This is a genomic window from Bacteroides sp. 4_1_36, from assembly GCF_003466325.1.
Taxonomy (GTDB): domain Bacteria; phylum Bacteroidota; class Bacteroidia; order Bacteroidales; family Bacteroidaceae; genus Bacteroides; species Bacteroides uniformis.
This window is the reverse complement of sequence record NZ_QSOX01000003.1, coordinates 173,014-230,684: the sequence shown is the minus strand read 5'-3', so window position 1 is coordinate 230,684 and position 57,671 is coordinate 173,014. Positions and strand designations below refer to the sequence as shown.

The following is a 57,671-nucleotide window of genomic DNA, read 5'->3' as shown; positions in this document are numbered from 1 at the left end:
GACCCGAAGCATAAGAATGACAATCTGTTCGGTGTCAAGCAAGGGGTGACAACAGAAGAAGTCATTGATTATATTGAAAAGACATTAGCCGCAGGAAAGTTTATCAAGTTGATAAGCACTCCCGAAGGATTTACTAAAATCAAACGTGCTTTCGAGGAACTGGAACTTGACATATATGAGATAACCTTCTTGTTGTTCGATGAATGCGACAAGACGATAAAGGACGTCGATTATAGGGCAGATATAATTCTTCCTATGGATGATTTCTTCAAATTCAGAGAAAAGGCATTTGTTTCAGCTACTCCCATACTACCGAGTGACCCACGTTTTGAAAGTCAAGGTTTCAAAATAGTAGAAGTACAGCCTACCTTTGATTACAAACGTCCTATCAGCATTGTACAGACCAATAATGTTTTGGAAGCATTGAAAGAAATTCTACCACAGATAAAAGCACAACAAGAACAACCACGCAGTATTTGTTTCTTTGCCAACAGCGTTGATATGATACACCAGTTGATGAGTAAATTGGGAGTTGAAAATGAGTCCGCAGTATTCTGTGCAGAGAAAAGTGTTGAGAAGTTGAAGAAGAAAGGATTTAAACGAGCTTATGAATACTGGAACATTAAGCATAAAATGCCTTATATGTGGTTTACCAGCAGAAACTATACTGCTGTGGATATTGAATTGGAAGAACGGCCCGATATAGTATTTGTCACTGAACCGTATTTTGCAGAATACACTATCATTGACCCATGTACTGATGCGGTACAAGCAATAGGACGATTCAGAAATGGTACTTCTTTGGCTATTCATGTTGTCAATACCAATGAGAACTATCCGATACGCACCAAAGCAGGCATCAAAGAATATCTCAAAGGTTGCAGGGATGCTTACAAGACTATTAAAAATCTTTATGAATGTGCAACATCTTCAGAAAGCCGAAATGCTTATAAGGCTGCATTGGATATACTGCCATATAACCGGATGCTAAAAGACGGTAAGACCAACTATTTTGCGATTGACAATTTTGTTGATGAAGCATTGGTTAAGTCTGCCTACAACAATATTGATTCAGTAGTGAACCGATATAAAGAAAGCAACTTATTCTTACCGAAACTGACCCAACCTCTGTTTTACAAATTGGGCGATAAGGAAAGGTTGAGCCTAATGGATAAGAGCAGTTCTATCAAAGAAAGCCGAAAGCGTATCGTTGAATTACTGGAATCGTTGAAGGATGACAGAGATTCTCCATTGGCACAATCGTTTATCAGTGACATCAGACAAGTTGATGCTTTTATTATTGATGCTTACAATACGGTAGGCAAAGAAGTTATTGAAGTAAACAATTATTCATTCAAAAAAATCAAAGAAGCCATGATTATGAAAAACTATAGAGAAAAAACAAGCGGAGTAGAGTTTGTTCAACTCCTTAAAAACTCCTTTAAGATTGGCGAGAAATACACTCGTGAATATATCAAAAAAGAATTAAAGCGTTTATACGCATTGGTTAAGACCGCACCTAAAAATGCGATTACAGCCATGACTATAAAAGATTTCTTCAAAATTCAAGAGTGTAAAATCGGAAATCAAAAAGCTATCAGAATATTAGAACCATTGATATAGGATAGTACTTTTTTTGATGAAAGTTAGTTTTATAGGGTCTGTTTTAAAAAGGTACTCTATCATTAATATTTAACTTTATCAAATCATTTATAAACGAAGAGTTTCCGCTGATGAAAGTGGGGACTCTTTTTTTATTTGAACATATCTTCATGTCGTAATTCACTCCCCCATGCTGTGTCAGATGATAAAAACGGAGGTACACTACCTTTTTATGCCCCCTCATGGGCATGGAAGAAAAAAGCATTCTTTACTTCACGATGATACTATTACCTCACATCATCCATGAAAAAAGAATGTCTTTTGTCAGCAGCGTATATGTTCACAATTCTATTCCCGTAGCCGAGCTATAATTTACTAATGCTCCGAATTTCTTTTAAAAGAATATTTAGGGAAAGACATAGAACGAGCCTTAGATGCAAACGAAGAAATTCACTTGTGTTTAGGGCTTGTTCTTGTTAAATCCATTCAATCAATAATCATTTAATTCAAATTCATTATGGAAGCATTACAAATTATGCCTATCATGGCACAGAACCAATCGAGATTTAACTTAGGCGAGTATGCGGAAGAAGCTGCCATTATCCAAGACGAACTAACTGTACAGCCGAGCGTGAACTTTTTGGAAGCCAACACCGATGCAATCACTATGGACGAGCTTACCAATAAATGTGTCGTTCCAACTTGGGCTAACCAAGAATTGACTATCGCACATCAAGACTTTATTTCATGTGTGCATGATGCGGCTTGCTCATTCTATGCTGGTGAAAGAGTGAACACACCCGAAATCAGAGTTTCACACATTGTACGTGGTAGAACTCCCCAAAGTTTGGGAAAGAAAGCATCGGAACTGTTAGAATGTGAAAAGACACAATTCTACCAACGTCTTGCATTTGCCTTTACCATTCCAACCATTATCGAAACGATAAGAGGGCAAAGGCTTGAACTGTGCATCGGTGGGGTAAGGAACTATTCAGACCTTAATCTTTATCGTGCATCCAAAGGCTTGGAGAAGTTTTCGGTTTTTATCGGGTGGCGTGTTCGCATTTGTAGCAATCAAATCCTAACAGGAGAAGGTGTCAAGTTCAATATGGAAGTGACCAATATCAGCGAACTTTACAGAAACGTACTTGAATTGTTCCACAGCTTCAACCCTGCAAAAGAAATCCACTTGATGCAGTCACTTACCAACACTTCATTGTCCGAGACACAATTTGCGCAAATCGTAGGGCGGATGAGAATGTTTCAAGCATTGTCACCTGCAAGGCAGAAAGCTATTCCAAGACTTCTGATTACGGACAGTCAGATTAATTCTGTTTGTCGCGACTACTATCACAACGAAGTGTTCGGAGCAAAGGACAACGCCATATCAATGTTCGATTTCCACAATCTTTTGACGCAGGCTAACAAGGGAAGCTACATTGATACTTATCTGCAACGAGCAGTAAACGCTACGGAAGTCAGTGTAGGAATTAACAACGTCCTGCAAGGACTTGATAACAAATACGCTTGGTTCTTGGGCTGAGTGGATTGTTGATTGACAGAGGAAAGGACATCATTAAGTTGGTGTCCTTTCTTCATACTTAATAATTAACTAATTATATTTGTAAGTACGCAAATAAGTACATATATTTGCATTATAAAAAGGAGGATTTATGAGAACAGCCAATTACACAGATTTAAGAGCCAATCTAAAAGGTTATATTGACTCGGTTATTGACGATTGCGATACGGTACTTATCAATCGTGGTAATGGTACGGGAGTAGTAATGATTTCTTTGGAAGAATATAATTCTTTGAAAGAGACCGAATATATCATGTCTTCTGAACAGACCATGAATGATATTCGTAAAGGAGAAGAAGACTTAAAGGCAGGCAGGGGAATAGAAGTAAATTTAGATGAACTATGAAACTGATATTTACTCCTATTGCACAAGAACATTGGGAATATTGGAAAAAGAATGACCCCAACATAACCAAACGCATTAAGAAATTACTCGCCGATATATTGGAACATCCTTACACTGGTATAGGTAAACCTGAACCTCTCAAATATGAATTGGCAGGTAAATGGTCAAGACGAATTAATTCAGAGCATAGACTTATTTATTCTGTGCATAATGATATGATAGAGATTTACATATTCTCCATGAAATATCACTATTCCAAGAAGTAACTACATTATCACATCTTATTAATTAAAAGGACATCTATTAAGTTAGGTGTCCTTTTTCTGTTTTACACTTTACAAATTCTATGACATTATGGATAAATCTAAAATTGAAAATGCTATCAATCATATCACCTCTTTACAAGAGAAATTATGCTACTGTGAAAACAATCTGCAATATATCAAACGCTTGCAAGCACTTAAATATTGGCTGTACAAGTTTGATTCATTCTTGGATAGGAACAGCAGACAGCATGGTGAATATGCAGCAGTTTATGAGAGCTACTTCCATACTTGTTGCGGATTCTCATTCTATGATAGAGTATGCAATTCAATTCTTGTTTATGAATATGGCGATAGACCATTTTAATACTTGATATTATGGATATAGATTATACTGTTGGAGAAGTGGAACTAACTTACAAATCCACTTCAAAAAGCCGGAGCAAAATATATAGTTCGGAAGATGCTTATAAATACTTGCTTCCTACATATAAGGAGGGTACAATCTGTTACAAAGAATATTTTAAAGTTCTGTTCCTAAACCAAGCCAGCCAAATTTTAGGCTATACTCTCATATCAGAGGGGGGAATTACTGAAACTTGTGCTGATGTAAGAGTTATCCTGCAAGCTGCATTACTCACCAATTCAGTAGCTATCATTCTTGCGCATAATCATCCAAGCGGCAATCTGAAACCAAGCAGGCAGGATATGGAGATTACTAAGCAGGTCAGGGATGCAGCCAAACTTATGAGGATTACAGTAACAGACCACCTCATATTAACAGATGCAGGATATTATAGCTTCGCTGATGAAGGACAGTTATAGCGTATCATCTTGAAAAGGACATTCAATTTTTAAGTTGGGTGTCCTTACTTACATAAACTGAACGAACATTCAGCACTTGTAACCAACTATTAATAATTGTGAATTATGAAGACATACATAGCATATCTAAGGCAATCCACCATGAAGCAGCAAATATCGGGTCTTGGTGTGGAAGCACAACGAGAGATTATTCACAACCATGTGAAGAACAAGCCTATACTTGCTGAATACATTGAAACGGAGAGTGGGAAGAACTTTAACAGACCTCAACTTCTTGCAGCTTTGGCGATGTGCAGGAAAACGAACTCTATTCTGATTGTAGCTAAATTGGATAGGTTGTCAAGGAATGTAGCGTTTACTTCTAAGCTGTTGGAGAGTGATGTTGAGATTGTGTTCTGTGACTTTCCACAAGCCAACAGACTAATTCTGCATATCATCAGTAGCATAGCCGAATATGAGGCAGGACTAATCAGTCAGAGAACCAAACAGTCACTTCAAGCCAAAAAAGCAAGGGGTGTGCAGCTTGGTAAATCGGAGAATTTGATGAATAAATTTGAACAAGCCGTTCAACATAGTATCATTACCAACAAGGCTAAAGCGGATAACAATCCAAATAACATGAGAGCGATAGCACTGTTACGGTCACTGTCAATGCAAGGCAAATCATTATCCGAAATGACTTGTCTGTTGAATGAGCAAGGCTTTGTTACATCTAAGGGATGCAAGTTTCAGATTACACAAGTCAAGAGATTACTTGTCAGAGCAGGGTTGATGTCGTGAAGTCACTTTGAAAGGCAGGACAAATTTAGAGTAAGGTCAATCTTATATACCCCAATCTGAATTTGTCCTACCTAAAAAAACAGCCGGAGAAATAATGGCAGTCTTTATAAATAGACAAGCCAACCTATCTCTAATATATAAAGTAATAGATTGACTTGCCGTTATTAATAGCATAAATAAAACCAAGGCACTATTGTCATTATCAATAGCATTAAAAATAAAATATAAAATAATACTCGTAGTATATGGTTCGGGCATTTCTTCTTAATAAAAGCCGATACCATGTTTATGTGTAATAAAATATGAATAGCAAGCAGAATGACCAATACAATTCCTGCCCACAAATGAATATTGCCCCAATCATGCCTTCCAAAGCCCAATAATTGTGAACTCCATGGGGTAGCACCTTGAAATTTGACAGCATGACGAGAAGGAATGACTATTTCCAATATGAAGCCACTTATACTCACCAATGCCATTGCTGTCAGCATAACAAAGTCTATGACAATGTTAAGTAGCATTTTGTTCTTCCTAAACATCATTCTTTATGATTGTGTCCATGGCATTCATGGTGGTGTTCATGGGATGAGCAGCCCACTCCCGAATCTGTAAGCTTCCCGTTTAAGTAGTCAGTGGCAATATCCAAAATATTACCGGAACAACCTCTTATTACTTTAATATGATGGGCTGTAAGTACATTCAAAGCACCTTGCCCCATATTCCCTGCCAACATGACGCTGACTCCCATGTTTTCTAATTCTCCTGCGATATTGGATTTACATCCGCATCCTTGTGGAGAAGGAATAGTCTCGCTGCTTAGAATCTGATTGTCTTGCCCTACTGTCAAGATTGTGTAATACTCACAGTGACCGAAATGGTTGTCAACTGCATTTTCTCTGGTTGGAATTGCAATTTTCATCATAATCTCATTCTTATTAATGTTAATATTATTAATGCTTATGTCGTTAGAGTGGCACACTGGACATTCCATTTTACGGATTTTAAGTGCAGGTTTGATATTATTGAATACAAAACCGCATACTCCGCAATGGAACCATTCACTATCAGTGTACGCTACTCCACCTTCTATCATTATAGCAACACCACGAACCAATGCTTGGGCAATTTTCTGCCTTGCACTGGTATATATTCGGCTAAGAGTAGGACGTGATACCCCCATTGAAACAGAAGCCTCTTGTTGAGTTTTCATTTCATAATCACATAGCCGTATCGCTTCATACTCTTCGAAATGCAAGAATATAGCATCCTTGCGACAAATGTTTGAGGCTATCGGTTTAAAACCTGCAACAGAAGGCATATTATTGACTTTACGGATGTTTTTTGGACGTGGTGACATTGAATATTTATTGTTTTCGACTGCAAATATAATGAACAAATGTTCATAACAAAACAATAAGCCGTTTTTTAACACAACAGATAAAAACTTTGATTTATATTCCCTTGAATACTCTTGATTTAAATTATTTCATGTTTGAGGGCAGGATATTCACTATTAATCCTCACTCCATGCTTATTGATTTAAAACCTTTCGTTATCTTTGCACCAATTCCAATGAACTAATGCGTTAGGGAGTTGGAAGGACATATTTAACGAAAGGTGTTATTGAAATTATCTTCTTGTAACAAATCTCGCAAATTTGAAACGCTGTGAAGATGATAGCAGTAGCACCCGCACTTGGATATATACCTACCTCATTTTTGTGAGGTTTCTATATGCCCTTTGGTGTGGGTCGCTATTGTTTTATCCACAGCAAAGGCAATGCGAGAGCCAGTTACAAGGATAAAGCAAATAGTGTTCCCACATCTTTTTTATTTATGGCTTACCGCAGGGAACAAGTGAGCATATAAATTATCACTATGAAATGTCCTCAATGTGGAAGTGAATGGTATTCTTCCAAAGAAGTAGATAAATGCCCATTTTGTAGCTATGTCTTTCTTAAAAAGGAAAGTGTTGATTTTGATTTTCTTTATGAACAAATAAGAGTAGATACAGAGGGATTTAAAAAGAATCTATTCAAGAGTGGTGGTTTAACTGTAAAGTTGGTTACATACCACTCACAAACAGTATGTTGGGATGAATTAAGTAGTAATACACGAATTGATTGGAGTGAAGACTTCATAGAAAAATTTCAATTTAAATTGAATTGGAATAATTTATCGCGGAATCCCTCTCTACCATGGTCTATCGAATTTATAAAAAAATTCAAAGATAAATGGGATTGGAAAGCTCTATCGTTAAGTGAATCGTTGCCATGGTCTATCCAATTTATCCGTAGTTTTAGTGATAAATGGGATTGGGAAGCTTTATCATCAAACAAATCGTTATCCCTATCTTCTGGAACAATTATATCTTTTTATAACTACTGGGATTGGAAAGTCTTGTCAAAAAACCAATCGCTACAATTATCTATTGATATGATTACAACATTTAAAGATAAATGGAATTGGGAAGCTTTATCTTCAAATGAGTCGTTACCTTTATCTGTTGAATTAATCAATTCATTCATTGACAACTGGGATTGGCATTATTTAAGCATAAATATTGCGCACAATGCCACCAATCAGTTAATTGATTTTTTCAAAGATAGGATACATTGGCAATGGGGATTTTGTAGTGGAGATTATTACGGTAGTTCTTTGCATCAAACCATACCTTGGTCTATAAATTTCTTACATAAGTACTCCTCATATATAGATAGGTGTGACATGGGATGGGAACTTTTGAGTAGCAATCCCAATATTCCCATTTCCTATGCTTTATTTAAGGAATTTGTTCACAAATGGAACTTTGAAAGTTTAGCAAAAAATGAATCTCTACAATGGAATGAAGCCATGTTTACCATTTATAAAGATTATTGGATTGATAAATACAGTTATTATAATGCTGGGAAATTTTACGAATCATTTTGTCGTAATGCTCCTTTGAGCGATGATTATATATATCAAAATGAAAATCTTATCATATTCGAAGTTCTAAGCTTAAATAAGAAAATCAAATGGAATGAAAAACTTATTGATAGATATAAAGAACGTTTAGATTGGGATGCACTCAGCAGAAACCCTGCATTGCCATGGAATGAAGAATTATATTATAGGTTTAAAAACAAATGGAATACGGCAAGCTTATTGAATAGCACATTTACTCCTATTAATATAAAGAAGATTATTATCCCCGATTATATTGATAGAAGTTATAATACTTTAGCTAAACGTGATAAATACATCAGTTTATTACGTGAAGGAGAAATTGATTACTTCTTATTTTTTATCTAATGAAACGAATTTTACTTAATACACTATTTATAATATGTCCTTTAGCTTCTTATGCTGGAGATAAATTATCGCGTGAAGAACCATTTTCTTTTACTGATATAATATTCGCTTTGCTATGTGCTATAATAATACCACTACTCATGGCATTAAAAGACAAGAATAAAGAGTAATTTGTTTGATAGAACTTACAAATATGGGAAAGACTAAAATAACATTTACACTATTGGTAATAATGTGTACATTTTTATATTCATGTAAATATAAAGAATACAAAAATAAACAACTAAGTAGCTATATAGACAGTACTTTACAAGTCAAAGCTACTTCTATCTTAGAGAATAAGCTATCTGAACTTAATGCTTTATCCGGGCAAATTATCATTATGGAAGTTCAGACAGGGTATATAAAGACTATGGTTGGACTTGAAAGGAAAGACAGTACAGACTACCAACCTTGTGAGAACTTTTCCCAAGCACACGAATCAGCACTGATGCACCCTATATCCATATTGGCAGCATTGGAAACAGGAAAGGTGAAACTATCTGATATGGTAGATGTGGGCAATGGAAGCTATTCTATACAGGATAGAGAATTAAAAGACCATAATTGGCATAGAGGTGGATATGGTAAAATCTCTATCAAGCAAGGTTTAGCTTCAAGTTCAAACATTGCTGTTTATAAAACAATGGAGAAAGCATTTGGAGATGATGCACAAGCATACTTCAATCTGTTGAATAAGGTGAATTATGGTAAACCAGACAGTATCGCAGGAATAGCTAATCTGAAACCTGCATACTTTGTTACTCCTAAAGATAGTGGTTGGAGTGATACAGCCTTTGCATGGTTCTGCATTGGATATAATCAAACTATTACCCCTATACAAATGCTAACCTTTTATAATGCTATTGCTAATAGTGGAAAGATGGTACAACCTCAACTTTACAAAGACAGTACAACAGTAATCAATCCACAGATAGCAAGTCAAACCAACATTGACAGTCTGAAACAGGCATTGGAATATGCGGTAACTGATGGCTTAGGACAACCTGCCAAGTCTGATAAGGTACAAATTGCAGGTGAAACAGGAACAGTACAGCTTGAAGATGGAAGCTATATTGTAGAGTTCTGTGGTTACTTCCCTACAAATGTTCCCCAATATTCTATCATTGTTTCCATCCATAAAGAGAGACTACCTGCAAGTAGTGGATTGATGGCAGGTGATGTGTTTAGGCAAATTACAGAATATATTTCTACTTACAATAAATATTTTAATTCAAAATGAGAACATTTAGATTAATTGGAATGACCTTGTTAATGGTCATGTTGACTGTAAACTTTACAGCGTGTAGCGATGATGATGAAGAACAGCAAGACGATAAAACGTTAGCTTTATTAGTTGGTAGTTGGGAAAATGAACTTGACTCTTTTACTGATGTAAATGGAAATGTTGTTAGTTCAACGACTGAGGTTCTTACTTTCAAGGCAGATATGACATGGACTGGAATAGATTATTACACCGGAACAAATTACCCTAATGAAAAAACAGAAAAATGGGGTGAAGGGACATACAGCTATGACAGTAGCAAAAAAAGGTTAACCTTAAATAATAACATTTTTGAATCAGACATTGTGGAAATCTTAGAGATTACAGAAAGTAAATTATCATATCTCAGTGAGGACGGAATAATGAATTACACACGTAAAAAGTAAGAAAGTAAATAAAAATCAGACATTAGGCGGCATTGATTATCTTTGTCGCCTTTGTTTATGCGCTTTCATGAATTAGCAGTATATAACAGCTATAATGTGTTTCAATCAATAGTAGTACCTTTTTTAGTAAAAGTTAGTTTTATAGACCCCAATTCAAAAAAGTACTATGATTACTTTGAATAACTATATAGATAGTTGAAACTTCATTTTATAATTGCTATTTTTGCAATGCAGGTTTATTCTGCAAAAGAGATTATTAATTTATTTATTATGAACCATTCTTGGCACTTGACCTTAAAAGTCAACCAAGACGTCAACCAATAGTTTCTAAATAGAATCAGATTCTAAAGATAGCTATCATAAAAGGAAGTAGCTCAGTTGGTTGCTGACGAAAGCGCAGCTTTTGGCAGCCGCAGAAGAGCATTAGCCTTCCAAGCTGAGGGTCGCGGGTTTGAGCCCCGTCTTCCGCTCTTCTGAAAATCAGATAGTTATCGCAAGATTTCTATCTGATTTTTGTTTTTAGAGAATGCTGAATTTAGTGTGGTTTAACCGAGTGAGTTAAACCAGGAAGTCAACCGAATGACGCAAAGCACAAATTCATGGTTATTTAAATAAGATATTTCTGAGAATATCATCTAACCACGGCTCTTTCATCTTTTCCACAAAAACATCATTCTTTAGTTGAAAAGCCTTTTTGTAAACACTCTGCATTTTCAAATTATAGCGCACCGTATCATAGCGGACTACTGACTGGTAAAATCCGGTATCAACAGCGACAATTTCATTTTCTATTCTCAATGTATCCTCAGCTGTATCGGAAACTCTTCCAGTCTCCATCTGTGCGAATGAAATGCAGCTGCCTCCGATTAGAGCCAATAATGTTACCAATATTTTATTCATAGGCTACCGTTTTCTACAAAGATACAATATTCAAAGAACAAACATCTCTTTTACAAGAAAAATTCCATTATACCATAAACGCTTATAAGGCAACGCACACATTTGTATATCAAAGTTCAGTTTTAGTTAATAAAATTATGTAAGTTTGTAAACGAATAAAAAGCTCCCCTCCAATGAACAACATCATTCATAAAATCAGGCAGATTTATCCGGTTTCCGAAGAAGCTCTTCAGGCATTGCTGATGAATATGCAGGTAAGACACTACCCTAAAGGAACTTATATAGTACAAGCAGGAGTGACAGACCGTTTGGTTTATTTCATTGAGGAAGGGGTCACCCGTTCCGTATTTCATCACGACGGACAAGATACCACCACTTGGTTCAGCCAGGAAGGTGATGTAACCTTCGGAATGGATTCACTGTACTATCAGCAGCCGTCAGTAGAAAGCATTGAAACTCTTTCGGACTGCAAAATCTACGTCATCCACATAGACAAGTTAAATGCTCTCTACGAAACATATATTGATATAGCCAACTGGGGCAGAATACTGCATCAGAACGTAAACAAAGAGCTCAGTCATATGTTTGTGGAAAGGCTCCAACTGCCTCCCAAAGAGCGGTATGAACAATTTAACCGCCGTTACCCCAGACTGATAAATCGGGTGAAGCTAAAATATGTGGCAGCCTTCCTGGGTATTTCCATCTATACTCTCAGCCGGGTACGCGCAAAAAAATAGAAGATTGCCGTTCTTTTTTGCTTTTAAGCAAAAGAACTTCGCTTCGCATGGCGTATCTTTGAGATCCGAAAACATTAACCAAACAACAGAAAAAAAACAGATGTCGCACATTTCATCTTCTGCCTTTTCAGACACCAAAGCACATTATGACCTTCTCGACGGGCTCCGTGGCGTAGCAGCCTTGATGGTTATATGGTATCATATATTCGAAGGCTATGCTTTTGCCGGTGGTAGCATTATCGAAACCTTCAACCACGGCTATTTAGCTGTAGATTTCTTCTTTATACTATCGGGATTCGTTATCGGGTATGCTTATGACGACCGTTGGGGCAGGAACCTCACAATGAAAAACTTCTTTAAACGGCGCCTGATACGTCTCCATCCGATGGTCATTATGGGAGCTGTCCTGGGTGCCATTACTTTCTGTCTTCAAGGATGCGTACAATGGGACGGAACACATATTGCCCTCTCCATGATTATGCTGTCCCTTCTTTGCACTATATTTTTTATTCCCGCAATGCCAGGTGCAGGTTATGAAGTCCGTGGTAATGGCGAAATGTTTCCTTTGAATGGTCCATGCTGGTCCTTGTTTTTTGAATATTTAGGCAACATCCTTTATGCCTTGTTTATCCACCGCTTATCAAACAAAGCCCTTGCCGTACTGACAATATTGCTGGGAGTGGCATTGGCATCATTCGCCATTTTCGACATCTCCGGATACGGAAATATGGGGGTAGGCTGGACACTGGACGGAATAAACTTTGGCGGCGGATTGCTGAGGATGCTTTTTCCTTTCTCCATGGGCATGCTTTTGTCGCGCAACTTCAAGCCTATCAAGGTGAAAGGTGCTTTCTGGATATGTGCCATTGCATTGGTTACCTTGTTTTCAGTGCCCTACTTGGAAGGTGCAACACCGGTCTGTACAAATGGCATTTATGAAGCGTTCTGTGTAATCATCGCTTTTCCGGTTCTCGTCTGGTTAGGAGCTTCCGGTACCACAACGGATAAAAAATCGACCCAGATATGCAAGTTCCTGGGAGATATATCCTATCCAGTCTATGTGATACATTATCCATTTATGTACTTGTTCTATGCATGGCTCATCAAGAACCAGCTCTTCACGTTGGAGCAGACTTGGCAGGTTGCCTTGTGTGTTTACGCATGGAACATATTATTGGCTTATCTATGCTTAAAATTCTATGATGAACCGGTACGGAAATATCTGGCCAGACGCTTCTTGAGCAAAAAACAATAAACAGTCCGTCACGGAGATTATGCTGATTCGCACAGATACAAATTCCCGATATAAATTCAATCTGCGCAAATCAGTATGATCTTTGTGGCGAACTGTTATTCCAGATAAAGCGGTTCCACTACTTCCATCACATTCTCATGGAACCACTCATCCAATTTTGCCTCTACCTTATCCTTTATCTGTGGAGTGATGTATTTCTTCATTTTCTTATAAGCATAGATTGCAGCAAATCCCTTCCCTACCATAAAGACTTGTCCCAAGAGGTCTTCTATACCGGCAGGAAACACAATGGCCACCAAAGCAATCATGATATTTGTCCTTTCACTCTCTGGAGTAGAATCAGCAGTCAGGACATAATAAGCTGTCAGTACGGGACGACCAGCTGCCCGACTACCTTTCTTTATATACTCCTCTACTTTAAGACGAATCTCGTCCATAGAAAAATTCATTTTCATATTCATAATCTCCTCTTTTTATTTATTAGACGCAGAAAGATGAAGTTTGGTTGCAAAAATCTGCAAATAACATAAAAATAGTTCTGTGGAACAATCACAGCCCCACAGAACTCTCATAAAACCATCTAATCTATACATGTAAATCTTACAATACTACAAATTTCACAATTTGTATATAATCAAGAACCTTATCCAAACTATAATTGAATTTCCTTACCGGAAACGATACATTTCTGTACATCTATTACCCCATATTTCACATCTATAAACGGCTTTCCTTCCTTAAGTCCAACATTACCAAAACCCGTTTCCGTAGACAAGAATGAAGTGAAATCATCTCCAATCCGCGAATCTATATACAAAATTTTGTCTACTGCATCATAGCGTATTCCCGTAAGGCCTTCTAGCATAGCATAACTGGCCATTGCACGAGCATACCATGCTCCACACTCATATTCATTAAACGGATTACGAACACGACCATTATAACGATCACGGCAAGTTCTCACTATTTCAAGCCCTTTTTCCACTTCTCCTTCAAACATAAGATGAGCAGCCACTTGATATTCAATTCCAGTCCACACTTCGTTACTGTATACAAAAGGCAATTTTAGCTTACCACCTTTCGGCCAGGTACAAAGTAATAATCCCCCATCCTCTCCCAATGCAAAGGTGGAACGTTGAGGGTTGACATGGTTACTTAAGCTCTTTTTAAAGTTATACTTATGGACAGAAATCAAATGACTTTTTACTTTCAGACGATCGACCACCTCCGGCATTCCACATACCAATGTCATCCAAGAGCCCAATATTCCGTCAGACAAACAACCTTTACCATACTGATATTTCGGACCTTCTTCTTGTAGGATTTTTAAAGCTTCTGGCGTATAATGGGTCACAAACGATTGGGCATCAACTGGGTCTGGAGCGTCCAATCCAGTCCATTGAATGTTCTGAATAAAATACTCTCCATCAAAAAGTTTGCTCTCCAAATATGCTTTACTTTTATTCATCAATTCTTCATAACGGGAAATATCATCGCCTACCGTTTTACCCATCAAGCAAATAGCTTGTAATGCTCCTACATAAAAACTGGTAATCATCCCATTCGCGCCCCAAAACTCTATATCATACGTATTATGGTGAGGTTCTTCAACAGCTCCAACCTCTCTCGGATCCCAAGTACGGATACAATAATCCATACTTTTCTTCACAGCTGGATACATCATCTTCAGCCAATTTATATCACCCATAATTCTCCATTCACGATATACCTTCATTATACCTCCTAATTGCCCATCTGCCGCCGAATGAAAATCATGGACAGTAGGACTGATAGGCAGATTCGTACGGAACACTTGATGTCCCCTTTTATCCTGGCTCACAAAAAATTCTGTTTCACGTAATGTACGTTCTAATTTTGGGAAAAGATGAGATACAGCTTGCGCATAATTCCAAACATGCGTGCATGAACCATGACAAGAGCCCCAATTATCATGACTTCCCTCCCAATTCCACATACGCCCATCGTATTGGCGAAGTACTGTAGTAGATTTCAATATACTCAAATTAGCAGCAACAGCCTCCTTAACTTCAGGTGGAAGAGTAGAATCATAGAAAGCATCAGTGAACAACTGAGTATTCTTTTTCAATGCATCATAATTATCCAACCAGTAGTTTGCAACATCTTGTATACTGCCAAACCTACTGCTATACCAAGGGCGGTAATTCCCTTCAAAATTATTCTCATAAGTATAACAGTTACTCAATTCATCTGGACAAACTGGTGCATCAGGGATATCAGTATCTGTACGTGGGATTCCACCTATTCGTTCTTGTGAATAAGGGACATGCCAAGCCATGTACAACCTTATATTACGAGTCTCACCAGGTGCTAAAGTAAACGGCACATATAACGAAGCTCCCACTGCTCCTTCCAAGCCTGCTGGATTCTCTTCCATTCTGCCCTCTTCCAAGTTATCCCAACAAATGCTCAATGGGTCGAACCAACCTCCACGAAACCAGTTATGATTAACTACCGTCTGGGGATTGTCAGTATAAATCATAAAATCACCTTGACAGAAAGGTTCATTCTCTGTGCCTGTCTGTCTTAGAATGAATCCATTCTTTGCTGCATCTATATACGCTTTACCTCTACCCGGAGTTTGCATAAAATTCATACTATTATATGAAAAGACGGCTTGTACTTCCTCATTACTGGTATTATGAAACTCATATTCAAACCCAGCAACCGGTAGACTTGAATTATCTTCATCCGTTGGTATAAATGGATTCCAGGCAACCAGTTTCACATCTATAGGGACATTCTGATCTGCCAACTCTACCTCCGCAAAAGGGAAACGTGACTGGAAACTATACTCCTTAAACCGGGGCATTCCCCATGAGCCGCCGTCTCCACGGCTGGAATTAGGAGCACCAAATTTTTTCCATTCTGGAACCGGCCCTTCCAGAATGCGTGTACCATACTCATAACCTTTCACATGAATTGCAGCAAACATCGTTGGTTCATTGAAAACATTCGGTCTATGACGTATAGACATATTACTCAATGCTCCTGTTCCTTCAATACAGAACATGCCCGTGCCTATACCTCCTATAGGGAAAGCTATTTTACGCGTATATTCACCTATATACTTCTCATTATAGCCACGTTCAACCGCACTCTCATGATGCCAGCACCCTTGAAAAATCAGTGCACAAACTACCAGACATATTAATAAATATTTCGTCATAAATACTGTATTTATTATCATTTTTTTATTTTGTATCAGGAGCTACAACTGTATAAACAGCACTACTTCTACCGGAAGAAAGGCGGAGATAACATTTTATATTTACTCCACTGAAAGATAAAGGTAACTGCAATGTATCCGTATAGAGTTTTCCATATAAACGAGGATCGGTACCATCTGTGGTATAATATATATCAGCACCCTCTACTGACGGCTTCAAATCCACTATCGCGTTACCGCCTCTAACAATAGCTTTATCCCAACCAATCGGTTCGGGAATACGGAAAGTAACCCCTTGTCTATCCAGTTCAGCCAAACATCCCGCTAATCTTTCACGGAAATCTGCATAATTCTTCTTTTCCGCAGGTGACCAACCTATTTCTGAAAGGGCCATAGCCCGAGGATATGCCATATAGTTCACTTTATCAGGATGATGTATAAATTCTCCCCAAACATTAGCTTGTACCCCCATTATATAACCGCATTGCTCTTTTGTAAGCTTAGGCGTATAAGGTTCATAGCTGTAGATATGTTCCAACGTAACCAGTCCTCCTATATTTAAAGGCTCATTAGTATAATCCTCACTCTGATAATAATCAATATACATATAGTTATTGGGAGCCATCACCACTTTATGCCCCATTCCCGCTGCAGCAATTCCACCGTTTTCTCCTCTCCAGCTCATTACAGCAGCATTCGGTGCCAAACCACCTTCTAAGATTTCATCCCAACCAATGATTTTTCGCCCCTTCCCCGTTACAAATTCATCCAAATGATGGATGAAGTAACTTTGCAATTCATGTTCATCTTTCAATTTATTTTCCTTAATGCGTCGTTGACACTTCGGACATTCTTTCCAACGTCTTTTAGGTGCCTCATCACCGCCTATATGAATATACTCACCGGGAAACAAATCTATCACCTCAGATAAAACATCTTCTACAAACCGATAGGTTTTATCATTACCGAGACAAAGAACTTCCTCCTTAATACCCCAAGTTTCCGGTATCCGAAATGGTCCGCCCGTGCAAGACAGCTCCGGATATGTAGCTAAAACAGACATTGTATGTCCTGGTAAATCGATCTCCGGAACAATAGTGATGTACCTATCTGCCGCATATTGGATAATCTCCTTAATCTGCTCCTGAGTATAGAATCCTCCATGTGGAATACGATCTTGTTCTGTCGGATTATGCCCCCACTGAGTACTATTACGCCATGCCCCAATTTTGGTCAATTCTGGATACTTTTTTATTTCAATACGCCACCCGGCATCTTCTGTCAAATGCCAATGGAATCTATTTATTTTATAACGAGCCATTAAATCTATATACTCTTTTACATATTCCACTGAGTAAAAATAACGTGCAACATCCAACATCAAACCACGATAACCAAAACGGGGTTCATCATTTATCATAATATACGGAAGCTGTATGCATCCATTTCCCTTATCAACAAGTAACTGCTGCAATGTCTGAATTCCATAAAATATTCCAGCTTCACTTCCCTTGATTGTTACTCCCTTATCATCCACAACTAATGAATATGCCTCTAAAGGCATTTTCTTGTCTATCTGCAAATGAATGGCATTCTTTCCTTTCGATCCTTTCTTCAAAGTCACCCCAAACCGTCCATCTAAATAATTATTAAAGAGACTGACTGTTTTGGTAAGCGCATCATTACTGTAATTTATACGTGTATCGGCAGATACATCCCAAGAACCTTCTCCCATCACCATTTCTTTTGGCATAGGAATTACTGACTGTGCATTACAAGGTAACGTACCGAGAATAATACATATTACCAATATGTATTCCCATCTGATTTCGTGTTTAATCATGACTGTAATTCAATTTTATATCTATATCCTTTTGTTTATTCACCTTGATATTTACTGTCTCGAATCCTTTGGCAGAAACCGTTAGCACATCGTTTTCTACAGTCAGAATGGAATATCTTCCGCCTTCCTTACTTATAACCGTTCTACCAGAATAATTAGATTTGATTTCAATTCCACTTATAGGGGTTGCTTGTACATCTCTGACACAACCAGCAACCTTTATCTTTCTTCCTGGATTCTTCACAATTTCATCCATGCAGAAGTCGTTATGACCAAGACTATTACTAGTCACCGGCTGTCTGCCAACAAAGATTGTCCTTCGTAATCTGATATCATCTGAGGCTGTTCCTATCTGTATTTCATACTCCCCTTCTTCTACTACTTTTTTCATGCTCAAATCATATAAGGCCAATTCTTGTATTGGTAGCTTCAAAACAACTGTCTGCATTTCGCCTGGTTGTAAGAATGGTTTTGAGAATGCCTTCAGTTGCTTGACCGGAGTCACAACCGAACTGACCACATCTCGAACATAAAGCTGTACTACCTCCTTTCCCGCTACACTACCCGTATTCTTCAAAGATACACTGACAATCAAGGTATCAGATGGATGTAATAACTCTGCAGAATAATGAGCATTCAAATACTCAAATGTAGTATAACTCAATCCATGCCCAAAAGACCATAACGGAGCTGGTGAAGAAAAAACATAATCACGTCCAGGTTCATTTGGTCTACCAGGACGACGATAGAATCCTTTGTCCGTTGGCAAATGATTATAAAAAACCGGTAAATGTCCTACGCTCTGCGGAAACGAGAATGGAAGTTTGGCTGAAGGATTAATATTTCCCAATAACATATCAGCTATTGCATCTCCAGCTTTCTCACCACCGTACCATTGTACAACTATGGCTGGAATATGTTCTTTTATCCAAGAAATAGAAAAAGGCTTACCTGTAACCAATACAACTATAACAGGTTTTCCTATTGCATAGATTTCTTCCACCAATTCTTCTTGTACACCTGTCAGATCCAGAGAAGAGAGGTCAAACCCCTCCCCACATGTAGCATCTGAATAGTCACGTGCCAGTGAAGCACTAGAAGAACCAACAAATACAACAGCCATGTCACTCGCTTTTACAGCAGCTACAGCTTCATCAAATCCGGATTTATTATCTGTAATAAGATCACATCCTGCCGCATAATTTATTTTTATCTTATTTCCAACCCGTTTCTTTAGGCCTTCAAGTGGAGTAACCCCATCTTTATTACTCCGGCTCCATGTATAATCCCCGAACTGTACTTGATTAGCATTCGGCCCAATCACTGCTAATGATTTTATTTTATTCAAATTTAAGGGTAAAAGAGTATTTTCATTCTTCAATAAAACAATCGATTCATCAGCCACTCTGCGCGATAGCTCCACCGCTTCTTTAGTACGCATGGCTACTCCCGGCATGTCAGCGCCCTGATATGGATTCTCGAACAATCCTAATTCAAATTTAACACGTAAGATACGTCCAACAGCCAAATCCACATATTTTTCATCAAACCTGCCTTGCTCTATCAATTGCTCCAAAGCCCAATAGCAATTACTGGAAGCTTCCAAGTCCACCCCCGCAGTCAAGGCTTGGATAGCCGCTTCACTATCATCCTTAGCTGTATGCTGAAAATCCTTCAACATAGCCACTGCCCCCCAATCGGAATATACATATCCTTTGAATCCCCATTCATTGCGTAAAATATTCGTCAGTAAATAAGAAGAAGCAGAATTAGGGATGCCATTCCAAGAATTATAGGAGGTCATCACCGCCTTCACTTCCGTATTCCGAACAGCCATCTCATACGGCTTGATATGGATATTACGTATATCCCGTTCTCCACTCTCAACTGAAGCCAAGTTCAGCCCTCCCAAAGGAGCTCCTCCCGGTCCAAAAGGTTTCAACATTGGAGATATTCCTCCGTCAATATAACCTTTCACTTGTGCAATCCCCATCTGTCCCACTAGCCAAGGATCTTCACCAAACGATTCCTCAACACGCCCCCATCGCAAATCCCGAACAACATCCAATCCTGGTGAAAGAGTCTGAATTACCCCTTGGGACCTTAATTCTGTAGCAATTGCTTTAGTCATCTGATAAGCCAAATCTAAATTAAAAGTACTACCAACGGCTACAGATTGAGGAAAAATGGTAGAACCATCATGTACCGAGCCATGTAAAGACTCAGTTACTGTAAAAACTGGGATTCCCAAGCGTGTCTCTTCAACCATATATTTCTGAATTGCATGAAATGCTTTCCGCACATTTTCACCAGTAAGATTGAATCCCTCAATACAGCCGTAACTAATATCACCAGCTGCATCTCTTAATTTTTGGTAATCCACCTCTTGACCATTGTATAATTGATAACCATGCAAATGACTTAATTGTGCTATTTTTTCTCGTAATGTCATTCTGCCCAATAAATCTGTAACCCGTCGTTCAACAGACATACTAGAATCCTTGTACACCGGAATGCATTGAGCCATGGAATCTACGGCAATAAGAACCGACAATATAAAAGGTAATAACCATTTTTTCAAAATCCTATCTTCAAGTAACATATTTCAGTAATTCAAAAAGTAAATATAAATATCAATCTTATGGTATAGCTTGATGGTCTGTATCACGCATTCTATACCAATCAACCAACTTTTCTTTCTCTGGTAATTTGAACGCCAGAGGTACAGCTTTGTCTTGATACCAGAAAGCCGCCGAAGAGAATTTAAAGGGCCGGGTCTGCTCCGGTTTACGGGGATTTATAAAATCACAATAAATCTCTGGAAAAGACGAATAAAAAGGGACAAATGTCTTCGTAATGCCTGTCAATAAGGCGTTTGCGAAGACAAATGAGGACAGGCGAAAAATCGAGGTAACGTAAAGGAAAGCGGATTTATGAAGAAGAACGGTCTCCAAATCATTACCCGCCGAATGGTGATTTTTAACACACCGTGTTGTATTTGGCAGCTTGTGGCACAGGTTGGCATATCAAGGTCTAACTCGTTGAGTAATAACTTTGCAAACAAAAAACGAGTATGGCAAGAAGCACATTCAAGGTTCTGTTCTACGTGAACGGCAGCAAGGAGAAAAACGGTATTGTCCCCATCATGGGACGAGTGACAATCAACGGGACTGTGGCGCAGTTCAGTTGTAAGCAGAACATCCCGAAAACGCTTTGGGACGTGAAAGGAAACAAGGCGAAAGGCAAGAGCCGCGAGGCACGAGACATCAACCTTGCCCTTGACAACATCAAGGCGCAAATCATCAAACATTACCAGCGCATTTCAGACCGCGAGGCATTTGTTACGGCTGAGATGGTGCGCAACGCCTATCAGGGAATCGGCAGCGAGTATGAGACGCTGCTAAAAGCATTCGACCGTGAGAACGAAGTGTTCAAGAAACGGGTAGGCAAAGACAGGGTAATGGCTACCTATCGGGCACGTGTACGGGCAAGAAACCATGTAGCCGCCTTTATCAAGTCGTTTTACAGACGCAGCGATATGTCCATGTTGGAACTTACTCCCGATTTCATCAAGGAGTTCGCCGCATACCTCTCGACTGAAGCCGGATTGCGGAACGGTTCGATATGGGCAAACTGTATGTGGCTGAAAGGCGTGGTCATGAAAGCGCATTATAACGGGTTGATACCGCGCAATCCTTTCATCCAGTTTCATATCAGCCCCAATGTGAAAGAACGGGAATATCTGACGGAGGATGAACTGAAAGCGGTCATGACACATGAGTTTGCAGACAGCAAGCTCGCATACATCCGTGACATTTTCATCTTTGCCAGTTTCACCGCCTTGTCATTCGTGGACATTCAGGAACTGACGAATGACAACATCGTGGAGGTGAACGGCGAGAAGTGGATATTGTCCAAACGCCACAAGACAAAAGTCGCCTTCCAAGTGAAGCTGCTGGATATACCCTTGCAGATAGTCGAACGCTACCGACCGATGCAGAAAGACAATCGTATATTCCCCGGCTTGAACTATTGGTCTATCTGCAAACCGTTGAAACGGATGATAAGGGAATGTGGCATAACCAAGTCAATATCATTTCATTGCAGTCGTCATGGCTTCGCAACATTAGCTTTGAGCAAGGGGATGCCCATTGAAAGCGTAAGCCGTGTGTTGGGACATACGAATATAGTCACGACCCAACTCTACGCAAAGATAACCACGCAGAAGCTCGACAACGACCTGACCATGTTCGGCGACAAACTGAGTAAGACGTTTAACGGAATAACGATGTCATGAGTATGAGAAGAAACAGCATAACAGTGAATGAATCCGGCAATATCATCATGCCGGAGAATGTCTCAAACATTTGGATGAGCGAGCCGGAATTGGTGGAACTGTTCGGAGTAATTGCTCCGACACTTCGTTCTGCCATCAGAAACATCTATAACAGTGGAGCATTAAAAGAATACGAGGTACAGAAGTATGTTCGGCAGGAGAACGGGTATCATGCCGATGTGTTCAGCTTTCCGATGATAGTCGCACTTGCTTTCCGCATTGACAGCTTCGGTGCGGAACAGGTGCGCAATGCCATATTTAAAAGGCTGTACTTGCGAAAAGAGAAAACAAATATCTTCTTTTCGCTGGGTATAAATGGTTGGGATATGTCTAATTATCAGGCATAAGTTCTAATGATATGACGACATGAAGTAGTGAGACCTATGCGTATTCCCATTGCCAACAATGTATTTATACGAGTATGTGAATAGGTGTATTGCCATTCATACGTACGATTACGACAAACCCGAAGAAAAATCCATTAGAATGGCATTTCTTCGGGCTTTTGTTGTATGTCATAAAGCCAAATCCAAGAAAATCTTACGTGAGGTATGCGTGAGTTGTTAATCCGTTCTGCGCTAATTGCCGAGTTTTGCACTGATTAAACAAAAAAATGAAGTGCTAATGAAACAAGGCAACTTTGAAAATGAGGAGTTTATCCGTGTGGGTACTACCCTCTACAAGTTAGTGAACCAGCCCCGTCTGAACGGAGGCTATGTGAAGAAGCGCATCGTGTGGAACAACGAAACACTGCGGCAGGACTACGGCAAGGACTATCTCGCCACCGTGCCGAAGTACGACGGCTTCTGCACCGTCCCCGACCATGTGGACTACCGTCCCGTGGTGGACAAGTTCCTGAACCTCTACGAGCCGATAGGACACCGTCCGCAACAAGGCGAGTTTCCCTGTATCCGGTCATTGGTGCGCCATATCTTCGGTGAACAGTATGAATTGGGCATGGACTATCTTCAATTGCTCTACCTGCAACCCGTGCAGAAACTGCCTATCCTGCTGTTGGTATCAGAAGAACGCAACACGGGCAAGAGTACATTCCTGAACTTCCTGAAAGCTGTGTTTCAAAACAATGTCACTTTCAATACCAACGAGGACTTCCGCAGCCAGTTCAATTCCGACTGGGCAGGAAAACTGCTCATCGTGGTGGACGAGGTATTGCTCAACCGCAGGGAGGACAGCGAGCGGTTGAAGAACCTCAGCACCACACTTTCCTACAAGGTGGAAGCCAAAGGCAAAGACCGTGACGAGATAGCGTTCTTTGCCAAGTTCGTGCTATGCTCCAACAACGAGTATCTGCCTGTTATCATTGATGCAGGTGAAACACGCTATTGGGTGCGCAAGATAGACCGTCTGCAATCCGATGACACAGACTTCCTGCAAAAGCTGAAAGCTGAGATACCTGCCTTTCTGTATTACCTGCAATACAGACAACTTTCCACCGAAAAGGAAAGCCGTATGTGGTTTGCGCCCTCTTTGCTGCATACCGAAGCCTTGCAGAAGATTATCCGCAGCAACCGCAACCGATTGGAGATAGAGATGTGCGAACTTATCCTTGACATTATGGAAAGTGTCGGCACGGACACATTCTCGTTCTGCCACAACGACATTCTTCTTTTGCTGGTACATTCGCAGGTAAAGGTGGAGAAGCACCAAGTCAGAAAGGTATTGCAGGAATGTTGGAAACTTACTCCTGCCTCTAACGGGCTTACATATACCACTTACCAATTCAATTACAATCGGGAGTGCCGATATGAGCCGATAAAAAGAGTCGGTCGTTTCTACACCGTCACAAGGGAACAACTTGAATCCCTGTAATACTATTCTTTTTTTGTTGAATTGATGAATAATGATATAACCATACTGATAATAAACAGCATACACTCTCAACAAATTCTCAACAATCGAAAAGAAAAGTTGAGAGGGAAACAGCATCAGTTTGTTGGATTCTCTATTTGTGAGTGGTTTGTTGAGAAGATGTTGAGAATATAAAGCATTAACGTATAGGACAATACATATCTCATTCATCAAATCAACGTTTTTACAGTCATCATCAAATCCATAGAAATTATATCATGAACATCCAAGAAGCAAAACAAATCAAAATTGCGGACTATCTGCAAAGTTTGGGTTATTCGCCCGTAAAGCAACAGGGAAACTGCCTGTGGTATAAATCCCCGTTCCGTCAGGAAACGGAAGCCTCGTTCAAGGTGAACACCGACCGCAACCTGTGGTTCGATTATGGACTGGGAAGAGGTGGTAACATCATCGCACTTGCAGGGGTACTGTACGCATCCGACCATGTGCCTTATCTGCTTGGCAAGATAGCGGAACAGGCACCACACATCCGTCCCATATCTTTCTCTTTTCGCCAGCAGGCATCCGAACCGAGTTTCCAACATTTGGAGGTGGGCGAACTCACCCATCCGGCATTGCTCCGATACTTGCAGGAACGGGGCATAAACATCGCTTTGGCAAAGGCGCAATGTAAAGAGCTCCACTTCACCCATAACGGCAAGCCCTATTTCGCCATCGGTTTTCCGAATGTGGCGGGAGGATTTGAAGTGCGTAACCGTTTTTTCAAAGGCTGTGTCGCACCCAAAGACATCAGCCATATTCGGCAACAGGGAGAAGCGAGAGAGAAATGCCTTGTATTCGAGGGCATGATGGACTATCTTTCATTCCTCACGTTGCGGAAGAGGAACTGCTCGAACTTGCCCGACCTTGACAGGCAGGATTACGTCATCCTCAATTCGACCGCCAATGTTTCCAAAGCTATAGATGTGCTGCACGGGTATGGACGTATCCACTGCATGCTCGACAATGACGAGGCGGGAAGAAAGGCGTATCGGGAATTGGAAAGGAAGTTCGCCGGACGCATCCGCGACTTCTCCGACAACTACAAAGGGCATAAAGACCTGAACGATTACCTGCGTGGAATCCGGCAGAAATTAGCCGTTAGTCCACCGCCAAGAACTATCGTAAAACCCAAGAAGAAAGGGTTGGGATTATGACATCCCGAATGAGAAAAACGGGAGATGCCCGAAACTCATTCCTTAAGGATTGGGAGGTAGCAAGTTTGTGTTTCGGGTGTACCGAAACCGCTTGCCACCCACCATCCAAATTGCAGGAGGTGGCATCCCGTCGGTCTATACAGTTGAATCAGTAACCGAATTAAAAGGAATAAAATATGGAACAGACAAAGGAACACAAGGAACGCAACAAGGGAGGTCGCCCCAAGAAGGAAGCAACCGAGAAACTGAAATACCGTATCGCAGTGAAAATGACGGCAGCCGACTACTTCCGCCTGCTGACACGATCGCATGAGGCGGGCGTATCACCAAGCGAGTACATGAGGGAATGTTTCCGTAACGGTCATGTGAAAGAACGGCTGTCGGAGGAACATGCCGGATACATCCGCCAACTCTGCGGCATGGCTAACAATCTCAACCAGCTTGCGCGTAAGGCAAACGCCGGAGGCTTCCACGATGAACGGTGGGACTGCAAGGTGGCAGTGGCAAGGATTCATGAACTTATAACCAAGATAGGGATATGATGGCGAAAATCGTAAAAGGAAGCGACTTCAAGGGTGCGGTGGATTACATCATCGACAAGAAGAAGGATACGCAGATAGTAGCAAGCGAAGGCTTGTTTATGGAAAATCTGGAAACTATCGCCATGAGTTTCAATGCCCAGTCACGGATGAACGATAAGGTGACAAAACCTGTCGGACATATCGCGTTGAGTTTTTCCAAAGAGGATGAGTTACGGCTGACGAACCGTATCATGGCAGGCATCGCGCTTGAATATATGAAACGGATGGGAATCAAGAATACGCAGTTCTTCATCGCCCAGCATTTCGACAAGGAGCATCCGCACGTGCATATTGCTTTCAACCGCATAGACAACAACGGCAATACCATATCGGACAGGCACGAGCGTCTGCGCAGTACCCGCATCTGCAAGGAATTGACCTTGAAATACGGCTTGCATATGGCTGGCGGAAAGGACAATGTCAAACGCAACCGCCTGAAAGAGCCAGACAGGACGAAATATGCGCTTTACGACATCATCAAAATGGAAGTCGGCAGATGCGGCAACTGGAACGTGCTTATCGCCAACCTGAAACGGCAGGGAGTGGAAGTACATTTCAAGCATAAGGGGCAGACCAGCGAGGTGCAGGGTGTTGTATTCTCCATGAATGGCTACCATTTCAACGGCTCCAAAGTGGACAGGCGTTTCAGTTATTCCAAGATTGACGCGGCTTTGCAGCACAACAGATGCAGGGAACGTATGGGAATAACAGCCGGAATATATGAAACGGCTACACCAAGCGCACCGTCCGGCACGGCACAAAGCGAGTTGTTCAACGGCTCTTGGGGATTGCTAAAAAGCAGTGGCTCATCTTATAACGCTGCTGATGCGGAAGCCAATCAGGAAATGGTGGATATACTTCGCAGAAGGAAGAAAGTTAAGCGCAAGAGAGGTGTTGGGTTCTAATATTCTGTACTAATCCAATTCTCACGACACTTGCGCTCTATATTCATTCGGAGTGTAACCTACCTCTTTCTTGAACAGTCGGGTAAAATGTTGCGGGTACTGAAAACCGAGATTATAGGCGATTTCATTAACGGTGTCGTCTGTAGATGCAAGTTCCGTCTTGGCTATTTCAATAGACTTGTCATGAATGAAATGCAGGGCGGTTGAACCTGTTTCTTTTTTCAATAAATCACTGAAATAGTTGGGCGAGAGGCAGAGCTTGTCTGCACAATACTGTACAGTGGGCAAGCCTATCCGTTTAGCAGCCCCATCATGGAAGTATTCGTCAAGCAACCGCTCAAATCTTGCGAGGATGTCTCGGTTTTGGTTGTCGCGTGTGATGAACTGACGGTCATAGAAACGTGTGCAGTAATCAAGGAACGTCTTGATGCTGTCTGTGATGAGGTTCTTGCTGTGACGGTGTATCGGATGGTTCAATTCATATTGAATCTTGTGGAAGCAATCCATGATGATTTGCCGTTCTTCCACACTAAGGTGCAATGCCTCGTTTGTCTCGTAGGAAAAGAACGAATATTCACGCATTATCCGCCCGAGAGGTGTATTCCGCAGCAGGTCGGGATGGAACATAAGCAGGTAGCCATCTGGTTGGAACTGCATGCCGTCATCTTCCGCACCGAACACCTGTCCGGGCGCGATAAATATCAGTGTGCATAATTATTCCTAAGTCTGTGAAACCGGAACGCATGAAGCAGAATCTCGACATATTAGACTTCACCCTGTCGGCCGACGACATGGCACGGATAAAGACGCTGGATACCGACAAGCCTTTCTTACTCGGCTCGCACGAAGATCCAGAAATCGTAAAATGGTTCATGCAGTACAAAAACGCCTGAACATCAACAACCATATTTCGATAGCCGCTATCGACTATATTAAGAAGTTATTCGTATATGCCTTTATTGTAATCCGTCATGTACTGAGTAAATGTTTTGCCTGTTTGCTGTTTGAAGAAGCGCATGAGATGGCTCGGATCAGAGAAATTGAAATCATCCGCCATTTCACTGACAGTGCGGTTGGAGAATAGCAATTCGTTCTTCAGTTCCTCAAGCAGACGTTGTTTTATCAAATGGGTAGCTGATACTCCGAATTGGGCTTTTACTGAGTTATTGAGTGTGATGCGACTGACATGAAGCATGTCTGCATATTCCTGCACCCGCTGGTGGGTGCGGATATTCTGTTCCAACAAGTCCTTGAACCGAAAAGCGAAATTGTTTTTAGCAATTTCAGCGGGCAAGCAATAGGCGGCAGCGTATGTACGATTGATAATCAGCAAAAGATAATATAGTAAGGAAACAATGATATTGTACGTATCGGACACTGGATTCATCAGCTCATACTTAATCTTTCCGAGCAGCCGCATATATTCCTTCATTTCGTCATGTGTGGCATTGATGTAAGGCGGCGTATCTGTCTGGTAACAATACAAAAGGCGAAAAACGAAGAACTTGTCGGCGATAAAAGTACGCATGAAATCTTCGCGGAATATAAGGAACGTGTAATCCAACGCCGTCTCATCTACATGCCACTCTTGTTGCTGATGGGGTGAAAGCAGGAGAACCATGCCGTCGCGCAGTTCAATCTTGCGGAAGTTCAGTAGCAAATATCCGTTTGCCTTACGGAAAAAGTAGAAGCTGAAGAAGTCTGTCTTAAACCGCTTGTTTTCTGTCAGCACAAGTCCGATGTCCTTGTTTATGGCAGTATTGATGTAAAAATCCACGCCGCAGCGTGTCTTGTTGAACGGTACGCTGACCAGTCGATCAGGGTTGATTATCTCGTCCATATCCTTGTCGTTTTTGCAAAGATAATAATTTCATTTATCAAAATGGCATAATTACCGTTTTTTCAGGCATAGATGTTTCGCCGGATTCTTCCGAACTTTGCACCCGTAATCAATAACAAGACATATAGTCATGAAAAAGACATCTACAGTACAATTGGTGCGCAATGCCACCTTGAAAATCAGGTATGCGGGACACACCATGCTAATTGACCCCGTTTTAGCCGACAAAGGCACTTTGATATCGGCCCTCGGTGTGAATAAAACACCGAGGGTACACCTCACCATTCCTATTCAGGATATTATCGGAGGCGTGGACATGGTGCTCCTGACCCACAATCACATCGACCATTACGAGCCGAGTGTCCCCACACATTTGCCCAAAGAAATTCCTTTCTACGTTCAGCCCCAGGACGCGGACGCCATCAGAAACGACGGATTTACAAATGTGATACCCATCGAAGAAATAAAAACAATAGACGGCATATCCATTTACCGCACGACCGGACATCATGGTTTCGGGCAGATCGGGCAGATGATGGGACCTGTATCAGGTTATGTGCTAAAAGCCGAGGGCTTCCCGACCGTTTATATAATGGGTGACTGCCGATGGGAAGCATGTATCCGAGACACCGTGGAACGGTTCAATCCTGACTATATCGTGGTAAACTCCGGAGGTGCAATCTTTCCCGAATTTTCCAAAACGGACGGTCCTATCATCCCCGACGAGAACGAAGTGATGCAGATACTTGACGAATTGCCTTCGCATATCAAGCTGATAGCCGTACACATGGATGCCATCGACCATTGCCAGACCACCCGTGCAATTCTGCGCAATGAGGCAACGCATCACGAAGCCGACATGAGCCGGCTGATTATCCCGGAGGACGGAGAAACAGTTGTGTTATGAGTGTCTGCATTAAATCCCTGATAAAAAACATGAACATAGTGGTAGGGTGCACTATAGGATGCCCTTACTGCTATGCCCGTAACAACTGCCGCCGTTTCCACATTACCGACGACTTTTCCGTGCCTGAATACATGGAACGAAAACTGCGCATCATCGATACGTCCCGTCCTCATGTGTGGCTCATGACAGGAATGAGCGATTTCTCCGATTGGAAGCCTGAATGGAACGCAGAAATTTTCGAGCGGATCAGCAGCAATCCCCAGCACGCCTATATCTTTCTGACGAAGCGCCCTGACAAAATCAGTTTCTCCTCTGACGACGAGAACGTATGGATGGGCGTGACCGTTACGCGCAGTTCCGAGAAAAGGAGGATTGATGATTTGAAAAAGAATATCAAAGCACGACACTACCATGTCACGTTTGAACCTCTCTTCGATGATATCGGCGAGATTGATTTCGAGGGAATTGACTGGATTGTCATAGGCACAGAGACCGGAAACCGAAAAGGAAAGTCATATTCGCGCCCCGAATGGGTGCTTAGCATTGCAGAACAGGCAAAGGCTCATGGCATACCGGTGTTCATGAAAGAGGATTTGCTGCCGATTATGGGCGACGAAAGAATGATTCAGGAATTGCCGGAACAATTTACCAGACGAATACAATGAATATGGATACAATAAAGGAAATAGATGTAAAGAGTGTAATGACCAAATCCTCTCTGCCGGTGGGAGGATATTCGGTCAACCCTTATGTAGGGTGTCCCCACGCCTGCAGGTATTGCTACGCATCGTTCATGAAACGGTTCACCGGGCACACCGAGCCGTGGGGTACGTTTTTAGATGTAAAAAACTGGAAGCCGATAACGAATCCTCATAAATACGACGGTGAACGTGTTGTAATAGGGTCTGTGACGGACGGTTACAATCCGTATGAAGAAGAATTCCACCGTACCCGAAGGCTGCTCGAAGAGCTGCGAGGAAGCGATGCCGAGATTATGATATGCACAAAGTCCGATCTTGTCCTTCGCGATCTCGACCTGTTGAAGAGTTTTCCCAAAGTGACTGTGTCATGGTCTGTCAATACGCTCGACGAGCAGTTCTGCGCAGATATGGACAACGCCGTAAGCATTGAACGCCGTCTGAAAGCGATGCGTCAGACATACGAGGCAGGTATCCGCACCGTATGCTTCGTCTCGCCCATATTCCCCAGAATAACAGACGTAAAGGCAATAATAGAGGAGGTAAAAGATTATGCTGATTTAATCTGGCTTGAAAACCTGAATTTACGCGGGCAGTTCAAAGGCGGGATAATGACGTATATCCGTGAGAAGTATCCTGACCTCATACCGCTTTACGAGGAAATTTACAATAAAAAAAGGCTTGAATACTGGCAGGCATTGGAGCAGGACATTTCAAATTACGCCAAGGAGCAGGGCTTCCCGTATCGTATAAACGATCTGCCATACGGACGCTCGGAAAAAGGCAAACCTGTCATCGTAAACTACTTCTACCACGAAAAAATACGATTGACAAAATGAGGCTATGCCGGACTGATGCAGAAAAGTTGTAGCGCGGATAAAAGCACCATGTATGTGGATAATATCCGGCAATCTTCCGAGCGTATGCGGGAGATGCTCAACACGCTGCTGGATTTCTTCCGTCTGGACAACGGCAAGGAGCAACCCAACCTTTCCCCTTGCAGGATTTCCGCAATCACGCATATTCTTGAAACGGAGTTCATGCCCATTGCCATGAACAAGGGGCTGACTTTGATAGTGGAGAGCCACACCGATGCGGTGGTTTTGACCGACAAGGAACGTATCCTGCAAATCGGCAACAACTTGTTGTCAAACGCCATCAAGTTCACGGATAACGGTAGTGTATCATTGGCAGCGGATTATGATAACGGTTTGCTGAAACTTATCGTTGAAGATACCGGTACGGGCATGACCGAAGATGAGCAACAACGAGTATTCGGTGCATTTGAACGTCTTTCAAATGCCGCCGCAAAAGACGGCTTCGGATTAGGATTGTCCATCGTGCAGCGTATTGTGGCGATGCTCGGTGGAACTATACGCTTGGAAAGCGAGAAAGGCAAAGGGAGCCGCTTCACGGTGGAAATTCCCATGCAGACAGCCGAGGAACTGCCGGAACAGACAATTCAAGCGCAAATGCGCCATAATCATATCTGCCATGATGTGATTGCCATCGACAATGACGAGGTACTTCTCCTTATGTTGAAAGAAATGTATGCCCATGAAGGGATGCACTGCGATACCTGTACCAATGTTTCGGTACTGATGGAGCTGATACGAAAAAAGGAATACAGCCTGCTTCTGACGGATCTGAATATGCCTGAGATAAGCGGTTTTGAACTGCTGGAACTGTTGCGCTCATCCAATGTAGGCAACTCGAAGAGTATTCCCATAGTCGTGACAACCGCTTCGGGCAGTTGCAGCAAGGAGGAACTTATAGGGCGTGGATTTGCCGGATGCCTGTTCAAGCCGTTCTCCATATCCGAACTGATGGAGATTACGGATAAATGCGCATTAAGCAGCATATTGGATGAAAAGCCGGATTTTTCCACTCTGCTATCTTATGGCAATGAATCCGTCATGCTGGACAAACTGATAGCGGAAACCGAAAAGGAAATGCAGGCGGTCAAGGATGCAGAACAGCGTAAAGACCTCCAAGAACTGGACACACTTACACACCATCTGCGAAGTTCATGGCAGATTCTCCGTGCCGACCAGCCATTGAGGGAACTTTACGCCCAACTTCATGGAAGTGCCACTCCAGATGACGAAGCGATATGCAAAGCGGTGACCGGCTGTGCTGGATAAAGGTGCTGAAATTATCCGGCAGGCAAAAGAAGAAAGGAAAAATACGAAAATGGATAAAACAAGAATCATCGTGGTGGAGGACAATATCGTGTATTGCGAGTTTGTCTGCAACCTGCTGGCACGGGAAGGATTCCGTACCGTGCAGGCTTACCACCTCTCGACCGCGAAGAAACTTCTGCAACAAGCCTCAGACGGGGACATCGTGGTTTCTGACCTACGACTACCCGACGGTGACGGCATCGACCTATTACGATGGATGCGCAAGGAAGGCATGACACAACCGTTAATCATCATGACCAACTATGCCGAAGTGCATACGGCAGTCGAAAGTATGAAACTCGGCTCGCTGGACTATATCCCCAAGCAGCTTGTGGAGGATAAACTTATGCCTCTGCTTCATACCATCCTGAAAGAACGGAGTATCGGACGAAATCGTATGCCCGTTTTTGCCCGTGACAGTTCCGCCTTTCAGAAAATCATGCAACAGATAAGATTAGTTGCCCCTACTGATATGAGCGTGCTGATATTCGGAGAGAACGGCACGGGCAAGGAGCATATCGCCCACCATCTGCATGATAAGAGCAAAAGGGCAGGGAAACCGTTTGTGCCTGTGGACTGCGGTTCACTCTCCAAAGACCTTGCGCCCTCGGCATTCTTCGGACATGTCAAAGGCGCGTTTACGGGTGCGGACAGCACAAAGAAAGGATACTTCAATGAGGCAGAGGGTGGCACATTGTTCTTGGATGAGGTAGGCAATCTCGCATTGGAAACCCAGCAGATGTTACTCCGTGCCATACAGGAACGGAGATACCGCCCTATAGGTGACAAGACGGACAAGAGCTTCAATGTCCGCATCATCGCCGCCACCAACGAGGATCTGGAGAAAGCGGTCATTGAAAAACGTTTCCGACAGGATTTGCTGTACCGTTTGCACGACTTCGAGATAACTGTTCCGCCCTTGCGTGACTGTCAGGAGGACATCATGCCGTTGGCGGAGTTCTTCCGTGAGATTGCCAACAATGAATTGGAATGTAGCGTGACTGGGTTCGATGCGGAAGCCCGTAAGACATTGCTGACCCATCCGTGGCCGGGTAATGTCCGTGAGCTTCGGCAGAAGATAATGGGCGCGGTGTTGCAGGCACAGACGGGAGTTGTCATGAAAGAGCATCTGGAACTTGCCGTAACGAAACCGACCTCACCTGTCAGCTTCGCCTTGCGAAACGATGCGGAGGACAAGGAACGCATCTTACGCGCGTTGAAGCAGGCAAACGGAAACCGCAAGGTTGCCGCCGAATTGCTCGGAATCGGACGTACAACGCTGTATAGCAAGTTGGAAGAGTATGGATTAAAGTATAAATTTCAGCAATCATAGCCCGCAACTTGCCGAAAATAGAAGTAACGGTTAAACCGGATTATTCAGCGAGGATAAAAAACGTCCTGTGATAAAAATCATGGGACATTTTGATGTGTATCCGATTTTTATTGCTACTTTTGTACCAAGACGAGAGACATTGACAGCAACTCACAGCAGAACGTAGAAATAGACAGGGTTGCCAAATCATTACCTCATTTTTACCTTATCCTCAGAACTGCTTGCTAATAAAGTGGTTATAAAAATCTTCCAGAATTAAAAATAAAACTTTCATTGAAACAGATTGCATCTTGCTCATGATAACGATACATACTCACCATCGAACGGAGCGGATCCTTTATAGGAACTCCATGCAACTCTCCACAGAATTCACCTTCCCTAAAATACCAGCCACCATTAAAATAATCTTCAAGTCCAGAACCAACTATAGTCGGTACACTTTTGTCTTCCGTATCGATATAAATAAACTCGGGTGCTTCCAAATATCCCAAGTAGTTTGGAAGCCAACTCTGCATGGACAAGGAACAGCCAATAAAATGTCCATGTCCTTTAGTCTGCAATATGGTTAATGGTTCATAACCAGGATTGGTACCAGCATTATATAAACAATGGAATCGTCCCATACCCTCAGGTAAACTCTCCAATTGATCATAATTGGCATTTAAGAAAACGCTTGTAGTCAAACGGTGATGAAGATTTTCCACTTCTATCCTTACCTTTTTAAATGGCATCGGAAAATAACAATAGAAACCTCCACTGGACATACCTATATATTTGGACATATAATGCTTATATTCACAATGCCCTATACCAAAGAAGTCACCAATCGGACATTCTACAGAAGGATAGTCCTCACCATCCCAATAAATACGCAAAATCAGCATTTTCAAAATAGTAGGATCAGGCCACCGCTCCTTACTTAAATCCCAATTTTCCCAAAACCAACCATTAATAGTAAACCACATACGGGTAATTACACCAGGAGAAGTGTGATCTACCAGTACAGATTTCTCACCCGGTCCAACCAAATGGGCTTTAATCTTAGTATTCAAGTCAAAAGTCGTAAACTGACGAGATACAGCGTTACGCATAGTATGGATAGATGTAAAAGCAGAGGTTTGAATGTCTCTCCGTTCTTTCTTGATGGGATTCAATGCATGCCCTACACCAGGTAATGCTGCCAATCCTACGGCACCTGCCATAGTAGCCAATGCTTTACGACGAGACATCTTTTGAGGGCTGGAATCCATATTGCCCGGAATTTGTTTTCTCTTCATCATATTATGTATTAACAATTATCCTTGCGGTTCAATCTCTAAAATAGAGCCTTGTATATGTCTAGTACCTTTGGCTCTGTCAAAGTTTATATAGTATACCACCAATACCCTCTTCTCATCCAGCTGTACAGCCCATGTATATCCGACATCTCCATCATCCGCATCATCTCTTATGATAATCTCAGGAGCCGTGGCATAATCTGTACATTCTGCATTAAGAATTCTGGCTCTAACTCCACAAGGTTCATGACGATAACCATATGTCAACAAAACTCTATTGTCTGGCAGCCTCATTGCCTGGAGAGGATGTCCTTTGAACCCCATACTTTTCCATTCACCAAATGTTTTCCCACCATCTATGGACCGTGCAATACAAGCTTGGTCACCAAACGCTTCCGAACGCATAAAAGCAATCAAATCCCCATTAGGCGTTTCATACATGGAAGTCTCATTAAACGAGACCTTTTTATCTTTAGCAATTTTCGTACCGTATTCCCATGTTTTTCCTTTATCTTTGGATATAAGCAAATAGACCGACGTATTTCTTAAAGCTTCTGTATCAGAAGCTACTACTGCCCAAAAAATACGTCCATCTTTTCCTTCATACAAAGCGCCACGATTATAAGCCGGCAATTTACCTCCCAATCCACTATAATTTATTTCAGACGGAACGCTACAAGGTATAATCAAATCATTCCAAGTTCTACCATCATCATAAGAACGGAGCAAATATCCTCCTGCAAAAACAGCGTCTGTATTCTGTACGAACGGTTTCTTAAGAACAGCTAAACCATCCGGACGAATAAATGTCCACAAATAACTAGCACATAGCAGTGTTCCATCTTTCAACTTCAACAAACATGGATCTTGTGAGCCTCCAAACGGATGGGCATAAAGCAGTTCCGGTTCCTTGGTCCAATGTTCGCCATCTTTGGATCTCACTACTACCAGATAACTATTCGGGTCCAAATGATTATTCTTCTTCTCCTTAAAGACTTTACGGTCTGGAGCTCTTCTGAACGATACCAGTATCTCTCCATTCGATAATTTTACAGCTGAAGGAAAAGCGGAGTAAAACATGGTATCCTTATATATTATTACATCCTTTATTTTCTTGACACCTGGTATCAAAACGTCATTCTGTTGAGCAAACAATGTTGTCGCAGAACACAAGTGGACAAGCAGACAATAAAAGAGAAATATAGACTTTTTCATATATAATTTTATTATGTTCGTTTATCAATCTTTCCAATATGCTGTAAAGTTACAACATATTGGAAAGATTTCAATAATACACTTTATTTATCCCAACCAGGATTTTGAGTAACTTTCGGCTCCACGCTTATTGTTGACAAAGGAATGGGGAACAGCATCATATAATCTTCCCCCTTATGCTCTCTCAAAGAAGGAACCAAATCAAAGGCTTTGTCAAAACGTACCAAATCCCACCACCTTTTACCTTCAAAAGCCAATTCTAAAAGTCTTTCTTTCAAGATAGCTGCATCATTCGCCTCTTTTGTGCTATTCACATAAATATGCTCTTCATACTTGTCTTTATATGCACGTTTCCTGACCTCATTAATTTCTGCAGAAGGATCTTGTCCCAAAGCATTTTTAGCCTCAGCCTTCATTAATAAAATATCAGCATAACGGTACAATATGATATCATCTGCAAAAATACGATCACCATCTCGCACCAAGCCTTTACCTTTTAATACTACACTAACATAAAATTTATTTTCTCCAGTTTCCTGATCTTTAGAATAAATCTCAAGAAAAGAAGCATTTTTTCGAGTATCATCTTCTGTATATTGCTTTCTATACTCGTCCGAAGCTACTATAATACCTTGTCCCGGCCCTATCGGATAAACTATATCCTTTACCTCTTGAGGAGCATCCCCAGGAACAGCACTCGCATGTATCCACATATATCTGAAATAGTTAATACCAGATTCCAAATCCTGAAATCTAACACTCATCAAGATTTCATCATTACCCTTATTATCATAAGCAAATACATCAGCAAAATCCGGCTGTAAACGAAGCTTATCCGTTTTAATTGAATTCAAAGCATTTAATGCAGTTTCAATATCACTGCTTCCACCATTCATTTTTTTTCCACTCCAAAGATATACTTCAGCTTTCAAAGCCAATGTTGCCGGTTTTGACCACATAGCTCTTTGATCACCGAAATTGTCATCCGGATATAAAGACAAAGCTTTCTCCAAATCATCTTTTATCAGTTGGAAAACTTCCGTTTGGGGTCTTCTTTCTTTATAAAGGACTTCTGAATTTGTGTTTTCAATAGGATCTGTATGGATTATCAAATCCCCCCATGTACGAGTCATCACAAAATACATGAAAGCCCTCATTGTATAAGCTTGAGCCAACATTTTATTGCGGGAAGTCTCGTTATTAAAAGTCACATTGGGAGCATACTTTAAAAGAAGATTGCATGAATTGACTATCTGATAATAACGTATCCAGGATATAGGCATATTAGCTTGTGTCAACGTATTATAATAATAAATATCATATCCGCCATATCCACCGATACCTACAGTCAGTATTTCGCTACGCGCTTCCCCCAATATATACAAATCATGTTCAGCAGCTCCTCGTAACTGGACATAAATACCATTTAACGCACCCTTCACGTCATCTTCTGTCTGCCAGAAAGATTCATTCGTTATAAAGCTTATTGGCTTAAGGTCTAGTGCATCACAAGAAGCAAATGTCAGGACCATAAACAAAGCTATTGTACTATTTATTATATTTCTAATTTTCATAACTTTACTTTATTAAAATGATACATTTGCACTAAAAATAATATTTCTCGGCATAGCATATCTACCATTATCCTGTCCACCTTCTTCTGGATTAAGACCAGAATATTTAGTAAAATAGTGCAGATTATTTCCCGTAACCGTAAACCGAAGTCCGCTTAAACGAATCTTTTGTATGATATTTGCAGGAACTGTATAACTTAAAGAAACTTCTCTAATGGCTAGAAAATCTCCTGATTCATGATACAAAGAGCTACCTCGGATAGCATTCTGCTGTCCACGATCACCATGCCAATAGAATCTCGGCATGTCCGCTTTGTCACCTTGTTCTTTCCAGGAGCGATTTACGACATCTTTCGTCATATTATTATCACCCTGCCAATTATAATCCAAAAAGCCTTTGGCAAAATTATATATGGTATGACCCAATGTAAAATCAAGTCTGCAATACAAATCGAACCCTTTATAAGATAGAGAAGTATTAATACCCCCAGTCCAATCCGGATAAATATTACCAACATATACACGGTCTTTACTGTCAATCACACCATTACCATCAGTATCTTGCCACTTTGCATCACCACCATATTTGGTTTTATCAGGGACTGTAATAACATTATCTATCGGCTCATTAGCATTCTGTGCTTCCTCATCAGTAGAATATACACCTATCATCTTATAGGCAAACAAATCTCCAATTCGTCCTCCTTCCTGTAAACCACCTTGCCAAGTATGTTTACCCAGTTTAGCATCCCAAATGTACTCACCACCAATCCGATTATTTTCAACCCCATTATCTGGCAGCTTCAATATTTTATTGGTCACCTTCGAGGCATTAAAACCTAATGACCATTGAATAGAACTGGATACCGGTAATATTCTTGCATTCATTTCCAACTCAATACCTCTATTTTGTAAACGCCCTAAATTAGTGAAAATAGAGCCAAAGCCTGTAGAATGAGGTAAAGTGCGATTTGTCAGCAAATTATCTGTGGTACGATTGAAATAATCAAAGATAAAGTTTAACCGATTATTAAAAAAGGAAATATCAGTACCGATATCAAATGTCTTAGACTCCTCCCAACTCAAGTCTTGATTTGCCATAGTTCCCATAGTGATACCTGCATTACCTAAATATTTAGATCCTACACTATAACTACCTTGAGCCGTATAATCCCCCAAGCCTGAAATATTACCATTTACTCCATAGCTGGCACGCAATTTCAGACGCATTAGATTCTCAGGCATAAATGACCAGAACTTTTCTTTATCCACATGCCACCCTAATGACACGCCAGGAAAAAATCCCCATTTGTTGTTCGTACCCAAATTGGAAGCACCGTCATATCTTGCAGATACAGAAATCAAATATTTATCCTTATAATCATACCCTATACGAGCAAAAATACCTTGCATAGATCGCTCTGTAATAGAACTACTCACACTTACAGGAACACTTGAGGCATTCAAAGTAGGAATCAAATCAGTAGAAGCACCTCTACCAGCAGCTGCTAAACGGGCCTCTTTCCTAAAATAATAAGCATAACCAGCTGTTACATTCAAATTGTGTTTTTCATTGAAAGATTTAACATAGTTGAATACAGCATCTGCCTGATATTGCCGCCATTTGTAAGTATCAGCATTTGCATTTCTTGTAGTTATATAATCTCTCGGTCCATTCCAAAAAGCATCCCAAAAAGTATAGTTATTACTGTTCACTTCAAATAAAGAAAGAGCTGGTTTGAAAGACAATCCTGGCAATATAGTCCAATCTGCATCTACTCCTATTGATAAATTCTGATAGTCATACTCTCTTTGTGCCTTGTTCATATGATATACAGCATTTCCCAGATACTGGGCAGCTCCTGGAGCCAGACTACCATCTTCAAATCTGAATTTAGTGGTAGGTGAGGCAGCCGGTGAACGATAGAATGTTGCATCTGCAGCTAATGGAGAACCATACGTAAACGAGTTTGAATAAGTAGTTCTAGCTGAAATTTTCAAATTATCCCGTGCTTGCAAAGAACCATTCAAACTAAAATTATACCGTTTATATGAAGTTGTAATAACAGTTCCTTCATTAGTCATATACCCTAATCCCATATTAAAGGTAGCCTTTTCCGTTCCACCTGAAACTTCAATATGGTGATTATGAGAAAAACCAGTACGATAAATTTTATCCTGAAAATCAGTATCTGAGTATAACAATGTCTTACTCGGATCTACTGGATCTGGCATTGATTTCCACCCTTGATCTAATTTATAGCGATTCTCATCAGTCAAGTATTGAGTAGAGAAGGCAGTATTATTAGTCAGATCATTTCCTGTTCCATAACCTAAATGTCCTATCAATCTTTGTTCGGTAGCTTTTCCAAATTTCGCTGGTGAAATCATACCTTTCCTCATAAGGGTCAAAAATTCTTCAGCATTGGCAAATTCATATTTTTTACCAATATCAGAAATTGTCAGATTATATCTATATTCAACTCTGGTTTTACCGGCCTTCCCCTTTTTAGTAGTAACAATTACAACACCATTTGAACCTTGGGCTCCATAAATAGAAGTAGCAGCAGCATCTTTCAGAATTTGGATGGATTCAATATCTTCCGAAGCTATATGAACCATATTCGCCCTCATAACACCATCAATAATATATAGTGGAGTAGCACCATTAGGATTATTAATGGAAGTACCACCACGGACTATAATACGAGGTTCTGCACCTGGTTGCCCTGAAATACTTTGCACACGTACACCAGACACTGTACCTTGTAAGGCTGAAGCTGCATTTGCATAGGGTACATTCTTCAAAGCCTCTTTATCAAGCTTGGTCACAGATGTCGTAATCTTCTCACGAGACTGAGAACCATACCCAATGACTACAACTTCCTCCATTTGGGTGGCATCCTCTACCATCACTATTTTATAGTTACTCTTATTGGCAGATACCTCTTGAGTTTTCATTCCCAAATAAGAAAATAACAAGGCACGACTATCAACTGGAATACTAAAACTAAAATTTCCATCCAAATCAGTAACAACACCTAATGAAGTTCCTTTAACTTGTACAGCTACCCCCACCAATGGTTGTCCATATTCATCCATCACATTTCCTTTTACTGTTTTCTTTTCTGATTGATTAGTGGATAATACAGACGGAGTATCTTCCGATGCATATACACTTCCCACACTCAAAACAGTAAAAAGGAAAATATAAAATGCCCAATGTAATATCCTGCTATTAGATTTAATGTCTATTGTTTTCATTTTTTTTGATTATTTGTGTTTCAAACTATTATTAGATTCACCACTGTATAATTACTTTCTTCTTATTTCCATTATTCCTCCTTTCTCTATCAATTAACAAAATCTGTTTCTATGTCAGAAACAAAGCACTTTTTCACATCAATCTTCCCATATTTCACCTCAATGAAAGGTTTACCATCTTTTAGACCAACATTACCAAAACCTGTTTCCGTCGACAAAAAAGACGTAAAATCATCACCTATCCTTGAATCAATATATAAAGTAGAATCCACTGCATCATACTGTATTCCAGTCAAAGCTTGGAGCATAGCATAACTAGACATTGCACGGGCATACCATGCCCCACATTCATATTCATTAAATGGGTTACGTACTCTTCCATCATACCGATCACGACAAGTACGGACAATATCAAGTCCTTTCTCAACCTCACCTTCAAACATCAAATGAGAAGCCACTTGATATTCAATACCTGTCCATACCTCATTGGAGTAAACAAAAGGAAGTTGTAACTTTCCTCCTTTGGGCCATGAACATAATAATAAGCCTCCTTCATCACCTAAAGCAAAAGTCGAGCGCTGAGGATTTACATGTTTTCTGAGATTCCTCTTTAAATTATATTTATGAACAGACAATAAATGACTTAATATTTTCTTTCTATCTATAGCCTCGTCCAGTCCACAGACCAAAGAAAGCCATGCTCCTACTACTCCATCAGATAAACAGCCTTTTCCGTATTGATATTTCGGCCCTTCCTTTTCCAATAAATCCAAACCCTCTTTCGAATAATTAGAATTGACAGACTGTACTTTCGTCGGATCAGAAGCCTGCAACTCCTTCCAACGAATATTTTGAATAAAATATTCACCGTCGTACAATTGATTTTCCATGTAGTCAATACTCTTATCTAGCAACTCTCTATATTCTGTCATATCTTTCTCCAAATGTTCACCCATAGCAACAAATGCTTGTAATGCGCCAGTATAGTAACTATTAATCATACCACTAGGCCCCCAAAATTCAATGTCATAAGTATTATGATGAGGTTCCTCTATAACACCTTTCCTTTTAGGATCCCACGTATTAATGCAATAATCAAGACTATTCTGTACGTATGAATAAATCAACTTCAACCATTCGTCATTACCATATATATGCCAATCACGGTATACTTTCATAATACCACCTAACTGCCCATCAGCTGCTGCATGAAAATTATGTCTGATGGGTCGGATAGGAAGTGCAGAGCGAAATGCTTGGTGCCCATTCTTAGCTTGACTAACAAAAAATTCCGTTTCCCTCAGTGTTCTTTCCATTTTAGGAAACAAATGAGGTATAGCTTGAGCATAATTCCAAACATGTGTACAAGAACCATAGCAAGAGCCATATTCATTACCGCAACCTTCCCAATTCCACATCCGACCATCGTATTGCCGAAAAATCGTAGGTGATTTTAATATAGTAAGATTAGCAGCAACAGCTTCAACAACTTCAGCAGGCAAAGTTGTAGCATAAAATGCATCAGTAAACAGCTCTGTTTTTTCTTTCAACGTATTATAATTTTTCATCCAATAGTCTGCGACTTCCTCTATATTTGCAAATCTACTGCTATACCAGGGACGGTATTTATCGGACAACTGAATGGAAGTATCAATATAGCCTGCGGGCTCTCCTCTTTCATTAACTACAGGTACGATAGGTACATCTACATCATCAATCGGTTCCAATCCCTCACGAACTAATGAGAAAGGAACGTACCATGCCATATATAAACGGATTGTCTTTGACTCTCCCGGTTGCAATCTAAACGGTACATACAAGGAAGCTCCGGGAGCATCCGCCATATTAGCAGGATTTTCTTTAATTACCCCACTGCTCATCTCATTCCAGCACATCGTGAATGAGTCAAAAGACCATCCTCTAAACCAACAATAATTAACCTTAGTTTCCGGTTCATCTGTAAAGATTGCAAAATCAGCCTGATGAAACGGCTGCGTTTCTGTTCCTTTCTGTGATATTATAAAACCATTTTCAATTGGCCTAATAGATGCTCCTCCATTACGAATATCTACAAAGTTCTTTGAATTATAAGAAAATATGGCTTCTACTTCTTTAGCATATTTATTTTTAAACGTATATTCAAAACCAGCAACTGGAAGCCCTGAGTTATTTTCATCTGTAGGAATAAATGGATTCCAAACCTTCATTGTCACGTCCATCTTCAGTTCATCGTCACTCATTCTCAATTTGGCAAAAGGGAATTTTACTTCAAAATCACAATCTTTAAATCGAGGTAATCCCCACGTGCCGCCGTATCCTTTTGTTGACTGTGGTTGGCCAAATTTTTTCCAATCCGGTACTTGTCCTTCCACAACAATACTACCATTATCTACCCCTTTCAAATATAATCCGGCAAACATTGTCGGTTCATTCAACATCTCAGTTTTATGCCTAATATTCATATTAGAAATTGCACCACTACCTTCTACACAAAACATTCCCGTCCCCAATCCCCCAATAGGGAAAGCAATCCTGCTCGTATACTCTCCCGTATATTTTTCATTATAATCACGTACTTCTTCCATACTGGAGCAAGAAGCCCATAAACACAAGCAGATACATAGACCTAAAAAATAAAATCCATTTTTCATATATCATTTTTTTAATGATTTATTCCTTCAACATTCTCTATTTTTTCTCCATTTCTGTTCAATCTCCTCCAATGATAACCCTTTTGTCTCCGGCAAGAATAAATACCCCCATACCAAACCCAACACGGCAATAAATCCATAAAGAAAAAATGCACCTGCCGGATTCTCAGAAGTCGTTTGTCCAACAACAATTTCGGTACCTGGTATAGAAAAAAAATCTATAATCTTAAAGAAAGTAAAGGAGACAATGCAATTAAATATCCATACAGCCAATGAACCTATCGAAGTCCCCAATCCCCGTACTTTCTGCGGAAATATCTCGGAAATGACCAACCATCCCAAAGGTCCAATACTAATTGCAAAAAATGCAACATATCCAAACATAAAAATGACCATTAACCACCTTCCGATTTCGCCCAACTGATTAGCATAAATAAAACAAGCACTAAGGCACAAAACAGAAAAGGCAATTCCTGACAGACCAATAAAATACAACTTTCGTCGTCCGATTCTATCCACTAAATAAAGAGAAATCACTGTAAATACAACATTTACAATTCCAATACCTACAGAAGCCCAAATAGCAGAGAGTGTACTTTCAAATCCTGCCATCAGGAAAATCTTCGGACTATAATAAATAACTGTGTTAATACCTACAAACTGTTGAAAAAACATAATACAAACAGCAATCATTAGAGGAGTTCTCAACCAAGGCTGCATCAAATATCGCCATCCTACCGCACTATTCCTATCTTTCTCTATTTCCACCTCCATTTGTCCAATTAAATCATTTACTGTATTTTCCGGTTCTATTTTCTGCAACACTTTCCTACATTCTTTCAACCGTCCTTTACTCAACAGCCACCGAGGTGTTTCAGGCACAAAACACATACCTACCAGTAATACCAAAGCCGGTACGACACCTGCCCAAAACATCCATCTCCAACAATCCAACTTGTTTTCATCAGCCCAAAAGGTATCTGACATGTATGAAAGTAAAATACCTATTGTAACCATTAACTGAAACATTGAAACCAGACGTCCCCTGGATTTAGCTGGAGCAATTTCTGCTATATACAATGGAACAGTAAATGATGCCACACCTATAGCTATACCAAGAAACAGACGAGAAAAAACCAAGCTCTTCAAATCCGTTGCCAGTCCTGACCATAACGCTCCCACTGCAAATATCACAGCAGAAACCAATATGATTTTTCTTCTTCCAAATATATCAGATAAACGCCCACAACATACAGCCCCCAACATAGCTCCCAACAAACCAGCCGCCGTAATCCATTCAACATCATTATTATCTATTCCCCAATCTGACTGAAGAAATGGAATCGCTCCTGAAATTACCCCAGTATCAAAGCCGAAAAGCAATCCTCCTGTTGCTACAACTGTAGCTATTAAAAATATTATATGTCTGTTTTTCATATTAAACTTATATTTTAGGGTTCAAAACTTATCCAAACTTCCTTTTTCACTGACGGATTCGGAACATATAAGAAAGTATCCGGAGCATCTTCAAAAATTTTATAAATGGATTTACCTTTCCCAATACCTAAATCATGATACTCTCTTGGAGCCTTTCTTACCAGTTCCGAAAAATGATAGTTTGTATTTCTGATCCACTTCAATCCATCACCCTCAAAAACAGGATACCATGCAATACCTTTATGACGACGAATCTCAGCATATTCAAAACCATATTCACGGTCACACCATGCACCAAACACAAGAGATTCATCTGCATTCGTACTAATGGTAGCATGTACCCAATATGGAGGGACCACCACCACATCGCCAGGCTGTGCATAAACAGCATAACACCTCCCCGGTTCATCTGTAGCCGACTCTTGCATGTAAATGACCGCCTCTCCATTCCATATCTCATAAACCTCTGGAGTGGACCATTGACTAAAAGGTGAGACCTTATGAATATGTCCCTGACTGCGAATGGGTTCCATTCCCAAACTTCCTTTGGCATAAGCCACTACTCCAAAAAGCAAATGCTGTTTTTGCAAAAGCGCTTTATGAACAGTCTTACCCACATCCATAGCTATAGAATAGACAATATCCGGTCCTTCACATTTCGGATCCAACAAACTAGACCGGATATCATCCAACCACCGGTTTTCTACTGTCGGGCCAAAAACGTCCTTACCATAAATAAAACCTAACGGATTTTCTGTTATCCCTATATCAATCCCCTTATCAAAATTATCTTTATGCATGATGTCTTACAAAAGCTTTAATTGTTCCACATTCCATTCCTTCAGACTCCCCATAAGGTTTTATTGTATATTCCTTTATGGCAGCAGGAATAATAAAAGTTTCCGCATAATGGACAACAAACGGAGAAAATTGTCCTATAGGACTTTCCACTATCACCGAACGTCCCTCAATCAGATTCAGAACATTAACACCCGACTCATTCTTATGCAAAACTTTGTCCGTGAACCAATGTCTTCTTGTTTCTATAAATTCCCATTCATGAAGTCCCGTCTTTTCTTCACGCCAAGAATCTCCTTCACCAATAACAGAGACCTTGTTTATCAGTTCTTCTTTCACCCAAGACTCCGTTCTATTCCATTGTATCACATTAGCCCCATGAGCTATATTAATCGGACGCGGTCTGCCATCCAGTCCCATCCGTCCCCAATCCCACAACTTAAATGTAAAGATGTATGGGGTTGCACTAATCTCAAGTACCATGCTATTCCTTCCCGAACAATGTACCGTACCAGCCGGAATTAAAAAATGATCATGCTTCTTTGCCGGATAAATACCTACATACTTCTCCACTTCAAATTCACCAGTCCTTTGCGATTTTTCCAATTCATCAAGCATCTCCTCCGGTTTAATATTATCCTTCAAACCCAAATATACAGTTGCCCCCTCCTTAGCATCCAAAATATAGTAGCTCTCATCCTGCGTATAATGCATCCCAAATTTCTGTTGTATATATTCAGTCAAAGGATGAACTTGTAAGCTTAGATTGCCGCCTTCTATCGTATCAAGAAAGTCAAACCGTATTGGAAACTCATCACCAAACCTGCCATACACAGCATCACCCAATAACTGTCGGGGATAAGCAAAAATCAAATCAATTGACGGTATTTCCACTTTCTCATCCCCAAAGGCCAACAACAGACTGTTTTCTTCAGGTACACAGTCAAAACACCAAGCATAATTAGGCATCGTCCGTTCTAAATCGCAAACATCTTTCATCCACTGTCCTCCCCAAGGCCCCGGATCAAAAAAGGGAACTACACGAAACGGACCATTTACCGCTTTCTCCAATCCCTCAAACATCGCTTTGCCTGTAATCATCTTAGGATGATTGCGCCGGTTCGTATCCAAAACATAATCCACCTTTGCCATCAGCATCTTTTTGTGCCTATCGCATATTCTCCAATCTACGAAAAAAGCTCTTTTATACTGCAAGGAGGTTCGTTCTTCTTTATTGTTGACACCTATATTTGATATTTCATTTTTACGGAATCTGGACTGTATCTCCCATCTTGCCATATCGGCATAAATCAACAAATCAGGATGTTCACAAAGATAGGCCGCACCAACCCCATAGACTATTACAATACCAGACTGCAAATCTTCTATCTGTTGCCGGATACCAGTAACTTTATCGAAATCAAAAAAACATTCCATTGTATACCGGGTCAGATAGCCGAATAATTCATCATCGGTAATATCAGGATAGAAAAAATCATTGATTTTCTCTTCCGGCAACATCGCACTATCTGTATGAACAAATAAAGCATTATTGAACCTACCGGCAAAAGCATTACGTATATCATTCTCAAACACTCCTTGATAGCACTCAATCACAACCACTTTCAACGGCTTCTCCAGTACCTTCAAACGTTCACTGATACTATCGGTAATGGCAAACCAACCGGAAATACAGTCATCCGAATTATAGGACACCTGCACAAAAGGATATTTATCGTAATTAGCAGAATACTTCATCTTTTATCTTTTTTCTTAAACAATATTCCAAACCATACAAAGCTGCATAATCTCCCAAGCTAGAAACTACCACAGATACTTTTGCACTCGGAGTCCAGGCAAACTTTGACACCCGTTCCTCGATATAAGGCACTATCACTTTATGGCTATTCATGATTCCCCCTCCAAGTATCACCACTTCAGGATCATAAGCATGAATAAAATTTATAACAGCAGCTCCCCATATTTCAATGCATTCATTTCGTACCAATAACGCGTCTCTATTTCCTTGTTCCGCCAATTGGAAGATTTCTTTAAAATCATAATTCTGAGATGACATTTTAAACGAAGGAGACAGGCAAGCATGATCCTTTATAATTTTATGAAGGAAGAATGAAGAGGACAAAGCCTCCACACACCCCTTGTTTCCACAAGAGCATAACCTTCCTTTGTAGTCTACTACAAAATGGCCACCCAACGAACCTGCTTGAAAGTGCTTTCCATACATTACCTCACCATTCATAATGACTCCCGATCCTATGCCCGTACCAATAGTCATCATAACAACGCTATCATATCCTCTGCCGCTCCCATATTGCCATTCTCCAATTGCTGCAAGCCGTGCGTCATTATCAATGTAAAAGGGGGCTCCCCAATGTTCATCCGCCCATCTATCCAAATCAAGCTCCACTCCATCATCATATTTTTCATTCGTAGATATAATAATGCTTTTTTTATTATTTACTAGCCCTGGAAAAGCTATACCCACTCCAAAGAGGCGCTTCACACCATTTGAATTTAGCAGGAAATCAATTGCATTTTCAATCTCCGGCAAACTTGCTGTCATATCCAAATCTTGACGAGAAGGCATTTTTACATAGTCTACCAGTTCTCCATTGCGTAAGAGACCGACTTTTGTAATGGTTCCTCCCAAATCTACAGCTATGATATACTTCATATTCATATTTCTATCAATTGGGGATTGCCATTCACACACTGTAAAGATGCAGAAAACCCGTTCTCCAAAATCACTTGATAATCATGTCCTGCGTCCGAAGGCCAACAAGCAGCGAATGACAGAACAGAATATCCTATATTTGCCACACGATGGGCCACCCCTCCAGGTATATAATGAAGACTACCCGGAAACATCCGCTCACTCCAAACCCTTCGGTTCTGATCCATCATAATCAATCTGCCTTCACCTTCCACTCCCCAATAGTACTCCCCACGATTCATATTGGCATGAAAATGTCCTTTGGTCATGAAATACTCATCACCAACCTTACCTGGATAAATTCTCGTGATTCCGAAATAGAGTCCCCCTGGCGTTCCTTCTTCAACCGGCAGATGACAAGTCACCTCATACAATAAAGTATCAGGAGACATCTGTTCATAAGCCTCACAATTATGAAAAACACCTCGTAAATCAGCCAAAGTCTTCAAACTCCTCTTCACATTTTCACCGATCAAAGAATCCTTTATAAAGAGCAAAGGCGACTCATTTGTTCTCTTATCATTCATCAGCATCATACTTTTAAAATCTTATATTGCAAAAGTACGCTGATATGGAACTCGCTCTTTCCTCTATATTTTCCGATAATTATGGTATTTTACCATTATTCGCAGCAAATGGATAAAACCTTGCAAAAAAAGTAGAAAACCAAGGCTCTAACCACCAAATATTCAATGATAAAATAGTAGAATCAAATGGCTTGTTTAGCCTTTACTCCAAACTGCTTTTGGAACTGCGACGGGGACATTCCTGTCACTTTTTTAAATTGGGATATAAAATTAGATAAGTTAGGGAATCCGACTTCCCCACTGATAGTAGAAATCTTCATTTTGTTTTCCAGTAATAGTTTTTTCGAATAACCGATACGCATTTCGTTCAGATATTCTACAAAGGTTTTCTTGGTCCTCTCCTTGAAATAACGGCAAAAAGCTGTCGGGGTCAATCCAACCAAAGTCGAAACTTCTTCCAACCTAATGGAAGTCGCAAAGTTCTTGACGAGAAACTTGTATACCTTATTAAATCTCTCAAAATCTTCTGAATTTACAGAATTCGTAAATCCCACTGAGGCCAGTAACTCATACTCAGTCGATGTGGCCATCAGCTCAAGAAGTGTTAAAAGATTCGTTACCTTCCGAACCCCTACATCATTCACCGAACTCCTTATAAACCGGGTTATCTCTAATTTCGATTTTCCGGTAAACTTCAGTCCACGCCGTGATCTCTCTATCAAATCACGAATATTATTCATTTCTGGTAATCTGATAAAATTCGGATCAAATATCTCACGTTTAAAGAACAGACAGATACACGTAGCACGCAAACCAGACTCCTTATCAAAATAAGCATCATCATTACGCCATTCATGAGGGAGATTAGGGCCAATCATACATACATCCCCCTCCTCATACTGTTCTATGCAATCCCCAACAAAACGGGTTCCTATACCTCTAGTTATATACATTATCTCTATGGCCGGATGATAATGCCAAGGTACAATGAAGTGCGGCAAGTCTTCTATATAATAATGTATATGACTGTCTATTGGGAATGGCAGATCTTGGTAAAGTGGTTTCATAGTCATCTAAGTCAATAATCACCGTTAATTATAAAAGCGAATATAGATAATTATTTTATCAAAGCAAGCTATTGTATGTTAAAACTCATAGTAACATCAAAATATAAATATCAATCTTATACTCAAACAAACAAATGATATCTTTTGTATCTTTGTCCCCGCATTTTCACAACCACATAAAATTATAATGAAAACAATAGTAAATGTTCCCTCCCGACAGAACACCATGCGCGAACTGCGGGATTATCTGATGATTGCCCTGGGTATGGTCTTATATGGTATCGGCTGGACAGTCTTCCTGCTTCCCAACGATATTACTACCGGTGGCGTACCGGGCATTGCATCCATCGTATATTTTGCCACTGGATTTCCCGTCCAATATACGTACTTCGCCATCAATTTTCTGCTTCTATTGCTTGCCCTACGTGTGTTGGGATGGAAGTTCAGCGTAAAGACAATCTTTGCCGTATTCACCCTGACCTTTTTCCTTTCCATTATCCAGAAACTGACCGAGGGTGTTGTCCTCCTGCACGACCAGCCTTTCATGGCTTGTGTCATCGGTGCCTCCTTCTGCGGTAGCGGCATCGGCATCGCCTTTTCCAACAACGGCAGTACTGGCGGCACGGACATCATTGCCGCCGTAATCAACAAGTACCGCGACATCACGCTGGGCAGAGTCATGTTGATATGTGACCTTATCATCATCTCGTCCAGTTACTTTGTTCTAAAAGATTGGGAAAAGGTGGTGTATGGCTACGTTACTCTATACATATGCAGCTTCGTGCTCGACCAAGTGGTGAACAGTGCCCGCCAGTCCGTACAATTCTTTATTATCAGCGATAAATATGAGGAGATAGCCAAGCACATCCAGGTATATCCTCACAGAGGTGCAACGGTCATCAACGCCTCGGGCTTCTATACGGGAAAAGAGATAAAAATGCTGTTCGTGCTGGCCAAGAAGCGGGAGTCCACCATCATTTTCCGGCTCATAAAAGACATAGACCCCAATGCCTTTGTATCACAAAGTGCAGTCATCGGAGTCTATGGAGAGGGATTCGACAGAATCAAAGTGAAGTAGAGGATTTCTCGAACTTCCCTTGATTCCAAGTATAAACAATAGGACGGCGGACAAACGGTTTCAGTTTCTCCGCCGCTTCTTTACCCATGTAATCGGTCGTGGTAAAAGTGAATGCCAACGTGGCATCCTTCGCAGAAAGGTCCGCTTTCATCAGCAGCATGTCGGCCTGGCGACGGGCATCCTGATACTCATAGACATCCACCGTATCCGCGGCCTCAGCGATAAAATCATCCAGAACGGGCAATGCCGGCAGGTAGGACGAAGCAACCAGCTCCTTCCAGTCTGTCGTATAGAACTTGACATGGCTGTCGCAAGCCGGAGCACAAACCGTAGCAACCACACAAATCACCTTCGTACTGTCGTTAATAGACAAGAGCTTCATCTGCCATGAACTCTGGGGCGTCATCTTCACATGTATATAGTCTGGAGAAAGTTCCGTCATTTCCGATTTACCACCAAAGCTGTTGGTCACCTCAGCTTTCATCTTACTTTCCAGAAAGTCTATAAAATCCGCACGGTTCACGGCGCTAAGCAACGGACATATAGAATCCGGCATATTCTTAAAACACGTCTTGGCTTCCTGGGCCTGCAAATACCCCCATCCGATGAAAGCCAAAATCAAAAAAGCACTCAGTTTTCTTATCATAACATTTTAATCATTTCTTCAAGGAAACGGGCATCTGTTTCATCAAAACCGCCCAAATCGTCACTGTCAATATCCAATACTCCCCACACTTCACCGTCCTCACGCTTCAGCGGAACCACGATCTCCGAACGCGACAGCGAGCTGCAGGCTATATGTCCGGGAAATGCATCCACATCGGGCACAACCAACGTCTCGGCTCTATCCCATGCCGTGCCGCAAACACCACGGCCTTTCCTGATGCGCGTACAAGCTATCGGTCCCTGGAAAGGTCCTAACACCAATTCTTCACCCTTCACCAAATAGAAGCCTACCCAAAAGAAATGGAAAGTCTCTTTCAGCGCCGCCGAAACATTCGCCAGATTGGCTATCAAGTCATCTTCACCTGCCAGCAGATTTTTCAGTTGAGGAAGCAAAGCGCGATATTTCTCTGTCTTGCTACCAGCATTTATATATAGGTCTTCTGCCATATATCTCTTGTTTATTTACTCCCCAAATATAGGAAGAACATTCCAATCAACACCAAAATGAGGTCGACAGCCTTGCTTTTTAAATTCTTTTCACGGAAGAAAAGCGCACCGAAAAGGAAGGAAACTACAACGCTGCCACGACGCACCATCGAAACGATGGAAATCATGGAGTCCTCATAGCTCAGAGCATAAAAATAGACAAAGTCTGCCGCACAAAGGAAAATGGAGATACAGATAATGGTCCAGTCCCAACGAAACGGGGTACTTTCTTTTCGCTTGGGGTACCACAACAGCAGGATGATGGGGCACATGATAAAGACTTGGTAGACATTATACCACGACTGCACCAGCATCGGGTTGAGCTGCTTCATCAGATATTTGTCATACAGCCCGCTGACAGCTCCGGCAACGGCAGCCAGCACGATGAAAAGAATCCATTTGTTATGCTTGAAGTCGATTCCCTCTTTCTTGCCCGAACGGCTCAGCATGAAGAAGGACACTATGGCAAGCAGCACGCCAATCCATTGATAAAGGTTCAAGCGTTCGCCAAACACAAGCATGGCACCTACAAGCACCATTACGGGACGCGTCGCATTAATCGGTCCCACGATGGTCAGTGGCAGATGCTTCATCCCGAAATAACCGAATATCCAGGAAGAGAGCACGATAAACGACTTGACAATAATGAACTTATGTACCTCCCACCCCACCACGGGAACATCAAACATCGTACCTCCCAACACCGACGGCGCAAAGGCAGATACCAGAATGAAAGGAAGAAATATCAGGCTCGAGAACAGCGTGTTCAGGAAAAGCACCGGCAGTACGGCATTGTCACGAAGCGACTTCTTCTTGAAGACATCGTAAAATCCCAATAAGGCAGCAGAGAGGAAAGCAAGTAATAACCACATAGAGTCAATTAAAAATTAAGAATTAAAAATTAAAGGGAGGGGCCTACGTTTTTGTAGTACATCCCTCTTTTATTCTAAAAAAGTAGTTTCCGGATAGGCTACGTCCACCAGAAACAATGCATTTCCGGGAACGGAAGTTCCTGCCTGGCAACGGTCCTTCTGTTCGACGACGCGTCGGAAACCTTCAACAGAAAGTTTTCCGCGACCCACTTCGAGCAGAGTGCCGACAATGGCACGTACCATGTTCCGCAGGAACCGGTCGGCCTGGATGGTGAATACCCAAGTCACATCGTCTACCCGGGTCCAGGCGGCATGCATAATCTTGCAATTATTGGTTTTGACATCCGTATGGAGTTTGCTGAAGCTGGTAAAGTCCGTATAGTCAAACAAGGTTTGGGCAGCCTCATTCATCCGCTCAAAGTCCGGCGTTTGGAACAGACGGCAGCGATATTGGCGGTTGAAAGGAGACTTGGCGGTAGTGACATAATATTTATACATACGCGCCGTAGCATCAAAGCGGGCATGTGCATCGGACTTCACGGCCCGCAAGCGGTATACGGAAATATCGGGAGGAAGCAGACGATTCAGCTTATCCGTCATAAAAACAGTGTCCAGAGGAGAATCACTGTCAAAGTGAGCTACCATCAGTGAGGCATGCACCCCGGCATCGGTACGCCCCGCTCCCACGACTTCCACCTCACGACGCAGCAAGGTACTCAGCGCCTTCATCAAACACTCCTGCACACTCACTCCATTCGGCTGGATTTGCCAGCCGTGATAAGCAGTGCCATCATAAGCCAGGTATATAAAATATCGTTGCACGGTCTTTTTTGTGTGCAAAGATAGTGCAAACTTAAGAAGGTTTGAATTATCTTTGCAAGGTTTTCACCACAGATTACACAGATTAACGCAGATTTTTCACAGACATAGTACATTTATAAGATGAGATATTCTTCCAGAATCCTACCTATACTGATAATTGTCGCAGCTGCCGCAACATTCACCTTTGCCGGCTGCAAGAAGAAAGACATGTCGCTCAAGTTGAACGAACCGCGCAACATTCGGGGCGTTGTCAGCTACAAACGCTCGTTCGGAGACTTGAATGAGAAACATCTCAATGTAGCCCAAGCCATCGGCATACGTGTACTTTCATCCCGCGAGGAAGCAGAAAAGATGAGAGAGCAACTGCAACCTATCACGACAAACGAGCTCTATGCCGTGGATTCACTGACGCATTCCATCCCTTATCTCATTCCGGGCGCCGCCAGCCTGCTGGACACCATCGGACACAACTTCCTTGATTCACTGACCGCCAAGGGGCTGAATCCAAACAAGATAATTGTGACTTCCGTACTCCGCACCCAAGACGACGTAAAACGCCTGCGCCGCCGTAACGGCAATGCTTCTCCAAACTCGGCACATTTTTACGGAACGACATTCGATGTCAGTTGGAAGCGCTTTCAGAAAATAGAAGACGAGGATGGACGTCCTTTGCAGGATGTCAGCGCAGATACCTTAAAACTGGTTCTTTCGGAAGTGCTCCGTGACCTGCGGAAAGCCGATAAATGCTACATCAAGTACGAGTTGAAGCAAGGATGCTTCCACATTACGACAAGAGAGAAATAAGCGGAAAAGAATTAGCGTTAATAGTATTTTTCAATCCCGCCAAACCCTATTATTATTTTGTTCTCTTTCGTTTTACAGATAAAGTTATTTAATCGCCTTTCAAATTCTTCCGGTCGTTTCCTCGCCGCTTCAATGTATGCGATTCGGATACGTTTATAGGGGTCAGAGAAACTCTGATAATTCTTCCATATTCTTTCATCCTCTTTCAATCTGTCGATTATATCATTTGGAAAAACAAAAGGAACCGACAAGACAGTTCGTATTTTATCCTCAAATTCAAGATGTATCATTTTATGCTCCAGCAACCATTTCAACCTTTCTTTGTTGGCTTGCGAATAGGTACTTTTAGGATTCCTGGGCGTGAAACGCTGAATTTTATGTTCTTTGTCAAGTGACTTTATCGTGCTGTCAATCCACCCGAAACAAAGGGCCTCTTCAACAGCGTCATTATATACAATACTTTTCTCGCTTGAAGATTTAGTAGGAAACACAAACCAGACTCCATCGGCAGTATCGAAATTGTCAGCCAGCCACTTCCGCCAATCTTTTCTGTTTTCAAAATATCTTATTTCTGTTGACATGACAAGCCATCCAAATTACACTTCTCTCCTTATTCTTCCAGCATCTTCCACGCTAGCGGCAGGCAGGCAACTATATCCCCCACCGTCATCCCCACTGCCCCCTGCTTCTTGCAGGCAACATCTCCCGCCAGTCCGTGCACATACGTGGCCAGGCAGGCAGCCTTCTCCGGCTCATAGCCTTGGGCAAGCAAGGCAAGCACCACTCCGGTCAGCACATCACCGCTGCCTCCCGTTGCCATACCCGGATTGCCGGTAGGGTTGAAAAAACATTTCCCGGCAGGAGTGACAATGGCAGAATAAGCGCCTTTCAAGATGATGTGCACTCCGGCGCTCTTCGCCAGCTCACGAGCCTTCATCAGGCGCTCGTACGAATTCTGGCATTTGCCTACAAGACGCTCCAGCTCCTTGGGGTGCGGAGTCAGAATACTCCCTTTGGGCAGACGCCCTATATAGTTACGCTTCTCGCCCAGCAAGTTCAGGGCATCAGCATCCACCACCATCGGAGTCTGGCATGTCTCTATCTGCTCCAGCAGAGCCGCCTCGGTCTCCGCCGCCTTTCCCAGTCCCGGGCCTATCGCCACGGCCTGGTAATCGTCCGTATCGGTAGCGGCGGCAAAGCAGGTGTCGCTGATATCCAGCTCCGTCATGGCTTCGGGCACGGAAGTCTGCACAATGAAGTTGTTGCAGAACGGCACATGTACCGTCAGCAGCCCCACACCTGAACGCAGACACGCACGCGCAGCCAGCACCGAGGCCCCCGCCATCCCCTGCGAACCGGCTATCAGCAGTGCGCGGCCGAAGTTCCCCTTATGGGCAAACCGGCTGCGCGGCTTCAGCAGGGCAGACACGTCTTCATGCTCCAGCAAGCGGAAGTCCGTTTCCATGTCATGGATGGCATCCTCGCTGAGCCCGATGTCCAGCAACTGCCATTCGCCCACATACGGCTCGTTCTCGGCAAAGAGAAATGCCAGTTTCGGCAGTTGCAGGCTCAGCGTCAGATGGGCACGGACGATATTCGTATGTACGTTGTAGGTGTTGTCCTCACCCATCAGTCCCGACGGGATGTCGATGGACACCACCGTGGCGGGCGAGGCATTGATGTACTTCACTACGGCTGCAAAACCGCCGCTCAGAGCCTTGTTCAGACCGCTGCCGAAGAGGCCGTCTATCACCACATGGTCTGCCGTCAGCACGGGAGGCACAAACTGAGTGGTCACTTCGTGGAAGTCCACGCCCGGCACGTCGGCCAGCCGCTCCTTGTTCGTCTCGCAGTCCGGCGAAAGCGTCCCTTTCGTATTGAAGAGATACACCTCGAGCCGGTAGCCCTTCCCGGCCAGCAGTCGCGCCAGGGCAAGCGCATCGCCACCGTTGTTCCCCGGTCCGGCAAAAACGGTGAGCGGCGTGTCCGGCTCCCAACGCTCGGCAATGGCACGGGCCAATGCGCGTGAGGCACGTTCCATCAGGTCGATGGAGGCAATCGGTTCATTCTTTATGGTATCTGCATCCAGTTGCTTGATGCTTGTAGTAGGAAATATCTTCATAATAGGATTATCTTAAAATCGTAGAGCAAAGATAGGGCTTTGATTTCAACTGTACAAAGAGAAGACGTTTTTTATCAAGTTGCTTTGCCCCCCGGGAAAAAATATCTGCTCCGTAAGGAAAAGT

The 57,671-nt window shown here is 41.6% G+C and carries 51 protein-coding genes, 1 tRNA gene and 1 pseudogene (1 of these 53 running past the window's edge); 27 read left to right on the top strand and 26 right to left on the bottom strand.

The annotated features are described in order from the left end of the window. The 7 genes from DXD65_RS05285 to DXD65_RS05255 all read left to right on the top strand — a co-directional run. Positions 1–1,623: the 3' portion of a DEAD/DEAH box helicase family protein gene (locus DXD65_RS05285; RefSeq protein WP_022219156.1), read on the top strand. It extends 198 nt beyond the left edge of the window; the window shows 1,623 of its 1,821 coding nt (coding positions 199–1,821); its start codon lies beyond the left edge, outside the window; the stop codon is at positions 1,621–1,623. A gap of 496 nt (positions 1,624–2,119) precedes the next feature. Continuing rightward, complete coding sequence (locus tag DXD65_RS05280; protein WP_022219158.1) at positions 2,120–3,145, top strand: DUF3871 family protein; 1,026 nt, start codon at positions 2,120–2,122, stop codon at positions 3,143–3,145. A gap of 130 nt (positions 3,146–3,275) precedes the next feature. Next, positions 3,276–3,530: a type II toxin-antitoxin system Phd/YefM family antitoxin gene (locus tag DXD65_RS05275; protein ID WP_009038410.1), complete on the top strand. Its 255-nt coding sequence runs from the start codon at positions 3,276–3,278 to the stop codon at positions 3,528–3,530. Then, positions 3,527–3,796, top strand: coding sequence for a Txe/YoeB family addiction module toxin (locus DXD65_RS05270; RefSeq protein ID WP_004292580.1), 270 nt, complete (start codon positions 3,527–3,529; stop codon positions 3,794–3,796). Before DXD65_RS05275 ends, DXD65_RS05270 begins: the two co-directional genes overlap by 4 nt. Before the next feature lie 88 nt (positions 3,797–3,884). Further along, positions 3,885–4,160 (top strand): hypothetical protein, encoded by a 276-nt coding sequence (locus tag DXD65_RS05265; protein WP_117681726.1) that lies wholly within the window; start codon positions 3,885–3,887, stop codon positions 4,158–4,160. 11 nt (positions 4,161–4,171) lie between these two features. Continuing rightward, entirely contained in the window at positions 4,172–4,618 is a 447-nt protein-coding gene (locus DXD65_RS05260; protein WP_022217552.1) for a RadC family protein, read from the top strand. Positions 4,619–4,723: 105 nt separating this feature from the next. Continuing rightward, the gene (locus tag DXD65_RS05255; RefSeq protein ID WP_117887398.1) at positions 4,724–5,398 is read left to right on the top strand and encodes a recombinase family protein; all 675 of its coding nucleotides are present in this window, start codon (positions 4,724–4,726) and stop codon (positions 5,396–5,398) included. A 164-nt stretch (positions 5,399–5,562) separates the two neighbouring features. Here the strand turns inward: DXD65_RS05255 and DXD65_RS05250 are convergent, their stop codons facing one another. Both DXD65_RS05250 and DXD65_RS05245 read right to left on the bottom strand, forming a co-directional pair. After that, positions 5,563–5,937, bottom strand: a complete 375-nt coding sequence (locus DXD65_RS05250) for a DUF4405 domain-containing protein (protein WP_182422669.1) — start codon at positions 5,935–5,937, stop codon at positions 5,563–5,565. Beyond that, a complete protein-coding gene (locus DXD65_RS05245; RefSeq protein WP_117681725.1) occupies positions 5,937–6,755 on the bottom strand; it encodes a DUF134 domain-containing protein in 819 nt (272 codons plus the stop codon). The genes DXD65_RS05250 and DXD65_RS05245 overlap by 1 nt, the downstream gene beginning before the upstream one ends. Positions 6,756–7,275: 520 nt before the next feature. Here DXD65_RS05245 and DXD65_RS05235 point away from each other — a divergent pair. The 4 genes from DXD65_RS05235 to DXD65_RS21005 all read left to right on the top strand — a co-directional run bounded on the left by DXD65_RS05235 (position 7,276) and on the right by DXD65_RS21005 (position 10,868). Continuing rightward, the gene (locus DXD65_RS05235) at positions 7,276–8,691 is read left to right on the top strand and encodes a hypothetical protein (RefSeq protein WP_117681721.1); all 1,416 of its coding nucleotides are present in this window, start codon (positions 7,276–7,278) and stop codon (positions 8,689–8,691) included. 193 nt (positions 8,692–8,884) lie between these two features. After that, on the top strand, positions 8,885–9,973 hold the full coding sequence (locus tag DXD65_RS05230) for a penicillin-binding transpeptidase domain-containing protein (protein WP_117681720.1): 1,089 nt from the start codon (positions 8,885–8,887) through the stop codon (positions 9,971–9,973). After that, the gene (locus tag DXD65_RS05225) at positions 9,970–10,401 is read left to right on the top strand and encodes a hypothetical protein (protein ID WP_117681719.1); all 432 of its coding nucleotides are present in this window, start codon (positions 9,970–9,972) and stop codon (positions 10,399–10,401) included. The genes DXD65_RS05230 and DXD65_RS05225 overlap by 4 nt, the downstream gene beginning before the upstream one ends. Before the next feature lie 363 nt (positions 10,402–10,764). Next, a tRNA-Gly gene (locus DXD65_RS21005) sits at positions 10,765–10,868 on the top strand. A 136-nt stretch (positions 10,869–11,004) separates the two neighbouring features. On the opposite strand, the gene DXD65_RS05220 is transcribed toward DXD65_RS21005, so the two are convergent. Then, positions 11,005–11,301 (bottom strand): hypothetical protein, encoded by a 297-nt coding sequence (locus DXD65_RS05220; RefSeq protein ID WP_005823625.1) that lies wholly within the window; start codon positions 11,299–11,301, stop codon positions 11,005–11,007. A gap of 173 nt (positions 11,302–11,474) precedes the next feature. Between DXD65_RS05220 and DXD65_RS05215 the strand changes: the two genes are divergently transcribed. Next, the gene (locus DXD65_RS05215; RefSeq protein ID WP_005823628.1) at positions 11,475–12,038 is read left to right on the top strand and encodes a Crp/Fnr family transcriptional regulator; all 564 of its coding nucleotides are present in this window, start codon (positions 11,475–11,477) and stop codon (positions 12,036–12,038) included. A gap of 100 nt (positions 12,039–12,138) precedes the next feature. Then, a complete protein-coding gene (locus DXD65_RS05210; RefSeq protein WP_008665488.1) occupies positions 12,139–13,293 on the top strand; it encodes an acyltransferase family protein in 1,155 nt (384 codons plus the stop codon). Between the two features lie 95 nt (positions 13,294–13,388). Here DXD65_RS05210 and DXD65_RS05205 read toward each other — a convergent pair whose 3' ends face one another. From DXD65_RS05205 to DXD65_RS05190, 4 genes are all read right to left on the bottom strand, one after another. Beyond that, the gene (locus DXD65_RS05205) at positions 13,389–13,754 is read right to left on the bottom strand and encodes a hypothetical protein (protein ID WP_005823632.1); all 366 of its coding nucleotides are present in this window, start codon (positions 13,752–13,754) and stop codon (positions 13,389–13,391) included. 191 nt (positions 13,755–13,945) lie between these two features. Continuing rightward, positions 13,946–16,501 carry a GH116 family glycosyl hydrolase gene (locus tag DXD65_RS05200; RefSeq protein WP_008665489.1) on the bottom strand — a complete coding sequence of 852 codons (2,556 nt, stop codon included), beginning with the start codon at positions 16,499–16,501 and terminating at the stop codon, positions 13,946–13,948. Positions 16,502–16,526: 25 nt separating this feature from the next. Further along, positions 16,527–18,344 (bottom strand): family 20 glycosylhydrolase, encoded by a 1,818-nt coding sequence (locus DXD65_RS05195; RefSeq protein ID WP_005823636.1) that lies wholly within the window; start codon positions 18,342–18,344, stop codon positions 16,527–16,529. Further along, positions 18,337–20,946: a glycoside hydrolase family 3 N-terminal domain-containing protein gene (locus tag DXD65_RS05190; RefSeq protein WP_005823638.1), complete on the bottom strand. Its 2,610-nt coding sequence runs from the start codon at positions 20,944–20,946 to the stop codon at positions 18,337–18,339. The genes DXD65_RS05195 and DXD65_RS05190 overlap by 8 nt, the downstream gene beginning before the upstream one ends. Before the next feature lie 471 nt (positions 20,947–21,417). On the opposite strand from DXD65_RS05190, the gene DXD65_RS05180 reads away from it, so the two are divergent. The 6 genes from DXD65_RS05180 (at position 21,418) to DXD65_RS05155 (ending at position 27,192) form a co-directional block, all read left to right on the top strand. Further along, positions 21,418–22,641: a site-specific integrase gene (locus DXD65_RS05180; RefSeq protein ID WP_005775881.1), complete on the top strand. Its 1,224-nt coding sequence runs from the start codon at positions 21,418–21,420 to the stop codon at positions 22,639–22,641. After that, positions 22,638–23,027, top strand: a complete 390-nt coding sequence (locus DXD65_RS05175; RefSeq protein WP_004328110.1) for a hypothetical protein — start codon at positions 22,638–22,640, stop codon at positions 23,025–23,027. The genes DXD65_RS05180 and DXD65_RS05175 overlap by 4 nt, the downstream gene beginning before the upstream one ends. 277 nt (positions 23,028–23,304) lie before the next feature. Further along, a complete protein-coding gene (locus DXD65_RS05170; protein ID WP_004328112.1) occupies positions 23,305–24,510 on the top strand; it encodes a primase-helicase family protein in 1,206 nt (401 codons plus the stop codon). A 257-nt stretch (positions 24,511–24,767) separates the two neighbouring features. Continuing rightward, complete coding sequence (locus DXD65_RS05165; RefSeq protein ID WP_005775883.1) at positions 24,768–25,706, top strand: toprim domain-containing protein; 939 nt, start codon at positions 24,768–24,770, stop codon at positions 25,704–25,706. Positions 25,707–25,882: 176 nt separating this feature from the next. Then, positions 25,883–26,248, top strand: coding sequence for a MobC family plasmid mobilization relaxosome protein (locus tag DXD65_RS05160; protein WP_004329306.1), 366 nt, complete (start codon positions 25,883–25,885; stop codon positions 26,246–26,248). Next, entirely contained in the window at positions 26,245–27,192 is a 948-nt protein-coding gene (locus DXD65_RS05155; protein WP_117817625.1) for a relaxase/mobilization nuclease domain-containing protein, read from the top strand. The genes DXD65_RS05160 and DXD65_RS05155 overlap by 4 nt, the downstream gene beginning before the upstream one ends. A 21-nt stretch (positions 27,193–27,213) precedes the next feature. Here the strand turns inward: DXD65_RS05155 and DXD65_RS05150 are convergent, their stop codons facing one another. Further along, the gene (locus tag DXD65_RS05150; RefSeq protein ID WP_004329304.1) at positions 27,214–27,873 is read right to left on the bottom strand and encodes a helix-turn-helix domain-containing protein; all 660 of its coding nucleotides are present in this window, start codon (positions 27,871–27,873) and stop codon (positions 27,214–27,216) included. 62 nt (positions 27,874–27,935) lie between these two features. Between DXD65_RS05150 and DXD65_RS21105 the strand changes: the two genes are divergently transcribed. After that, the gene (locus DXD65_RS21105; protein ID WP_004329303.1) at positions 27,936–28,085 is read left to right on the top strand and encodes a hypothetical protein; all 150 of its coding nucleotides are present in this window, start codon (positions 27,936–27,938) and stop codon (positions 28,083–28,085) included. 47 nt (positions 28,086–28,132) lie between these two features. Here DXD65_RS21105 and DXD65_RS05145 read toward each other — a convergent pair whose 3' ends face one another. Next, positions 28,133–29,032 carry a helix-turn-helix domain-containing protein gene (locus DXD65_RS05145; RefSeq protein WP_004329302.1) on the bottom strand — a complete coding sequence of 300 codons (900 nt, stop codon included), beginning with the start codon at positions 29,030–29,032 and terminating at the stop codon, positions 28,133–28,135. A gap of 130 nt (positions 29,033–29,162) precedes the next feature. Between DXD65_RS05145 and DXD65_RS05140 the strand changes: the two genes are divergently transcribed. From DXD65_RS05140 to DXD65_RS05120, 5 genes and pseudogenes are all read left to right on the top strand, one after another. After that, the gene (locus DXD65_RS05140) at positions 29,163–29,939 is read left to right on the top strand and encodes an MBL fold metallo-hydrolase (protein ID WP_004329300.1); all 777 of its coding nucleotides are present in this window, start codon (positions 29,163–29,165) and stop codon (positions 29,937–29,939) included. Further along, positions 29,936–30,604, top strand: coding sequence for a radical SAM mobile pair protein A (locus DXD65_RS05135; RefSeq protein WP_004329299.1), 669 nt, complete (start codon positions 29,936–29,938; stop codon positions 30,602–30,604). Before DXD65_RS05140 ends, DXD65_RS05135 begins: the two co-directional genes overlap by 4 nt. Then, positions 30,601–31,476 (top strand): radical SAM mobile pair protein B, encoded by an 876-nt coding sequence (locus DXD65_RS05130; RefSeq protein WP_004329298.1) that lies wholly within the window; start codon positions 30,601–30,603, stop codon positions 31,474–31,476. Before DXD65_RS05135 ends, DXD65_RS05130 begins: the two co-directional genes overlap by 4 nt. Continuing rightward, a pseudogene (locus DXD65_RS05125) lies at positions 31,477–32,838 on the top strand (hybrid sensor histidine kinase/response regulator); the annotation flags it as partial. Then, entirely contained in the window at positions 32,831–34,153 is a 1,323-nt protein-coding gene (locus DXD65_RS05120; protein ID WP_005775887.1) for a sigma-54-dependent transcriptional regulator, read from the top strand. The pseudogene DXD65_RS05125 and the gene DXD65_RS05120, both read left to right, overlap by 8 nt. Before the next feature lie 236 nt (positions 34,154–34,389). Here DXD65_RS05120 and DXD65_RS05115 read toward each other — a convergent pair whose 3' ends face one another. The 11 genes from DXD65_RS05115 to DXD65_RS05065 all read right to left on the bottom strand — a co-directional run bounded on the left by DXD65_RS05115 (position 34,390) and on the right by DXD65_RS05065 (position 50,697). Then, complete coding sequence (locus DXD65_RS05115) at positions 34,390–35,433, bottom strand: glycoside hydrolase family 172 protein (protein WP_233556117.1); 1,044 nt, start codon at positions 35,431–35,433, stop codon at positions 34,390–34,392. Between the two features lie 15 nt (positions 35,434–35,448). After that, complete coding sequence (locus DXD65_RS05110; RefSeq protein ID WP_034533021.1) at positions 35,449–36,645, bottom strand: sialidase family protein; 1,197 nt, start codon at positions 36,643–36,645, stop codon at positions 35,449–35,451. Positions 36,646–36,728: 83 nt separating this feature from the next. Next, positions 36,729–38,219: a RagB/SusD family nutrient uptake outer membrane protein gene (locus DXD65_RS05105; protein ID WP_005823643.1), complete on the bottom strand. Its 1,491-nt coding sequence runs from the start codon at positions 38,217–38,219 to the stop codon at positions 36,729–36,731. A 12-nt stretch (positions 38,220–38,231) separates the two neighbouring features. Continuing rightward, positions 38,232–41,483, bottom strand: coding sequence for a SusC/RagA family TonB-linked outer membrane protein (locus DXD65_RS05100; RefSeq protein ID WP_005823644.1), 3,252 nt, complete (start codon positions 41,481–41,483; stop codon positions 38,232–38,234). Positions 41,484–41,572: 89 nt separating this feature from the next. Then, a complete protein-coding gene (locus DXD65_RS05095) occupies positions 41,573–44,134 on the bottom strand; it encodes a GH116 family glycosyl hydrolase (protein ID WP_008665498.1) in 2,562 nt (853 codons plus the stop codon). Positions 44,135–44,161: 27 nt separating this feature from the next. Beyond that, positions 44,162–45,571 (bottom strand): sugar porter family MFS transporter, encoded by a 1,410-nt coding sequence (locus tag DXD65_RS05090; RefSeq protein ID WP_008665500.1) that lies wholly within the window; start codon positions 45,569–45,571, stop codon positions 44,162–44,164. A gap of 14 nt (positions 45,572–45,585) precedes the next feature. Beyond that, positions 45,586–46,371 carry a glucose-6-phosphate isomerase family protein gene (locus DXD65_RS05085; protein WP_005823648.1) on the bottom strand — a complete coding sequence of 262 codons (786 nt, stop codon included), beginning with the start codon at positions 46,369–46,371 and terminating at the stop codon, positions 45,586–45,588. Beyond that, entirely contained in the window at positions 46,364–48,127 is a 1,764-nt protein-coding gene (locus tag DXD65_RS05080; protein WP_005823649.1) for a class I mannose-6-phosphate isomerase, read from the bottom strand. Before DXD65_RS05080 ends, DXD65_RS05085 begins: the two co-directional genes overlap by 8 nt. Next, entirely contained in the window at positions 48,111–49,070 is a 960-nt protein-coding gene (locus DXD65_RS05075; protein WP_005823650.1) for an ROK family protein, read from the bottom strand. The genes DXD65_RS05080 and DXD65_RS05075 overlap by 17 nt, the downstream gene beginning before the upstream one ends. Further along, the gene (locus DXD65_RS05070) at positions 49,067–49,630 is read right to left on the bottom strand and encodes a glucose-6-phosphate isomerase family protein (protein ID WP_009037083.1); all 564 of its coding nucleotides are present in this window, start codon (positions 49,628–49,630) and stop codon (positions 49,067–49,069) included. The genes DXD65_RS05075 and DXD65_RS05070 overlap by 4 nt, the downstream gene beginning before the upstream one ends. 182 nt (positions 49,631–49,812) lie before the next feature. Continuing rightward, positions 49,813–50,697, bottom strand: a complete 885-nt coding sequence (locus DXD65_RS05065; RefSeq protein ID WP_009037084.1) for an AraC family transcriptional regulator — start codon at positions 50,695–50,697, stop codon at positions 49,813–49,815. 187 nt (positions 50,698–50,884) lie between these two features. On the opposite strand from DXD65_RS05065, the gene DXD65_RS05060 reads away from it, so the two are divergent. Continuing rightward, complete coding sequence (locus DXD65_RS05060) at positions 50,885–51,775, top strand: YitT family protein (RefSeq protein WP_005823655.1); 891 nt, start codon at positions 50,885–50,887, stop codon at positions 51,773–51,775. On the opposite strand, the gene DXD65_RS05055 is transcribed toward DXD65_RS05060, so the two are convergent. From DXD65_RS05055 to truA, 4 genes are all read right to left on the bottom strand, one after another. Then, positions 51,762–52,421 (bottom strand): DUF3256 family protein, encoded by a 660-nt coding sequence (locus DXD65_RS05055; RefSeq protein WP_005823657.1) that lies wholly within the window; start codon positions 52,419–52,421, stop codon positions 51,762–51,764. The two genes, DXD65_RS05060 and DXD65_RS05055, sit on opposite strands and share 14 nt — an antisense overlap. Further along, complete coding sequence (locus DXD65_RS05050) at positions 52,418–52,888, bottom strand: GAF domain-containing protein (RefSeq protein ID WP_005823659.1); 471 nt, start codon at positions 52,886–52,888, stop codon at positions 52,418–52,420. Before DXD65_RS05050 ends, DXD65_RS05055 begins: the two co-directional genes overlap by 4 nt. A gap of 11 nt (positions 52,889–52,899) precedes the next feature. Then, the gene (locus tag DXD65_RS05045) at positions 52,900–53,799 is read right to left on the bottom strand and encodes a DMT family transporter (RefSeq protein WP_057282020.1); all 900 of its coding nucleotides are present in this window, start codon (positions 53,797–53,799) and stop codon (positions 52,900–52,902) included. Between the two features lie 69 nt (positions 53,800–53,868). Continuing rightward, positions 53,869–54,621, bottom strand: a complete 753-nt coding sequence (gene truA / locus DXD65_RS05040; RefSeq protein ID WP_087333006.1) for a tRNA pseudouridine(38-40) synthase TruA — start codon at positions 54,619–54,621, stop codon at positions 53,869–53,871. 120 nt (positions 54,622–54,741) lie between these two features. On the opposite strand from truA, the gene DXD65_RS05035 reads away from it, so the two are divergent. Continuing rightward, positions 54,742–55,425, top strand: coding sequence for a DUF5715 family protein (locus DXD65_RS05035; protein ID WP_005823664.1), 684 nt, complete (start codon positions 54,742–54,744; stop codon positions 55,423–55,425). A gap of 17 nt (positions 55,426–55,442) precedes the next feature. Here DXD65_RS05035 and DXD65_RS05030 read toward each other — a convergent pair whose 3' ends face one another. Continuing rightward, the gene (locus DXD65_RS05030; protein ID WP_005823665.1) at positions 55,443–56,006 is read right to left on the bottom strand and encodes a YdeI/OmpD-associated family protein; all 564 of its coding nucleotides are present in this window, start codon (positions 56,004–56,006) and stop codon (positions 55,443–55,445) included. Between the two features lie 29 nt (positions 56,007–56,035). After that, positions 56,036–57,547, bottom strand: a complete 1,512-nt coding sequence (locus DXD65_RS05025) for a bifunctional ADP-dependent NAD(P)H-hydrate dehydratase/NAD(P)H-hydrate epimerase (RefSeq protein WP_008665510.1) — start codon at positions 57,545–57,547, stop codon at positions 56,036–56,038. Positions 57,548–57,671: the final 124 nt, after the last annotated feature.

Excerpts from the sequence above, each read along its gene's own strand:
- DXD65_RS05280 (WP_022219158.1), top strand. The coding sequence starts at position 2,120 with ATGGAAGCATTACAAATTATGCCTATCATGGCACAGAACCAATCGAGA.
- DXD65_RS05275 (WP_009038410.1), top strand. The coding sequence starts at position 3,276 with ATGAGAACAGCCAATTACACAGATTTAAGAGCCAATCTAAAAGGTTAT.
- DXD65_RS05270 (WP_004292580.1), top strand. The coding sequence starts at position 3,527 with ATGAAACTGATATTTACTCCTATTGCACAAGAACATTGGGAATATTGG.
- DXD65_RS05265 (WP_117681726.1), top strand. The coding sequence starts at position 3,885 with ATGGATAAATCTAAAATTGAAAATGCTATCAATCATATCACCTCTTTA.
- DXD65_RS05260 (WP_022217552.1), top strand. The coding sequence starts at position 4,172 with ATGGATATAGATTATACTGTTGGAGAAGTGGAACTAACTTACAAATCC.
- DXD65_RS05255 (WP_117887398.1), top strand. The coding sequence starts at position 4,724 with ATGAAGACATACATAGCATATCTAAGGCAATCCACCATGAAGCAGCAA.
- DXD65_RS05250 (WP_182422669.1), bottom strand. The coding sequence starts at position 5,937 with ATGTTTAGGAAGAACAAAATGCTACTTAACATTGTCATAGACTTTGTT.
- DXD65_RS05245 (WP_117681725.1), bottom strand. The coding sequence starts at position 6,755 with ATGTCACCACGTCCAAAAAACATCCGTAAAGTCAATAATATGCCTTCT.
- DXD65_RS05235 (WP_117681721.1), top strand. The coding sequence starts at position 7,276 with ATGAAATGTCCTCAATGTGGAAGTGAATGGTATTCTTCCAAAGAAGTA.
- DXD65_RS05230 (WP_117681720.1), top strand. The coding sequence starts at position 8,885 with ATGGGAAAGACTAAAATAACATTTACACTATTGGTAATAATGTGTACA.
- DXD65_RS05225 (WP_117681719.1), top strand. The coding sequence starts at position 9,970 with ATGAGAACATTTAGATTAATTGGAATGACCTTGTTAATGGTCATGTTG.
- DXD65_RS05220 (WP_005823625.1), bottom strand. The coding sequence starts at position 11,301 with ATGAATAAAATATTGGTAACATTATTGGCTCTAATCGGAGGCAGCTGC.
- DXD65_RS05215 (WP_005823628.1), top strand. The coding sequence starts at position 11,475 with ATGAACAACATCATTCATAAAATCAGGCAGATTTATCCGGTTTCCGAA.
- DXD65_RS05210 (WP_008665488.1), top strand. The coding sequence starts at position 12,139 with ATGTCGCACATTTCATCTTCTGCCTTTTCAGACACCAAAGCACATTAT.
- DXD65_RS05205 (WP_005823632.1), bottom strand. The coding sequence starts at position 13,754 with ATGAATATGAAAATGAATTTTTCTATGGACGAGATTCGTCTTAAAGTA.
- DXD65_RS05200 (WP_008665489.1), bottom strand. The coding sequence starts at position 16,501 with ATGACGAAATATTTATTAATATGTCTGGTAGTTTGTGCACTGATTTTT.
- DXD65_RS05195 (WP_005823636.1), bottom strand. The coding sequence starts at position 18,344 with ATGATTAAACACGAAATCAGATGGGAATACATATTGGTAATATGTATT.
- DXD65_RS05190 (WP_005823638.1), bottom strand. The coding sequence starts at position 20,946 with ATGTTACTTGAAGATAGGATTTTGAAAAAATGGTTATTACCTTTTATA.
- DXD65_RS05180 (WP_005775881.1), top strand. The coding sequence starts at position 21,418 with ATGGCAAGAAGCACATTCAAGGTTCTGTTCTACGTGAACGGCAGCAAG.
- DXD65_RS05175 (WP_004328110.1), top strand. The coding sequence starts at position 22,638 with ATGAGTATGAGAAGAAACAGCATAACAGTGAATGAATCCGGCAATATC.
- DXD65_RS05170 (WP_004328112.1), top strand. The coding sequence starts at position 23,305 with ATGAAACAAGGCAACTTTGAAAATGAGGAGTTTATCCGTGTGGGTACT.
- DXD65_RS05165 (WP_005775883.1), top strand. The coding sequence starts at position 24,768 with ATGAACATCCAAGAAGCAAAACAAATCAAAATTGCGGACTATCTGCAA.
- DXD65_RS05160 (WP_004329306.1), top strand. The coding sequence starts at position 25,883 with ATGGAACAGACAAAGGAACACAAGGAACGCAACAAGGGAGGTCGCCCC.
- DXD65_RS05155 (WP_117817625.1), top strand. The coding sequence starts at position 26,245 with ATGATGGCGAAAATCGTAAAAGGAAGCGACTTCAAGGGTGCGGTGGAT.
- DXD65_RS21105 (WP_004329303.1), top strand. The coding sequence starts at position 27,936 with ATGAAGCAGAATCTCGACATATTAGACTTCACCCTGTCGGCCGACGAC.
- DXD65_RS05145 (WP_004329302.1), bottom strand. The coding sequence starts at position 29,032 with ATGGACGAGATAATCAACCCTGATCGACTGGTCAGCGTACCGTTCAAC.
- DXD65_RS05140 (WP_004329300.1), top strand. The coding sequence starts at position 29,163 with ATGAAAAAGACATCTACAGTACAATTGGTGCGCAATGCCACCTTGAAA.
- DXD65_RS05135 (WP_004329299.1), top strand. The coding sequence starts at position 29,936 with ATGAGTGTCTGCATTAAATCCCTGATAAAAAACATGAACATAGTGGTA.
- DXD65_RS05130 (WP_004329298.1), top strand. The coding sequence starts at position 30,601 with ATGAATATGGATACAATAAAGGAAATAGATGTAAAGAGTGTAATGACC.
- DXD65_RS05120 (WP_005775887.1), top strand. The coding sequence starts at position 32,831 with ATGGATAAAACAAGAATCATCGTGGTGGAGGACAATATCGTGTATTGC.
- DXD65_RS05115 (WP_233556117.1), bottom strand. The coding sequence starts at position 35,433 with ATGATGAAGAGAAAACAAATTCCGGGCAATATGGATTCCAGCCCTCAA.
- DXD65_RS05110 (WP_034533021.1), bottom strand. The coding sequence starts at position 36,645 with ATGAAAAAGTCTATATTTCTCTTTTATTGTCTGCTTGTCCACTTGTGT.
- DXD65_RS05105 (WP_005823643.1), bottom strand. The coding sequence starts at position 38,219 with ATGAAAATTAGAAATATAATAAATAGTACAATAGCTTTGTTTATGGTC.
- DXD65_RS05100 (WP_005823644.1), bottom strand. The coding sequence starts at position 41,483 with ATGAAAACAATAGACATTAAATCTAATAGCAGGATATTACATTGGGCA.
- DXD65_RS05095 (WP_008665498.1), bottom strand. The coding sequence starts at position 44,134 with ATGAAAAATGGATTTTATTTTTTAGGTCTATGTATCTGCTTGTGTTTA.
- DXD65_RS05090 (WP_008665500.1), bottom strand. The coding sequence starts at position 45,571 with ATGAAAAACAGACATATAATATTTTTAATAGCTACAGTTGTAGCAACA.
- DXD65_RS05085 (WP_005823648.1), bottom strand. The coding sequence starts at position 46,371 with ATGCATAAAGATAATTTTGATAAGGGGATTGATATAGGGATAACAGAA.
- DXD65_RS05080 (WP_005823649.1), bottom strand. The coding sequence starts at position 48,127 with ATGAAGTATTCTGCTAATTACGATAAATATCCTTTTGTGCAGGTGTCC.
- DXD65_RS05075 (WP_005823650.1), bottom strand. The coding sequence starts at position 49,070 with ATGAATATGAAGTATATCATAGCTGTAGATTTGGGAGGAACCATTACA.
- DXD65_RS05070 (WP_009037083.1), bottom strand. The coding sequence starts at position 49,630 with ATGAATGATAAGAGAACAAATGAGTCGCCTTTGCTCTTTATAAAGGAT.
- DXD65_RS05065 (WP_009037084.1), bottom strand. The coding sequence starts at position 50,697 with ATGAAACCACTTTACCAAGATCTGCCATTCCCAATAGACAGTCATATA.
- DXD65_RS05060 (WP_005823655.1), top strand. The coding sequence starts at position 50,885 with ATGAAAACAATAGTAAATGTTCCCTCCCGACAGAACACCATGCGCGAA.
- DXD65_RS05055 (WP_005823657.1), bottom strand. The coding sequence starts at position 52,421 with ATGATAAGAAAACTGAGTGCTTTTTTGATTTTGGCTTTCATCGGATGG.
- DXD65_RS05050 (WP_005823659.1), bottom strand. The coding sequence starts at position 52,888 with ATGGCAGAAGACCTATATATAAATGCTGGTAGCAAGACAGAGAAATAT.
- DXD65_RS05045 (WP_057282020.1), bottom strand. The coding sequence starts at position 53,799 with ATGTGGTTATTACTTGCTTTCCTCTCTGCTGCCTTATTGGGATTTTAC.
- DXD65_RS05035 (WP_005823664.1), top strand. The coding sequence starts at position 54,742 with ATGAGATATTCTTCCAGAATCCTACCTATACTGATAATTGTCGCAGCT.
- DXD65_RS05030 (WP_005823665.1), bottom strand. The coding sequence starts at position 56,006 with ATGTCAACAGAAATAAGATATTTTGAAAACAGAAAAGATTGGCGGAAG.
- DXD65_RS05025 (WP_008665510.1), bottom strand. The coding sequence starts at position 57,547 with ATGAAGATATTTCCTACTACAAGCATCAAGCAACTGGATGCAGATACC.